Source organism: Streptomyces capitiformicae (assembly GCF_002214185.1).
Classification (GTDB): Bacteria; Actinomycetota; Actinomycetes; order Streptomycetales; family Streptomycetaceae; genus Streptomyces; species Streptomyces capitiformicae.
Genome location: NZ_CP022161.1, coordinates 1 through 57671, shown reverse-complemented (window position 1 = coordinate 57671; position 57671 = coordinate 1). Strand labels below are relative to the sequence as shown.

Annotated in this window: 34 protein-coding genes (1 of these 34 running past the window's edge); 15 read left to right on the top strand and 19 right to left on the bottom strand. The window is 70.9% G+C overall.

What is annotated here, in order from left to right; genetic code table 11:
- On the bottom strand, positions 1-43 hold the start of the coding sequence (locus CES90_RS00170; RefSeq protein ID WP_189782120.1) for an STM4015 family protein. The gene continues 926 nt to the left of window position 1, outside the view; only the first 43 of its 969 coding nucleotides appear in the window; its start codon is at positions 41-43; its stop codon lies off the left edge, out of view.
- 238 nt (positions 44-281) lie between these two features.
- Between CES90_RS00170 and CES90_RS00165 the strand changes: the two genes are divergently transcribed.
- On the top strand, positions 282-608 hold the full coding sequence (locus CES90_RS00165; RefSeq protein WP_189782121.1) for a hypothetical protein: 327 nt from the start codon (positions 282-284) through the stop codon (positions 606-608).
- A 57-nt stretch (positions 609-665) separates the two neighbouring features.
- Positions 666-1691 (top strand): DUF6745 domain-containing protein, encoded by a 1026-nt coding sequence (locus tag CES90_RS00160; protein WP_189782122.1) that lies wholly within the window; start codon positions 666-668, stop codon positions 1689-1691.
- Positions 1692-1709: 18 nt separating this feature from the next.
- On the opposite strand, the gene CES90_RS00155 is transcribed toward CES90_RS00160, so the two are convergent.
- Both CES90_RS00155 and CES90_RS00150 read right to left on the bottom strand, forming a co-directional pair.
- Positions 1710-2330: an L-threonylcarbamoyladenylate synthase gene (locus CES90_RS00155; RefSeq protein WP_189782123.1), complete on the bottom strand. Its 621-nt coding sequence runs from the start codon at positions 2328-2330 to the stop codon at positions 1710-1712.
- 187 nt (positions 2331-2517) lie between these two features.
- On the bottom strand, positions 2518-3882 hold the full coding sequence (locus tag CES90_RS00150) for an FAD-dependent oxidoreductase (RefSeq protein ID WP_189782124.1): 1365 nt from the start codon (positions 3880-3882) through the stop codon (positions 2518-2520).
- A gap of 226 nt (positions 3883-4108) precedes the next feature.
- Here CES90_RS00150 and CES90_RS00145 point away from each other — a divergent pair, with 226 nt between their 5' ends.
- Entirely contained in the window at positions 4109-4585 is a 477-nt protein-coding gene (locus CES90_RS00145) for a hypothetical protein (protein WP_189782125.1), read from the top strand.
- A gap of 103 nt (positions 4586-4688) precedes the next feature.
- Here CES90_RS00145 and CES90_RS00140 read toward each other — a convergent pair whose 3' ends face one another.
- Both CES90_RS00140 and CES90_RS00135 read right to left on the bottom strand, forming a co-directional pair.
- Positions 4689-5672, bottom strand: coding sequence for an aldo/keto reductase (locus CES90_RS00140; protein ID WP_189782126.1), 984 nt, complete (start codon positions 5670-5672; stop codon positions 4689-4691).
- A 98-nt stretch (positions 5673-5770) separates the two neighbouring features.
- Positions 5771-6736, bottom strand: coding sequence for a DUF1152 domain-containing protein (locus tag CES90_RS00135; RefSeq protein WP_189782127.1), 966 nt, complete (start codon positions 6734-6736; stop codon positions 5771-5773).
- Positions 6737-7153: 417 nt separating this feature from the next.
- Between CES90_RS00135 and CES90_RS00130 the strand changes: the two genes are divergently transcribed.
- The 5 genes from CES90_RS00130 to CES90_RS00110 all read left to right on the top strand — a co-directional run bounded on the left by CES90_RS00130 (position 7154) and on the right by CES90_RS00110 (position 27972).
- Complete coding sequence (locus CES90_RS00130; protein ID WP_229913708.1) at positions 7154-8890, top strand: fatty acyl-AMP ligase; 1737 nt, start codon at positions 7154-7156, stop codon at positions 8888-8890.
- Positions 8891-9173: 283 nt separating this feature from the next.
- Positions 9174-23537, top strand: a complete 14364-nt coding sequence (locus tag CES90_RS00125; protein WP_189782129.1) for a type I polyketide synthase — start codon at positions 9174-9176, stop codon at positions 23535-23537.
- A 73-nt stretch (positions 23538-23610) separates the two neighbouring features.
- On the top strand, positions 23611-25989 hold the full coding sequence (locus tag CES90_RS00120) for a thioester reductase domain-containing protein (protein WP_189782130.1): 2379 nt from the start codon (positions 23611-23613) through the stop codon (positions 25987-25989).
- The gene (locus CES90_RS00115) at positions 25986-27128 is read left to right on the top strand and encodes an alpha/beta fold hydrolase (protein ID WP_189782131.1); all 1143 of its coding nucleotides are present in this window, start codon (positions 25986-25988) and stop codon (positions 27126-27128) included. Before CES90_RS00120 ends, CES90_RS00115 begins: the two co-directional genes overlap by 4 nt.
- A gap of 64 nt (positions 27129-27192) precedes the next feature.
- Positions 27193-27972 (top strand): alpha/beta fold hydrolase, encoded by a 780-nt coding sequence (locus CES90_RS00110; protein ID WP_189782132.1) that lies wholly within the window; start codon positions 27193-27195, stop codon positions 27970-27972.
- A 42-nt stretch (positions 27973-28014) separates the two neighbouring features.
- Here the strand turns inward: CES90_RS00110 and CES90_RS00105 are convergent, their stop codons facing one another.
- The 3 genes from CES90_RS00105 to CES90_RS00095 all read right to left on the bottom strand — a co-directional run bounded on the left by CES90_RS00105 (position 28015) and on the right by CES90_RS00095 (position 32622).
- Positions 28015-28806 (bottom strand): hypothetical protein, encoded by a 792-nt coding sequence (locus CES90_RS00105; protein WP_189782133.1) that lies wholly within the window; start codon positions 28804-28806, stop codon positions 28015-28017.
- Positions 28807-28911: 105 nt separating this feature from the next.
- Entirely contained in the window at positions 28912-29799 is an 888-nt protein-coding gene (locus CES90_RS00100; protein ID WP_189782134.1) for a Gfo/Idh/MocA family protein, read from the bottom strand.
- Between the two features lie 54 nt (positions 29800-29853).
- A complete protein-coding gene (locus CES90_RS00095) occupies positions 29854-32622 on the bottom strand; it encodes a SpoIIE family protein phosphatase/ATP-binding protein (protein WP_229913709.1) in 2769 nt (922 codons plus the stop codon).
- Between the two features lie 371 nt (positions 32623-32993).
- Here CES90_RS00095 and CES90_RS00090 point away from each other — a divergent pair, with 371 nt between their 5' ends.
- A complete protein-coding gene (locus CES90_RS00090) occupies positions 32994-34508 on the top strand; it encodes a hypothetical protein (RefSeq protein WP_189782171.1) in 1515 nt (504 codons plus the stop codon).
- Between the two features lie 43 nt (positions 34509-34551).
- Here the strand turns inward: CES90_RS00090 and CES90_RS00085 are convergent, their stop codons facing one another.
- Positions 34552-35016, bottom strand: a complete 465-nt coding sequence (locus CES90_RS00085; protein ID WP_189782135.1) for an SRPBCC family protein — start codon at positions 35014-35016, stop codon at positions 34552-34554.
- Between the two features lie 147 nt (positions 35017-35163).
- On the opposite strand from CES90_RS00085, the gene CES90_RS00080 reads away from it, so the two are divergent.
- Positions 35164-36180 (top strand): hypothetical protein, encoded by a 1017-nt coding sequence (locus tag CES90_RS00080; RefSeq protein WP_189782136.1) that lies wholly within the window; start codon positions 35164-35166, stop codon positions 36178-36180.
- Positions 36181-36272: 92 nt separating this feature from the next.
- On the opposite strand, the gene CES90_RS00075 is transcribed toward CES90_RS00080, so the two are convergent.
- The gene (locus CES90_RS00075) at positions 36273-36638 is read right to left on the bottom strand and encodes a cupin domain-containing protein (RefSeq protein WP_189782137.1); all 366 of its coding nucleotides are present in this window, start codon (positions 36636-36638) and stop codon (positions 36273-36275) included.
- 182 nt (positions 36639-36820) lie between these two features.
- Between CES90_RS00075 and CES90_RS00070 the strand changes: the two genes are divergently transcribed.
- Complete coding sequence (locus CES90_RS00070) at positions 36821-39088, top strand: MMPL family transporter (protein ID WP_189782138.1); 2268 nt, start codon at positions 36821-36823, stop codon at positions 39086-39088.
- A 75-nt stretch (positions 39089-39163) separates the two neighbouring features.
- Here CES90_RS00070 and CES90_RS00065 read toward each other — a convergent pair whose 3' ends face one another.
- The 6 genes from CES90_RS00065 to CES90_RS00040 all read right to left on the bottom strand — a co-directional run bounded on the left by CES90_RS00065 (position 39164) and on the right by CES90_RS00040 (position 48313).
- The gene (locus CES90_RS00065; protein ID WP_189782139.1) at positions 39164-41443 is read right to left on the bottom strand and encodes a M4 family metallopeptidase; all 2280 of its coding nucleotides are present in this window, start codon (positions 41441-41443) and stop codon (positions 39164-39166) included.
- 244 nt (positions 41444-41687) lie between these two features.
- The gene (locus tag CES90_RS00060) at positions 41688-42935 is read right to left on the bottom strand and encodes a hypothetical protein (RefSeq protein WP_208921392.1); all 1248 of its coding nucleotides are present in this window, start codon (positions 42933-42935) and stop codon (positions 41688-41690) included.
- A 5-nt stretch (positions 42936-42940) separates the two neighbouring features.
- Entirely contained in the window at positions 42941-44281 is a 1341-nt protein-coding gene (locus CES90_RS00055) for a DEAD/DEAH box helicase (RefSeq protein ID WP_189782141.1), read from the bottom strand.
- Positions 44282-44389: 108 nt separating this feature from the next.
- Positions 44390-45304 (bottom strand): phosphatase domain-containing protein, encoded by a 915-nt coding sequence (locus tag CES90_RS00050; RefSeq protein WP_189782142.1) that lies wholly within the window; start codon positions 45302-45304, stop codon positions 44390-44392.
- Between the two features lie 2 nt (positions 45305-45306).
- A complete protein-coding gene (locus tag CES90_RS00045; protein ID WP_189782143.1) occupies positions 45307-46515 on the bottom strand; it encodes an RNA ligase in 1209 nt (402 codons plus the stop codon).
- A gap of 76 nt (positions 46516-46591) precedes the next feature.
- Positions 46592-48313: a VanW family protein gene (locus CES90_RS00040; protein WP_189782144.1), complete on the bottom strand. Its 1722-nt coding sequence runs from the start codon at positions 48311-48313 to the stop codon at positions 46592-46594.
- A gap of 236 nt (positions 48314-48549) precedes the next feature.
- Between CES90_RS00040 and CES90_RS00035 the strand changes: the two genes are divergently transcribed.
- Together CES90_RS00035 and CES90_RS00030 are read left to right on the top strand one after the other, a co-directional pair.
- Positions 48550-49074, top strand: coding sequence for a GNAT family N-acetyltransferase (locus CES90_RS00035; protein WP_189782145.1), 525 nt, complete (start codon positions 48550-48552; stop codon positions 49072-49074).
- A gap of 104 nt (positions 49075-49178) precedes the next feature.
- Positions 49179-49889 (top strand): hypothetical protein, encoded by a 711-nt coding sequence (locus CES90_RS00030; RefSeq protein ID WP_189782146.1) that lies wholly within the window; start codon positions 49179-49181, stop codon positions 49887-49889.
- Positions 49890-50039: 150 nt separating this feature from the next.
- Here CES90_RS00030 and CES90_RS00025 read toward each other — a convergent pair whose 3' ends face one another.
- Positions 50040-51569 carry a serine hydrolase domain-containing protein gene (locus CES90_RS00025; RefSeq protein ID WP_308437846.1) on the bottom strand — a complete coding sequence of 510 codons (1530 nt, stop codon included), beginning with the start codon at positions 51567-51569 and terminating at the stop codon, positions 50040-50042.
- A gap of 281 nt (positions 51570-51850) precedes the next feature.
- Between CES90_RS00025 and CES90_RS00020 the strand changes: the two genes are divergently transcribed.
- Entirely contained in the window at positions 51851-52600 is a 750-nt protein-coding gene (locus tag CES90_RS00020) for a GbsR/MarR family transcriptional regulator (RefSeq protein WP_189782147.1), read from the top strand.
- A gap of 118 nt (positions 52601-52718) precedes the next feature.
- Here CES90_RS00020 and CES90_RS00015 read toward each other — a convergent pair whose 3' ends face one another.
- Positions 52719-53450 carry a hypothetical protein gene (locus tag CES90_RS00015; protein ID WP_189782148.1) on the bottom strand — a complete coding sequence of 244 codons (732 nt, stop codon included), beginning with the start codon at positions 53448-53450 and terminating at the stop codon, positions 52719-52721.
- Between the two features lie 97 nt (positions 53451-53547).
- Entirely contained in the window at positions 53548-54195 is a 648-nt protein-coding gene (locus tag CES90_RS00010; RefSeq protein ID WP_189782149.1) for a DUF6629 family protein, read from the bottom strand.
- Between the two features lie 814 nt (positions 54196-55009).
- Between CES90_RS00010 and CES90_RS00005 the strand changes: the two genes are divergently transcribed.
- Positions 55010-57671: carbohydrate-binding protein (locus tag CES90_RS00005; RefSeq protein ID WP_208921391.1), on the top strand; the 2662-nt coding region annotated here is incomplete at its 3' end.

Here is a 57671-nt window from a genome sequence, read left to right as displayed (position 1 = left end):
CCGGCAGGTCGTGGAACTCCTCCAGATGGCTCCCGATGGTCATGTGCGCCCCGCCCCTTCGTTCCCTGTCCCTGTGCCGGCCCCGAGCCCGTGCCCGTACCCGCCCGTCGAACCCGGAGCGCACACAGCGCCGCCGGGTAGGGGAGTTCTACCAAGCCTCACTGACAACGCGATCGGCGGACCCCTCTTCCTGTGGACGGCCACCGCGTGCGGGGCGATTGTCAGTGCCTGCCTCTACGGTCCTTTCGTGGCACAGCGAGTGCCCGACGGGAGGGAGACCCATGTACCGGCAAGGAGACGTCCTCATCGCGCCGCTGGCCGAGAGCGCCGTGCCCGACACCGCATTTGACGCCACGTCGGAACCGCGCGACCGCCGTGGCCGACTCGTCCTCGCTCTCGGCGAGGTCACGGGGCACGCACACGCCGTGGTCGGCCCGGGCCGGCTGATCCGCGAGACGGACGCCTTCGGGCCGATGCTGCTGCACGTGCCGGAGGGCGCCCGCGTCGTCCACGAGGAGCACGCGGCCATCTCCCTGCCGAAGGGCTGGTACCGGGTCATACGCCAGCGCGAGTACGTACCGGGCTCGGTCCGGATCGTCGCGGACTGAGCCCGCGGGCCGACACGAGGTACAGGCACGAGGCACAGGACGACGAGGAGAAACGGCGTGACGGAACAGACGAGTTGGCGCGCGGTGGCGGCCGCCACAGGACCGGGCGACCGGGCACGCGCTGAAGCGGGCGTGCGTCTCGCGTACCAGCGGGCGGGGCTGCGGGAGCCCGGGAGGATCGTGTGGGCCCGCTCACCGCTGGAGGCGGTACGCCTGCTGTCGGGCGGGCCGGCGGAAGACGCCGAGGCCCTGCCGCCGACGGGGCCGAGCGTCCGTGACGCGGTCCGCACCAGACCCGTCGCCGCCGAACGCGCCCGACTGCACACCCGCTTGGGCCCCACGGGCTGGAGCGATCACTGGCGGACGGCCGGCGCCGACCTGTGGGAGACGACCCGCCCGCTCGTCGACCGTGTCCGCACCGGCATCGTCGAGGCCCTGGCCCCCGACGACCGGAAGGCGGAAACCCGGATCCGGCTCCTCCTTCTGGACGCCGTCCTCGGCCAGCACGACGCGGCCTGGCTCTCCGCCCTCGACACCGCCTCCGGTCTCGACGGCCTGACCGAGGTGGCCCGCACAGCGGGCTGGTGGTGGCCGTACGAGAACGTCGCGATCATCACCGAACGACCCACTCAGCTCCATCGCGACGAGGCCGGCCGCCTCGACCGCGGCGACGGCCCGGCGCTCGCCTACTCCGACGGCTTCGCCCTGCACGCCTGGCGTGGACTGCCCGTACCCGGTGAGTTCCTCGACAGCCTCGACACGTTGACACCCGAGCGGATCCGTAACGAGGAGAACGCCGAACTGCGCCGCGTGATGTTGGAGTACTACGGCTACGACCGCTATCTGGAGAAATCCGGGGCGAGGCCCGTACACCGCGACGAGACGGGCGTCCTCTGGCGCATAGAACTGCCCGGCGACGAGGACGCGGTGATGGTCGAGGTGGTCAACTCCACCCCGGAGCCGGACGGCACGAGCCGCACGTACTGGCTCCGGGTGCCACCGACGACACGCACGGCCCGGGAGGGAGTGGCCTGGACCTTCGGCCTGAGCGCGGAGGAGTACGACCCGCTGCGGCAGACCTGAGCCCGCCACGGTGACGGGTCACTCGAACCGTGAGGTGTCGCCCGCGCCCTTGCGGATGATCTCGGCCTCGCCACTGGAGAAGTCGATGACGGTCGTCGGCTCGGTGCCGCAGTCCCCGGAGTCCACCACGGCGTCGACCTGGTGATCGAGCCGCTCCTTGATCTCCCAGCCCTGCGTCAGTGGCTCCTCCTCGTCGGGCAGCAGCAGCGTGCTGGAGACAAGCGGCTCACCCAGTTCGGCGAGCAGGGCCTGGGCCACCCGGTGGTCGGGGATACGCACCCCGACCGTCCGCTTCTTCGGGTGGAGCAGTTTGCGGGGCACCTCCCTGGTCGCGGGGAGGATGAAGGTGTAACTGCCGGGCGTCGACGCCTTGACGGCGCGGAACACGTCGTTGTCGACATGCACGAACTGGCCCAGCTGCGCGAAGTTCTCGCACACGAGGGTGAAGTGGTGACGGTCGTCGAGCTGCCGGATCACCCGGATCCGCTCGATGCCGTCCCGGCTGCCCAGCTGGCATCCCAGCGCGAAGCAGGAGTCCGTCGGATACGCGATGAGCCCACCCTGACGGATGCTGTCGGCCACCTGACCGATGGCACGCGGCTGCGGATTGTCGGGGTGCACGTCGTAGTACTTGGCCATCTGCCGAGCTTATTCCTTCAAGAGCGGCCGACGGCGCCTTGCTGCTGCCGCCCGGCCGCAGATCTTCAGGGGCGCGGGGCGTTGCCCATATGCGGCTCCGCCGCGTGAGCGCGACCAGCCACGACGAACCCGCAGCCGAACAACATCCCGCAGTCCCCCGAACAACACGGCGCCTCAAGCGGAGCGCTTACGCTCCGCTGGACCGCAGCATGTCCTCCCGCTCCACGATCTTCACGCGCTCACGCCCCTGCGGCTCACCCAGCGCCTTCTCGGCGGCGTCGAGCTTGTACCAGCCCTCCCACGTCGTGAAGCGGACGTCCCGCTCCGCGAAGAACGCGTCCACGGCCTCCGGCGCCGGGGCACTGGGCTCGTGCAGCCGGCCGTTCGCGAAGTCGTCCAGCAGGTTGGAGACCGTCTCGTTGGCGTCGCCCTTGGTGTGGCCGATGAGGCCCACGGGGCCGCGCCGGATCCACCCGGTGACGTACATCGACTGCAGGTGCGCGCCGGTCTCCTCGATGACCCGGCCGCCCTCGTCCGGCACGGTGCCCGACTCGACGTCCCAGGGCAGCTTGGGCAGCTTGTCCGAGAGGTAGCCGACCGCGCGGTAGATCCCGGTGACGTCCCAGTCCTTGAACTCGCCGGTGCCCTTGACGTTGCCGGTGCCGTCGAGGGCGGTGCGCTCGGTGCGCAGGCCGACGACCTTGCCGTCCTCGCCGAGGATCTCGGTGGGCGACTCGAAGAAGTGCAGGAACAGCTTGTGCGGGCGGTCGCCGACGTCGCGGATCGCCCAGTTCTCCAGGGTCTTGGCGACCATGTCGGCCTGCTTGTTGCCGCGCCGGGTCGCGATCGAGCCGTCGTCGTAGTCGATGTCCTCGGGGTCGACGATGACCTCGATGTTGGGGGAGTGGTCCAGCTCCCGCAGCTCCATAGGGCTGAACTTCGCCTGTGCCGGGCCACGGCGGCCGAAGACGTGGACCTCCAGGGCCTTGTTGGCCTTGAGCCCGTCGTAGACGTTCGGCGGGATCTCGGTCGGCAGCAGCTCGTCCGCCGTCTTGGCGAGGATGCGGGCCACGTCGAGGGCGACATTGCCGACACCGAGGACGGCGACCTTCTCCGCCTCCAGCGGCCAGGTGCGCGGGACGTCGGGGTGGCCGTCGTACCAGGAGACGAAGTCGGCCGCGCCGTACGAGCCGTCGAGGTCGATGCCGGGGATGTCGAGCGAGCGGTCGGCCGTGGCGCCCGTGGAGAAGATCACGGCGTCGTAGAACGCGCGCAGGTCGTCCAGGTTGATGTCCGTCGGGTAGTCGACGTTGCCGAAGAGACGGATCTGCGGCTTGTCGAGCACCTGGTGCAGGGCCGTGATGATGCCCTTGATGCGGGGGTGGTCGGGGGCCACGCCGTAACGGATCAGTCCGAACGGGGCGGGCATCCGCTCGAAGAGGTCGATGGACACTCCGGGCTCGGTGGCCACGTCGGACTTCAGCAGCGCGTCGGCGGCGTAGATCCCGGCGGGTCCGGCACCGACAATGGCTACCCGCAGAGGGCGGGGCATGTTGAGGTTCCCTTCGAGTAGAGGCAAGCGACTCGACGGCAACCCTAAACTAAGGTAAGCCTTACCAGGTACCGGGGTCGGGTCTATGACCTCATAAAGCGATCTTATGCCATGCGGGCGCTTGGGCGGACGGCGGGGGAGGGCGGGGCAGGGGCGCGGCCCGGCCGTTCGAACGGGGCGGCGACGCGAGGGGTTTGCCGAGGCGGCGAACGGCAACGCGGTTGCCATGAATCGAACGAACAAGGAACCCAACGAGAATTCCTCATCCGCCGGGACGGCCGCGGCCAAGGCCCGCAGGGCCACGGACAAGGCGACGGCCCGCAGGACCACGGACAAGGCGACGGCCCCCGCCACGGAGTCCGCGAAGACGGCCTCGATCAAGGTGGATGACGCGGCGTCGGCCGCCGAAGCCGGCGCCGAACGCGCGGCCGACACGACCAAGCACGCGGCCGACACCATGAGCAGCGCCGTGCACAGCGCGGTCAAGGGCGTCGAGGCAGGCCGCCACGCGCTCGTCCAGGCCTCCGGCCAGGTCGCGGCCACCGCCCGGACGGCCGTGACCGCCATCGCCCACCGCAAGCTCGTCGCAGCGGGCGTCGGCGCGGGCCTGACCGCACTCACCGCCGCCTCCTACGTGGCAGGCCGGCGTGCCGAGCGCCATGTGCACGGCCCGCTCACCCGGCTCACCGGCGGACGCATCTGACTCGCCCGCGACGCGAAGGCGACGCGGGGGAAGCCGCCCGACCGGCGGCTTCCCCCGCGTCCGTGAGAACAGGACCGTACCCGGGGCGACGGGACCTCAGGCCCTACCAGCGGCCCTCAACCTGCTCCTTGACACGGCGGTCGTACAGATCCCGGATCGCCGTCAGGGTCTCGTCGGACAGGGCCGGAAGCGCGGCGGCGGCCGCGTTGGCCCGCGCCTGCTCGGGCGTACGGGCACCGGGGATCACGGTCGTGACACCCGGCAGCTGAATGATCCAGCGCAGCGCCAGCTGAGCCGGGGTGAACCCCTCGGGGGCGAGCGCGGCGAACTCGACCGCGGCCTCGACACCCGTCTCGTAGTCGACGCCCGAGAAGGTCTCGCCCTGGTCGAAGGACTCACCGTGCCGGTTGTACGTGCGATGGTCGTTCTCGGCGAACACCGTGTCCTTGGTGTACTTGCCCGACAGCAGCCCGGAGGCCAGCGGCACCCGGGCGATGATCGCGACGCCCGCCTTCTCGGCCGCCGGGAGCACGTCCAGCAGCGGCTTCATACGGAACGGGTTCAGGATGATCTGCACGCTCGCCACGTTCGGCCGGGCGATCGCCGTCAGCGCCTCGGCGCAGGACTCCACGCTGACGCCGTACGCGGCGATGCGCTCCTCCGCCACGAGGGTGTCCAGGGCGTCGAACACCTCGTCCGACGAATAGACCGGCGTCGGCGGGCAGTGCAGCTGGACCAGGTCGAGACGGTCCACGCCGAGGTTGCGCCGGGACCGGTCGTTCCAGGCCCGGAAGTTGTCGAGGACATAGTTCTCGGGGATCTGGTCCATGCGACGGCCCATCTTCGTCGCGACGAAGACATCGAGCTCGGGCCTGGTGCGCAGGAACGTGGCGATGGTCTGCTCGCTGCGCCCGTCCCCGTACACATCGGCCGTGTCGAAGAAGGTCACCCCCGACTCGACCGCCGCCTCCAGCACCGCCAGGGCTTCCTTGTCGTCGACGTCTCCCCAGTCGGCGCCGAGCTGCCATGTGCCGAGACCGACGACGGATGCCTGGTGACCCGACCTACCGAATACGCGTTCTTCCATGCGGTCAGTCTGTCACCTGTTCCCACCTCGTGATCAGTCCCCCTGTTCCCACTTCGTGATCAGTCCCCCTGTTGCCACTTCGTGATCAGCCCTCGTGATCAGTGCGGGAAGGCGCGAGGTGGGCGCTGCCGGGGCAGTTCGTCGCGGAACTCGGCGATGATCGAGCTGATCTGCCGCGTGAGCGTGGTCCTCTCCAGCCGGTCGAGGTAGAGGTTGCGGCGGGCGAGGCCGACCGCGTCCACGCAGAAGTACAGCGCCATCAGCGGGTTGATGAACAGCTCGCTGTCCCGGGTCCGCTCGGTGAACCGGACGTCACCGAAGTCACCGCGTACGGCGGCCGCGACGGAACCGTTGACGATGCTCGGATGGTCCGGTGTGCACCGCTGGGCGTGCGCCACCGCGTCCAGGTACAGGGCGCCCTCGCGGCTGTCGCGCGGCAGCGAGAACGCGCCGAGGTAGGCGCCGTCGCGCTCCAGCGCGGCCAGGTTCTCCAGGACCAGTGAGTGGTTGACCCCGTGGTAGGCGTCCACGCCGAAGCCGAGGCACGCCACGAGCCGGTGCGGGACCTCGTCCAGTCCGGCGACTGCGCCCAGGCTGGCCATGTCCTCCTCCGGGGTGCCCAGTCCGTGCTCGTCGCCGCGCATCAGGATGTCCGTACCGCCGTCCACCAGCACGATGGCGTCGACCCCGCCGAGGTGCTTCAGGAGCGCGCGGTAGGCGTCCCTGAGCGGCGCGACTCCTGTACGGGAGAGGGCGTACACCGTGGCGGGCAGCCGGTGCAGGTGGAGCCACTGGGCGAGGGTGCGCTCGGGGAAGTAGTCGCCCCGGGCCGTGGTGTCCGGGCCGATGGCCGCGACGTCCTGGTCCAGCCACACATCCAGGTCCAGGCCGTACAGATCGGCGAAGGAGAGATTGGCGAGATGGACCTCTTTGCCCGCCGAGCGCAGGGCGAGAGCCAGCGGAAGGCCGGCGTAGACGTCGAAACCGCCACCGGCGCCGGCGACGAGTATCCGCGGTGCGTCGCCGAGTCGCGTGAAGAGGCCGGGCTGTTGGAGGGAGAACACCCGGAGAAGCTAGCAGGGGTGGCGGGACCCCTCAGCGGGATCGCGGCCGGGCATTGTCCCGCAACTCACTGGCCTATAGCGGGAGTTCGCCCGAAAACTACAAACGTTGACGGAGAGTGTCCGCAAATGATCACGACTTCCTTCGTTTGGTTAAACTCTGGCCGTGAAGGAGAAGACCGCTCCAGTTTCCCCTGTGTTAAGTCTCGTTCGCCCGGCGTTCGTTCGCCGGGAAGGGGGCCACTGGCTTGCTATGGTCCTCTTACTCGTCGGTAGCAAGTTTGTACTGGAGTCCTGAGGGGCGGGTGGGCATGCAGCCCCGCCGCCTCGGGCGAGTGGCCGAGGCCTCGAACTCCACTCCCAGGCCCGCCTATTCGGACAGGTGAGACACGTCACATGGCACGTTCTCTGATCGACTTAATGGCCGCGCACGCCTCGAACCATCCCCAGCGCACCGCCTACCGCTACCTCGTCAGCGGTGACAGCGACGGTGAGGTTCAGGACATCTCGTACGCGCGCCTGGCCGGCCGCTCTCGGGCCATCGCCGCCTGGCTGCAGGACCGGGGACTGTCCGGTGCCCGCGCCATCCTGCTCTACCCGCCCGGCCTCGAGTTCATCTGCGGCTACCTCGGCTGCCTCTCGGCCGGTGTCGTCGCCGTACCCGGCGTACCCCCGCAGGGACGGTCGCAGAACCACCGCGCCCTGACCCGGATGAAGCGCCTCATCGCCGACGCCGACGCCAAGGTGATCCTGGGCGGCCGGGACGTCGTGGCCGCGCTCGGCACCATGGCGGAGCACCTTCCCGAACTCGACGGGATCACCCGCGTCGTCACCGAGGACATACCCGACGACCTGGCAGGCTCCTGGCGGGAACCGGACCTCACCGCGGACTCGGTCGCCTTCCTCCAGTACACCTCCGGCTCCACCTCCGCCCCGCGCGGCGTCATGGTCACCCACGGGAACCTGCTCGACAACGAGCGGGTCATCGCCGAACGGATGGGCCACACCCCGGACGCGATCGCCGCGTACGACAACGAACTGTTCGTCAGCTGGCTGCCCGTCTACCACGACATGGGCCTCATCGGCCCGGTCCTGAACACGGTCTACATGGGCGCCACCAGCACCCTCTTCTCGCCGCTGCACTTCCTCCAGCGGCCCACGCGCTGGCTGACCGCCGTCAGCCGCTTCCAGCCGCACACCAGCGGTGCCCCCAACTTCGCCTTCGAGCTGAGCCTGAAGCACGCCACCCCCGACTTCGTCGACGGCCTGGACCTCAGCCGCTGGAGGGTCGCCTTCAACGGCGCCGAACCCGTACGCGCCGCAACCCTGCGCCGTTTCACCGAGACCTTCGCCCCGGCCGGCTTCCGTCACGAGGCCCACTACCCCTGCTACGGCCTGGCCGAGGCCACCCTCATGGTCAGCGGAAGCACCGTCGACGCCCCGCCCGTCCTGGTCGAGGCGAGCGGCACCGCACCGCACGGGGGCTCGGCGGACGCGGCGGCCGTCGGCTCCGGGCGGCTCGGCCCCGGCATGACCGTGGTCATCGCCGACCCCGAACTGCGGGAGGGACTGCCTGAAGGTGAGGTCGGCGAGATCTGGGTCGGCGGCGCCAGCGTGGCCAAGGGCTACTGGCGCAACGCCCTCGCCACCCGCGAGACCTTCCGTGCCACCCTCACCGACCCTCCTGTCGGCCAAGAGCGCCGTTTCCTGCGCACCGGCGACCTCGGGTTCCTGCGCGACGGCGAACTGTTCGTCACCGGCCGCCTCAAGGACCTCATGGTCATCGACGGACGCAACCACTACCCGCAGGACCTGGAACTCTCCGCCGAGATGTCCCACCCCGCCCTGCGACCCGGCTGCACCGCCGCGTTCTCCCTGGACACCGCGGCGGAGGGCGGGGCGGAAGGCGGCGTGGGAGGCGAGCAGCCCGTCCTCGTCGCCGAGGTCGCCCCGGAGGACGCGGGTGAGGCCGAGAAGATCATCGACACGGTCCGCGGCGCGATCGGCGAGGCCCACGGCCTGGCGGTACGCGATGTCGTGCTGATCCACCCCGGCACGATCCCGAAGACGTCCAGCGGGAAGATCCAGCGCAACGCCACCCGCGCCGCGTACCTCGACGGCAGCCTCTCGGTGGTCGGAACACCCGCCACGACCTGACATGGGGCCGCCGCCGACACGATCAACCGCCGTGTCGGCGGCGGCCCGAGGTAGGTAGCGCCCGCCGAAAGTCGTACGCCCGACAGCGGCTGTCGCCACCGGGGCGTCGCCGCAGTCCGCGGAACCCGCGCCGATCGAGCGCCGACCGAACCGGCGTCGCCGACCGAATTCGCGCCGTTCGATTCGAACCGCGGGTCGGCCGCCTCCGTATCCCCGCGTACCGGCCGTATCGCGCCGGTACGGAAACCGCCTGAGCCCCGAGTCCACGAGGACACCTGCCCAGATGCCTGCGAACGAGTCCCCGAAGCAGACCCCCGAGACGTCCGTCACGACCGCGCACGGCGTGCGCTGCTGGCTGGCGTCGGCCGTCGCCGAGGCGGCCGGGCTCGACCCGCTGACCGTCGACCCGCACCGGCCCATCGCCGAATTCGGCCTGGGATCACGCCAGTTGGTGACGCTGGTCGTAGATCTCTCCGAGCGGATCGGCCGCACCCTGGACCCGTCCCTCGTCTACGACCACCCCACGATCGCGGCGATCGCCGAGGCGGTACTCGACGACGGGCCCGCCCCCGCCATGACGGCGACGGACCCGTCCCCCACACACAGGCGGGCACGGCCCGACGACGACATCGCGATCATCTCCATGGCCTGCCGCTTCCCCGGCGGCGCCGACGATCCCGAGGCACTGTGGCGGCTGCTGACCGAGGGCCGGGACGCCATCTCCGAGGTACCAGCGGGCCGTTGGAACACCGCCGGCCTCCACGACCCCGACCCGGAGGCCACCGGGAAGGCGTACACGCTGCGCGGCGGCTTCCTCGCCGACATCGACCGCTTCGACGCGGCCTTCTTCGGGATATCGCCGCGCGAGGCCGCGGCCATGGATCCGCAGCAACGACTGCTCCTCCAGACCACCTGGGAGACCCTCGAACGCGCCGGGATCCTCCCCGAGACCCTGAACGGCAGCTCCACGGGCGTGTACATCGGCCTGTACGACAGCGGCTACCTGGCCTCCGCCGCACTGGGCCAACTCGACGGGCACGTCGGTACGGGCTCGGCGTCCAGCGTGGCCTCCGGGCGCATCGCCTACACCCTCGGCCTCCAGGGCCCGGCCGTCACCGTCGACACCGCCTGCTCCTCCTCCCTCGTCGCCCTGCACCTGGCGGCCCGGGCGCTCGCGGCGGGCGAGTGCGACCTCGCGCTGGCAGGTGGCGCGACGCTGCTGGTGACCCCGCGCGGGCACGTCGAGTTCAGCCGGCTGCGCGGACTGTCGCCGTCCGGGCGGTGCAGCCCGTTCGGGGCCGACGCGGACGGCGCGGTGTGGGCCGAGGGCTGCGGTCTGGTCCTGCTCAAGCGGCTCTCGGACGCGCGCCGGGACGGCGACCGGGTCCTCGCCGTCGTCAAGGGCTCCGCCATCAACCAGGACGGCCGCAGCCAGGGCCTGTCCGCCCCCAACGGCCCTGCGCAGGAACGCGTACTGCGCGCCGCCCTGGACGCCGCCGGCCTCCGCCCGGACGACCTCGACTACGTCGAGGCACACGGCACCGGCACCAAACTCGGCGACCCCATCGAGGGCCGCGCCCTGGCCGCCGTCTTCGGCCCCGGCCGCCCGGCCGGACACCCGCTCACCGTCGGCTCCCTGAAGTCCAACATCGGCCACACCCAGGCCGCGGCGGGCATCGGCGGCGTCATCAAGACCGTCCTCGCACTCGGCCACGAGCACCTACCCGCTTCCCTGCACGCCGAGACCCCGACCGAACACGTCGACTGGGCGGACGCTGGCTTACGCGTGCAGGACACCGCGAGCGCCTGGCCGCGTGGCGGGGAGCGGGTGCGCCGGGCGGGCGTGAGCGCGTTCGGCATCAGCGGGACGAACGCACATGTGGTGCTGGAGGAGGCCCCCGAAGACCTGGCCGCACCAGCGGCAAGGGGCGCTCGTGCGAGCACCGAAGAACCACCCGCCCCCCATACGACTCTGTTCCCGCTCTCCGCCCGCACCCTCCCCGCCCTCCAGGGCCAGGCCGCCCGGCTGCACGAAGCCCTCACGGCCGCCCCCGAGCTGCCGCTGCCCGCCGTGGCCGCCACGCTCACCCACCACCGCACCCACTTCGAGCACCGAGCGGTCGTCCGGGCCGCCGGCCGCGATGACCTGCTGACCGCCCTGCGCGGCCTCGCCGACGGACAGCCCGACGGACAGCCCGACACCGACCTCGTCGTCGGCCCCCGACAGACGCTCCCCGCAGGCAAGGTGGCGTTCGTCTTCCCCGGCCAGGGCGCCCAGTGGACCGGCATGGCCCGCGATCTGCTCGACCGCGACGCCGTGTTCGCGGACGAACTCGACCGCTGCGACTCGGCACTGCGCCCCTTCACCGGCTGGTCGGTGACGGCCGTCCTGCGCGGCGACACGAACGCCCCTTCCCTGGACCGCGTGGACGTCGTCCAACCGGTCCTCTTCGCCGTGATGGTGTCCCTGGCCGCCGTGTGGCGGGCCCGAGGCATACGCCCCGACGCCGTGATCGGGCACAGCCAGGGCGAGGTCGCGGCGGCCTGTGTCGCCGGGGCGCTCAGCCTCAACGACGCCGCCGCCGTCGTAGCCCTGCGCAGCCAGGCTCTGACCGAGCTGTCCGGCACCGGCACCATGGCCGTCGTCGCCCAGCCGCACACCGAGGTCGAGGCCCACCTCGCCGACCTGGACGGCCGGGTGTCCGTCGCCGCCGTCAACAGCAGCCGCTCGACGGTGATCGCCGGTGACGTCGAGCCCCTGGAGACCCTGCTCGCCGAACTCGACCGGCAGCAGGTCTTCGTCCGCCGCCTCGACGTCGACTACGCCTCCCACAGTGCCCGCGTCGAACCGGTCCGCACGACGATCCTCGACGAACTCGACGGCGTCACCACCTACCCGACGTCCGTCGCCTGGTACTCGACGGTCACCGGCGAGCCGGTCACCGAGGAGCTGGAAGCCCACTACTGGTACGCCAACCTCCGCGAACCCGTCCGCTTCGCACCCACCGTGGAGCGCATGCTGGCCGACGGTTACCGGTACTTCGTCGAACTCGGCCCCCACCCGTCCCTGCTCACCGCGGTGCGCACCATCGCCGAGGACATCGGCCACGACAGCCTGGTCGCCGTCGGCTCACTGCGCCGCGACGAGGACGGCCCCGGCTGCCTGGACCGGGCCGCCGCCGAACTCCATATCCACGGACGGCGGATCGACTGGTGCCGCCTGGTCCCGGGCAGCACACCGGCGGACCTGCCGACGTATGCCTGGGACGCACAGCGCCACTGGATCGAGCCCGAAACCGTCGCCGGCGCCGCCTCCGGTCTCTTCGACCGCGCCGCGCACCCTTTGCTCGGCGTCCAACTCCAGTCGGCGGACGAGACCCGCTGGACCTTCCGGGGCGAGTGGTCCCCGGCCACCGCCGACTGGCTGCCCGACCACGCCGTGTTCGGCCGGACCGTGGTCTCCGGCACCACCCTGATGGAGCTGTGCCGCGCCGCCCTCGACGTGGCCCGCCCGGACGCCCCGGGTGACGTCACCGACCTGCTCATTCTCGCCCCCTTCACCCTCCCCGCCTCCGGCACGGTCGAGGTCTCCGTCGAGGTGGTCACCGCCGGTGCCGTACCGGAGATCACCGTCCACAGCCGGCCGCGCGGCCAGGAGGCCATGGGCTGGACCCTGCACGCCACCGCGTCCGCCGACGCATCGGCCCCCGTCATGGCCGTCGGCCCGCCGGCCTGGCCGCAGACCGTCCAACCCTCCTGGACCCCGGAGACGTACGAGCGACTCGCCGGCCAGGGCCTCGGCTACGGCGCGGCCTTCCAGGGCGTACAGGAAGCGGTGCCGACTGCCGAGGGCGAACTCCTGGCACGCCTCTCACTGCCCGCCGCGGCCCGCGACACGGCCGACCCGTACCCCGTCCACCCGGCCCTGCTGGACGCGGCCCTGCACGTGGCCGCCTCCTTCGACACCTCCGACAGCCGCGTCCTGCTGCCGGTCGCGGTGGGCCGCTGCGTCCTGCCGCCCGGCGGCGCCACCGACCTCATCGCCCTCGTCCGGCGCACGGGCGGCTCCGGCACGGACCTCACGATGGACGTGACCCTGTGGGACACCGACGGCCTCCCCGCAGGACGACTGGAAGGCGTACGACTGCGCGCCGCCGACCCGGCGGACCTGAACAGCGGCGCGGAGAACGGCCGCCACCTGTACGAGGTGGTGTGGACGGCGCTCACCGATCTCACCGAGGAACCCGCCGAAGGCCCGGGCACCGAGTGGACCGTGGTGGGAGACCCGGCGGATCCGGAGGTCGCGGCGGCGCTGCGCGGACTCCGCGCCGAGGGGATCCGGGTCGGTGAGGGAGCGGTCGGGGCCGGTGACACGGCCGCCGACGTCCTCGTACGGTTCTGGCCGTGTCCGGCAGCCGACGCCGAACCCGCCGCCGTGGCACAGGAGTTGGCGGCCACGGCACTGGCCGAACTCCAGACGCTGATCGCCCTGCCACAGGAGCAGGCGCCCGCCCGGATCGTCTGGGTGACGCGGGGCGCGGTGGCGGCCGGCGAAGGCGACACGGTTCCTGGGTTCGCCCAGTCGGTGCTGTGGGGCCTGGCCCGCAGCGCACGCACCGAGCACCCGGACCTCGGGCTGACCCTTCTCGACCTCGACTCCCCGGACTCCCCGGATGTCCTGCCGACAGCCGTCCGTTACGTCGACGAACCCGAACTCGCCTGCCGAGCAGGTGCGTTACTGGCCCCGAGGCTGGTGCGGGCCCGCGCCGCGGACGCGTTGCGCATCCCCGCCGGAGACACCTACGAACTGACCGGATACGAACTGACCGGCCTCACGACGGACGTGACACTCCGCCCGGCCGAGTCCCGGATCCTGGACCCGGGCCAGGTGCGCATCCAGGTGCACGCGGTCGGTGTACGGCCGCTCGCCGGGTGCGCGGGGATCATCACCGAGGTCGGGGACGAGGTCGAGGGCCTCGCCCCCGGGCAGCGCGTCGTCGCCCTCGCCGGCACCGCGCCGGGTTCCGAGGCGGTCGCCGACGCGCGGCTGGTCGCGGTGCTGCCCGACGAGACACCGTTCACGACCGCGGCCGCCGCCCTCGCTCTCACGCCGGCCGTTGCCGATCGTGAGGACGCTCGTGAGGAGCCCGCTCGTGAAGAGTTCGTCCGTGAAGCCGTCGACGCGGCTCTGAGCGCCCCCGTCCGCCCCCAGGTCTTCCCCGTCACCGCCGCACGCGAGGCGATACGGCGACAGCACGCGACCGGCGCCCCTGTCGTCCTCGACCTCGTGGGCCGCCCGGCACTCGTACCCACCGACGGCACCGTCCTGATCACCGGCGGTCTGGGCGCGGTGGGCCGCCACATCGCCCGGCTTCTCGCCGAACACGGCGTCCCCCGCCTGCTGCTGACCTCCCGTCAAGGCGATGCCGATCCACGTACCGCCGAAGTCACCGCGGAACTGACCGCCCTCGGCACCGAGGTCGAGGTCGCCGCGTGTGACAGCGCGGACGAGGCGGCCCTGGCCGACGTAATCGGCCGTATCGGCGACGACCTGCCCCTGCGCGGTGTCGTGCACTGCGCCGGCATCCTGGCCGACGGCGTGGTCGCCGAGCTGAGGCCCGAACGCCTCGCACAGGTACTGCGCCCGAAGGTCGACGGCGCCGTCCACCTGCACCGACTCACCGCCCAGCTGCCGCTGGACCTGTTCCTGCTGGTCTCCTCCGCCGCCGGTGTGGTGGGCAACGCGGGCCAGGGCAACTACGCCGCGGCCAACGTCTTTCTCGACCAACTCGCCCAGCATCGACGGGCGTTGGGCCTGCCGGGCGTGTCCGTCTCCTTCGGTGCCTGGGCGGGCGAGGGCCTCGCCGCCGAACACGCCGACCTGGAACGGATGGCCCGCCTCGGCCACCGCGCCCTCACCACCGACCAGGGCCGCGAACTGGTCGGGCTCGCCCTGCGACAGGGGGCCCCGCACCTCGTCGCCTGGGCCCTGGAGCTACGCCGCCTGCGCGACAACACGGCCTCCACGAGCGGTGTTTCAGCGGCGCTCTGGCGCTCGCTGCTGCCCGCCGCCCGCGCCGACCAGAACAGCCGTGAGGGCCTGGCCGAACGCCTGGCCCGTCTCCCGGAAGCCGAACGCGCCGAACGCGTTCTCGCCATGATCCGCGAGGAGGCCTGCCGCGCCCTCGGCATGCGTTCAGCGGAGTCCGTCCGCCCCGACGAGCCGCTGCGCGACCTCGGCATGGACTCGGTGACGGCCGTCGAACTCCGCAACCGTCTCGGCAACCGCCTCGGCGCCAAGCTCCCCGCCACCCTCCTGTTCGACCACCCCACTCCGACCCGACTCGCCGAGCACCTCCTGAACACGGTGCTCGCACCGGGTGACCGCACGACCCGCCGCAAGGTCCCCGACGCGCCGGCCACCGCATCGGTCGACGAGCCGGTGGCGGTGGTGGCGATGGCGTGTCGTGCGCCGGGTGGTGTGACCGATCCGGAGGGGTTGTGGCGGCTGGTGGCGGAGGGCCGGGACGCGGTGGGTCCGTTCCCGGCCGGGCGCTGGGACGTGGAGTCGCTCTACGACCCCGATCCGGAGGCGCTGGGCAAGTCCTATGCCCGTGAGGGCGGCTTCCTGGACGACATCGGCTCCTTCGACGCGGGCTTCTTCGGGATCACCCCGAAGGAGGCGGCGGCCATGGACCCGCAGCAGCGGTTGCTGCTGGAGACGGCGTGGGAAGCGCTGGAGCGGGCCGGGATCGTGCCCGCCGAACTGGCCGGCAGCACCACCGGTGTCTACGTCGGCATGTTCGGCAGCGACTACCTGGCGGGCTCCCGCCTCGACCAACTCGACGGATACGTCGGCACCGGCTCGGCACCGAGCGTCGCCTCGGGCCGACTCGCCTACACCCTCGGACTCAACGGACCGGCGCTCACCGTCGACACGGCCTGCTCGTCGTCGCTGGTGGCGATCCACCTGGCCGCGCAGGCACTCCGCCATGGTGAGTGCGATCTCGCGCTGACCGGTGGAGTGACGCTCATGGTCACGCCCCAGACCTTCGTGGAGTTCAGCCGGTTGCGGGGGCTGTCGCCGACGGGGCGCTGCCGGTCGTTCTCCGACGCGGCGGACGGGGCCATCTGGTCCGAGGCCGTCGGGATGGTCGTACTGAAGCGGCTGAGTGATGCCCGGCGGGACGGGGACGAGGTACTGGCCGTACTGCGCGGTACGGCCGTCAATCAGGACGGGCGCAGCCAGGGATTGTCCGCGCCGAACGGCCCGGCACAGGAACAGGTGATCGAGCGGGCCCTGGAACAGTCCGGCTTGGAGCCCGCCGATATCGACTACGTCGAGGCCCACGGCACGGGCACCACGCTGGGCGACCCGATCGAGGCCAACGCCCTGGCCGAGGTCTTCGCCACCACCCGCCCCCAGGATCGTCCGCTGTTTCTGGGCTCGCTGAAGTCGAACATCGGCCACGCACAGGCGGCCTCCGGAGTTGTCGGACTGATCAAAGTGGTCCAGTCGCTTCGCCACCAGGCCCTCCCGCGCACCCTGCACGCCGACACGCCCAGCCGACATGTCGACTGGGACAGCAGCGGACTGCACCTTTTGCACGAGGAGGTGGCCTGGCCGGCTTCGGAGACGCGGGTACGCCGTGCCGGTGTCAGCTCCTTCGGTATCAGCGGCACCAACGCCCACGTGATTGTCGAAGAAGCGCCCCGGACCGAACCGGAGCCGTCAGTCGAACTCCCCCCGGGCAAGCGACTGTTCGCACTGTCCGGGCGGAGTGAGACGGCCGTGCGCGAGCAGGCCGCACGACTGGCCACCCACCTGCACGACGCCGACGACGCCGTACTGCCGGACATCGCCCACACCCTGGCCCGCCACCGCACCCACTTCGAACGGCGTGCCGCACTCGTGGCAGCCGACCGGGACGAACTCCTCGCCCAGCTCGACGCCTTGGCGACCGGCCGGGCCCCGCTGACGGCACCCCGCGCGGAACAGACCGGCAAGGTGGCGTTCGTCTTGGCCGGTCATGGCGGCCAGTGGCCCGGCATGGGCCTGCACCTGATGTCCCACTCGAAGGCGTTCCGTGAGGAACTGCTCCTCATCGACGCGGCGATCCGCGAGCGCGTCGGCTGGTCCGTGCTCGACGTCCTCAAGGACAGCAGCAACACCACCGACACAGCGACCGCCTTCGACCGCACCGAGATCCTTCAGCCGGTGCTGTTCGCGGTCAACGCCGCTCTGGGAGCCGCCTGGTGCGGCCTCGGTGTCACCCCGGACGCCGTGGTCGGCCACAGCCTCGGCGAGGTCGCCGCCGCATACCTCACGGGCGCTCTCACCCTGGACGACGCCGTCACCGTGGTGACCGGCCGAGCCCAGGCCGTCGCACCCCTGGCCGGAAAGGGCGGCATGCTCGCCGTCGAACTGCCGAGCCCGCAGGTCGAGGAACTGCTCGTACCGTACGCGGGCCGCCTGTTCGTCGCGGCCGTCAACAGTCCGCATTCCACCGCGGTCGCCGGCGACGCCGACGCACTCGCCGAGCTGCGGCAGCGGCTGGACGATCAGGAGATACCGGCCCGTCGGCTGTCGACGGTGTTCGCCTCGCACACCCCCGCGATGGCCCCGCTCCGCGAGGAACTCCTCAAGCGGTTCACTGAAGTCCGGGGCAGCCGGGCCCTGTTCCCGCTGTACTCCACGGTTCGCGCGGAACCGATCGCGAGCGATCAGCTGGACGCCGAGTACTGGTACGCGAACCTCAGCGAGCCCGTCCGTTTCGCCGACACCATCCGGCGCATGCTGGACGACGGCTACCGCTACTTCGTGGAAGTGAGCCCCCACCCGTCGCTCGGCTCCTCGATCGAGGCGGTGGCTGCCGAGGCCGGTGTCGACGCGGTGAGCGTCGGCTCGCTGAGCAGGCAGCAGGACGGGATGGACGTCCTGCTGGGCAGGCTGGGGGAGTTGTACACGGCCGGGTTCACGCCCGAGTGGGGGCAGGTGTTCCCGGTCGGTCACCGGGTCGACCTGCCCACGTACGCCTTCGCCCGCGAACGCCACTGGCTCGCCCCCGCTGCCCAGAACGGGGGTGGCGCCCCGTTGCTCGGCACGCACATCGAGGCCAGCGACGAACCCGACCGCCACCTCTTCCAGACCGACATCGACCTGCGCGACAGCCGCTTCGCCTACCTGACCGACCACAAGGTCACCGGCGAGGTCTGGCTGCCCGGCGCGGCCTTCCTCGACATGGCACTGGAGGGTGCCTCCGCCCTGCGTGAAGGCGGCGAAGTGCGGCTGGCCGACGTCCAGTTCGTCCAGCCCCTGCGCCTGGACGCCGACAAGCCCGTACGGCTGCAGCTGGTCCTGCGGCCCGCCGAGGACGGCTTCCGGGCCTTCACCATCGCCTCGGCGCCCACCGGTGAACGGCGTACGCCATGGGAACGCCACGTCACCGGACGCGTCGCCCTGGGCAGTCATACCGAAACCGACACCCACCCGGCGGCAACAGAGCGACTCGCCACCCTGCGCGAGTGGTGCACCGAGGAAGCCGATCTACCGACCGTGTACGCCGGCCTCACCGCCCTCGGCATCGACTACGGCCCGGCCTTCCGCGGCCTTGAGCAGGGCCACCGTACGGACGGCGCGGCTCTCGGCCGACTGGCCCCGAAGCCCGCCGCCGGTCATCTCCTGCACCCGGCGCTCCTCGACGCCGCCTTCCACACGGCCGCTCTGCCGGGTGACGCGCCCGAGGGGCGGGCGTTCGTGCCCGCCGGGGTCGGACGGCTGAGGTTCACCGGGCTGCGCACCGCACCCGTGTGGGTGACCTGCCACCTCCGTTCAGTGGACGGCGACACCGCCACCCTCGACCTGCGACTGTTCGACGAGAACGAGCAACTCGTTCTGGAGGCCGAGCAGTTCAGGGTCGCCGCGCTCTCGCCGCTCGACGGCGCCCTCTTCGAGACCCGCTGGCAGTCCCGGCCCGCCCCGCAGGCACAGCCCACCGACGACAGCTGGCTGCTCCTGGCCGACGACACGGGTGTGGCCGCCGCACTCGGCGAACGCCTGGACGCCGCCTCGATCCCGCACGTCATCGCCCGCCGAGGCGAGGCCTTCACTGTCGAGGGCCCCGGCCACTACACCCTCGACCCGGCCGACCCCGAGCAACTGGTCCGCCTGTTCGACGAGGCCTACCCCGACCAGCTGCCCGAACGCGTCATCCAGCTGACCGCCCTCGACGCCCCCACCATCACCGACCCTCATACAGCCGACGAAGCCGCCCGGCTCACCTGCCTGACCACCCTGCACGCCGTACGGGCGCTCACGGAGCGGCGGCGCGCCGGGAAAACGCCGAGGCTGTTCCTGATCACCCGCGGCAGCCAGGCCGCCGGTGACAGTACCCAGGTGACCTCCCCCCAGCAGGCCCTCGCCTGGGGCTTCGGCCTCGCCGTGGCCCAGGAACACCCGGAACTGTCCACCACCCTGATCGACCTCGCACCCACCGACACCGACGCCCTGTGGACCCAGCTGCGACACGCGGACGACGAACGCCTCGTCGCGCTCCGTGGAGCGGGCCGCCTGGTCCCGCGCCTGACCCGCACCCGCCCGGACGACGGCGGTCACGGCCGGATCACCCCTGACGGCGTGTACCTCATCACCGGCGGTCTCGGCGGCCTCGGCCGCGTCGTCGCCGACCGGCTGGTCCGCCGCGGCGCCCGTCACCTGGCCCTGATGAGCCGCTCCACCCCCACCCCGGACACCACCGCCTGGATCAGGGCCCTCGAAGAACGCGGCGTCACCGTCCGCCTGACCCGCGCCGACGTCACCGACCGCGACAGTCTCACCACCGCGCTGGACGCCGTACGACAGGAAGCCGGGCCGATCACCGGAATCGTCCACGCCGCCGGTGTCCTCGACGACGCGACGATCACCAACCTCACCGACGACCACGTCCGACGCGTCCTCGCCCCCAAGGTCCTCGGCACCGCCCTCCTCACCGAACTCGTCCCCGAAGCGGAGGACTTGATCCTGTTCGCCTCGGCTGCCGGTCTCCTCGGTTCGCCAGGACAGAGCCCGTACTCGGCGGCCAACGCCTTCCTCGACGCCTGGGCCCACCACCTCACCCACACCGACCGCCACGCACTCAGCCTCGACTGGGGCGCCTGGACGGGCGTCGGCATGGTCGCCGAATCGGGGACCCGCGCCGCAGAGATGAACCGTTCCGGCCTGGTGGCCTTCACCCCGCAGGAAGGCGGCGAGCTCTTCGACCGGGTGCTGTCCACCGAGCGACGCCAACTCGCACCCCTCGCCCTGGACTGGGAGATGCTCGCCCTCGACCCGGACGCGGCCCGCACGCGTCCCCTACTCGGCGACCTGGTGACCGTCCCCACGGGCGGCGGCACGGACGGCGCCGACGACCTGGTCAAGCAGGTGCTGACGGCGGCCACGGACGCGGACCGCGCCATGCGGCTCGAAGCCTACGTACGGGCCAGGGTCGGCGAGGTGTCCGGCGGTGCGGCGGAGGTGTCGGAGATACCGGCGAACACGCCGCTGAAGGAACTGGGCCTGGACTCCCTGATGTTCGTCCGCCTGCGCAACGCCTTCGCCCGTGAACTGGGCGTCGAACTCCCGGCCGCCGCCGTGTTCTCGGCCACCGACATCCGAGGCCTCGCTCAGGCCCTGGCCGCGGCCCTGCCCGAACGGGCCACCACCGAGGCCCTGGAGGAGCGGGCCGAGGCGGCCGCCGAGGTTCCCGACACCGAGCTCCGGCCCGCCACCCGCGACGTCGTACGTCTGCTGCGCAGCGCCCAGCCGGGCATGCCCGACGCGGCCCACGCCGTCGGCCTCGCCGTACGGCTCACCACACCGACCACCCACGAGACGCTCACCGGCATCCTCGACCGGCTCGCCGCCCGCCACGCGGCCCTGCGCACAGCGATCGAATCCGGCACCGGCAGGGGCCGACAGCTGCGGGTGGACCGTGAGCCGGCGGAGCCCTTGCTGCGCTGGACGACCGTGGCGGACGACACCCGAATCGACGCCGCCGACCGGCTGCGCACGCTGCTGGAACCGCCGTTCGACCTGACGACCGCACCCCTGTGGCGCTTCGAACTCCTCGACGGCGGCACCACCCACGGTCAGACCCTGGTCTTCGGCGCCCATCACGCCGTGAGCGATCTCCAGTCGCTGCTGCTGGTGGCGGGGGAGATCGACGCCGAACTGTCCGGCGCCCCGCTCGGCGCCACGGTCACCAACCGCGACATCGACCTCCTCATCCAGGCCCAGCAGACCGCCAAGGCCGACGGCGCGGCCGAAGGCGTGGCCGAGTGGCGCGAAGCCTTCCACGGCAGCGCCCGCCTCGACCTGACCCTCGCCCGGTCGCGCCCGGCGGAACGTTCCTACCGGGCCGGGAGCGTCACCGTGACGATCCCGGACGGCCTCATGGAACAGGTCTCGGCGGCCGCGAGCAGCCTCGCCGTCACGCCCGCCGCCTTCTGCCTCGGCGCCCTGACCGTGTTGCTGGCCCGTATGCGGGAGCGGGAGCGTTTCGTGCTGGCGGTGCCCGTGGACACCCGCATTCACGCCGACGCCTACGACGCGGTGGGCTTCTTCGGGGTGCCGGTGCCGTTCCCGGCCGAGGCCCGGGCGACGGAGCGCATCGAGGACGTACTGCGCCGCACCGACGGCCGCCTGGAGAAGGTCCTGGCGAAGGGCGCCATGTTCACGGACGTCCTGGCGACCCTGGCCAAGCAGGACCTGCATCGGGCCAACGCCCCTCTGATCGAGGTGTACTTCAACTTCGTCCGCTCCTCGGCGGGTCGTCTGAGCAACCTGGAGGTCCTCCCGGCAGGGACGGGCTACTCCGACCTCGACCTGATGATCACCATGACCCCGGACGCGGGCCGGATCCGCCTCGACCACAACCTCGACATCCTGGACGCGGCCACCGCAGGTGCGCTGGGGGAGGAGTTCCTGAGGCTGATCGCGGAGGCGGTCGAGGAGCCGTCGGCCGCGGTGCGTACGACGACGACCGACCGGCCGTCTGCCCCCACCCCCCGACACTCCCTCGCCCTGGCCGCCACCTTCGCCCTCGGCAACCTGCCGCTGATGATCGAGACGGCGGCCGGTGAGGGTGCGAAGGTCGCGGAAGCCCCGTACCACCAGGTACTCGCAGCCCTGCGCGACCCCTCCGGCGTCTTCGCCGACCCCGCCACGACGGTGGGTGTCGTACTGCTGCGGGCGACGGACCTGGAACGGTTCGGCCCAGTGGACGACGCACTCCTCGCCGAGCTGCGCACCACGTACCCGGCCGCGCTGCGCACCCTGTCCGAGCGCACCCGAAAGCCCTTGATCGTCGGCTTCCTCCCGTCCTCCCGCGACGACGACCGTCTCGCCGGCCAGGACCGCGACGACGACCGCCTCGCGCGCTGGGAACGCGAGATCGCCGCCGAACTCGCCGAACTGCCCGCTGTCGCGGTCCTCGGCCCCGACGACTGGACCCGCCACCACCCCGTGGCCGAACGCTTCGACGCAACGACCGAGCGACTGGCCCACCTGCCGTTCACCCCGCAGTTCCAGGCGGCGGTGGCCCTGCGCCTCGCCGACGTCGTACGGGCGGTGACCCGCCCCGCGCCGAAGGTGATCGCGGTGGACGGCGACGAGACCCTGTGGGGCGGGGTGGCCGGAGAGATCGGCCCCGACGCCGTCGATCTGACCGGGCCGCGTGCCCTGCTCGCGCGCCGGCTGTTGCGGTGGCGGGACGCCGGCGCACTGCTCGCGCTGGTCAGCAACAACGACGAGGACACCGTCCGCGCCGTACTGGACCGGCCCGACAGCCTCCTCAAGGCCGAACACTTCAGCGTGCTCTCCGCCGCCTGGGGCCCCAAACCCCTCCGCCTGGCCGACGCGGCGAACACACTCAACCTCGGCCTCGACAGCTTCCTCTTCCTGGACGACAACCCCGCCGAGATAGCCAAGATGCGCTCGGCACTGCCCCAGGTGCTGTCGGTGACCTGCCCGCCGGCCACCGAACTGGAGGAGTTCCTGGGCCGGTTGTGGCCGCTGGTTCCGATGGCGGCAACCGCCGAGGACGCCTTGCGGGCACGCTTCTACGAGCAGGAGCGCGAGCGGGACGCCGTACGCGAGCAGGCGGGTTTCGAGGACTTCCTCGCCGAACTCGACCTCCAGGTCGACATCAGGGCCCTGTCCGACAGCGACGTCCAGCGGGCCGAGCAACTCGTCCGCCGCACCAATCAGTTCACCCTGCACGCCCGGTCCGCCGACGGCGGCGACGTCGACCGCTGGCGCCAACACGGCGAGGTGTGGACGGCCGCCGCCCGGGACCGGTTCGGCGACTACGGCCAGATCGGGCTGCTCGCCCTCCGCGCGGACGGCGGCCAACTCGACGTACTGGCCTGGCTGATGAGCTGCCGGGCCCTCGGCCGGGGCGTCGAGGAACGCCTGTTGCAATGGCTCGCCGACCGGGCCGACGAACTGGGCTGCGCCAAGGTCCGCCTGACGGCGGAACGCACCCCGCGCAACGTACCGGCCCGCCGACTCCTCGCCGCGCTCGGCGGCGGAGAACAGGACGACGAGCGTCTGGAGCTCATGGTCACTCCGGAACACCTGCGGGCGTTCCGTTCCTGGCAGCAGTGACAGGGGCGTGACGGCGGTGATGGAGCACCGATGAAACCGATGGAAAGGACAGCGCACGAGGTGAAGGGCTCTCATGGGTGACCTGAACGACGACGCGTCGGCGTATGCCGGAGCGCGAGCGACCGCCGAGTCGATCGAGCGGGGCGGCGGCGGGCTGGGTGTGAACGACCTGCTGGCCAAGGTGATGGCCGCGGGCATGCCCGCGCAGACCGCTGCGGGCCCGGAGGCCGTCGCCGACACCGCCCCGGCGGTGGATGTGGCCACCCTGGCCGCCACCATCGCCACCACCGCCGGCCGTTACCTGCCCGGGAAACACCTGTCGCCCGACGCGGACTTCTTCGACGCGGGCGGCACCTCCGTCCACGCTGTGGAACTCGTCGCGGAGCTGGAGCGCGAGCTGGGCATCGAGTTCGACCTGGACGAGGTGTTCGCCGACGCCAGACCGATCAGCCTCGCCCGCCGCTGGGCGGAGGCCACCGGCGCCTCGGTCACCCCCGCGACCACAGCGGCTCCGGCAACCCTCCCGCCGCCGAACACGCTCCCCGCCCCGACCCCCCACACCGCACCCCCATCAACCACCACCACCCATCTCCCCGCCGCCCCCAGCACCCCCTACTCCACCGCCCGCCGCGAGGACCTCGACCAGATCCTCGCCGACCTCGCCCTCGCCGACCGGCTGCCCTTCACCGGCTCGCCCGAGCCACTGCCGCCCCGCCGGATCCTGCTGACCGGAGCCACCGGCTTCCTCGGCAGCCATATGCTCCTGGACCTGCTGCGGCACAGCGACGCCCATGTGTACTGCCTGGTCCGCGCGGCCGACGAGACCGCGGCCGCCACCCGCCTCGGCGAGGCGCTCAAGAGCTACAAGCTGCCCTGGTCCTCGGAGATCCGCCGCCGTATCACGGTCCTGCCCGGCGACATCCGCCGGCCGCACCTCGGCCTGTCCGACGACCTCTGGAACTCCCTCGCCCACGAACTGGACAGCATCGTCGGCGTCGCGGCGGCCGTGGACTTCCTGCGCGGCTACCACTCCCTGCGACAGAGCAACGTCCTCGGCGCCCTGACCCTGGCCGAACTCGCGGCGACCGGCCGGCCCAAACCGCTGCACCACATTTCCTCCGTCGCCGTCTTCAACGAGGTCGGCATCACCGCCATGGGCGAGGACGACCCGCTCGCCCACATCGACCGCCTCATCGCCGGCTACGACCAGTCGAAGTGGGCCGCCGAGGTCGCGCTGCGCCGCGCCCGCGACCACGGCCTCATCGTCACGGCGATGCGCCCCGGCGGCATCGGCGGCCACACCAAGACGGGCGCCTACAACCCGCAGGACCTCAGCAGCGGCTTCCTCTCCGCCTTCGGCCGCTTCCGCACCGTCCCCGCCTTCCACTACCTCAACGCCGCCCCGGTCGACTGGGTGAGCCGAACCGCCGTCGCCGTCGTCTGCGAACCCGACGCCTGGGGCTACGACTACCACCTCACCGGCGTACCCAACACCCTCGACGACGTCGTACGGGACATGGCGTTCGGCGGCATGCACGTGCGCGTCCAGGAGTGGGACGAGTGGCGCACCGACGTCGTGGCCCGCCTCCGGTCCGAAGAGATCCCCGAACTGGCCTTCCTCTCCCGTGTGTTGCAGAGCCCCACCGCCCTCAAGCTCTGCGAGGCCACGATCAAGGGCCCGGCGGCCCTGGACCACCGCACCGCCGCGCTCGTCGAGGCGCTCGGCCTGCCACCGGCCGCCCGCTACGACGCGCGGGCCCAGCTGAAGACGTTCGAGAAGCTCGCGAACGACGGCCTCGGCCGGCTGCCGCAGAAGGACGACCGGCCTTATCTGTGGTTCACCGAGACCACCGAAGGCACCGTCGGCGAGTTCGGCCGCCCCACCGACACCCCCTGCTCGATGGCGCTCACCCTCTCCATCGCGAGCATGCACCAGCTCGTCTCGGAGCGCCGCGTGGACGTGCGCGGCACCCTCACCTGCCCGGCCGTCCACCCCGAGCCGGTCACCGTGGAACGCGGCGACATCGTCGTCCGCCCCGACGAGGGCATCCCCGATCAGCACGGCCTGCGCCACCAACTCCTCAGCTACCGCCTGGAGTTGGTCGACGCCGACGGGGGCCGCTGGTGGCTGGACGGCCGCAAGTACGCCCGCGCGCGCCGCGACGTGTGGCGGCAGACCCGTGCCCTGACCGTCGAGATCGGCCGCGAGGGCGAGTCGGCGATCCTCACGGGCGAGGTCGTCGTCCCGGCGGACTCGTATGTACGCGACCAGATCGACGGCATCAAGGTCGACCCGCGCCTGACCAGCCAGGAGAAGCGGGCCGCCAAGCTGACCTGGCTCGCCTGGTTCGGCATGGAGATGGGCCGCGGTCTGCTCGGCCCCTTCGCCCGCGTCGCCGCGGACCTGCTCGACCTGCGCCGCACCACCACCCCCACGGAGCGCAACCGATGATCTTCCGGACGACCAATCCCAGAACCACCACCCGGCCGGCGCTCCGCAGGGTCAGGACCGGCGCGGCCCTGCGCCCCCTCCAGCACCGCCTCGACCCGGCACGCGTGGAGGAGATCCCCTTCCGCGCCGCCGACGGCGTACGCCTCGGTCTGACCCGGATCGACAGCGGCGACCGGGACCGCCCGGCCGTACTGATCCTGCACGGTCACACCGTGTCCGCCGACATGTTCCTGCTGCCCGAGACCCGCAACCTCGTCGACGTCCTCCTCGACGACGGCTACGAGCCCTGGCTGCTGGACTGGCGCGGCAGCTGCCGGCTGCCCTACAACGAGACCGGCCGGAAGTACACGTACGACGACGTCGCCCTGTACGACATACCCGAGGCCGTCAACCACATCCGCCGCCGCATCGGCGACCGCCCGCTCTTCGTGGTCGCCCACTGCATCGGCGCCCTCTGCCTGTCGCTGAGCATGACGGCGGGTCTTGTGCCGGGGCTCGCGGGCGTGGTCTCGCAGGGGGTGTTCCTGACGCCGAGGCTCGCCGGGAGCACCTCTCTGCGCATGTCGGTGGCGGCGGAACTGCTGAAGTCCCGTATCGACCACATCCCGGTCGACTTCCGCAAGGTCGGCCTGTGGTCCAAGTACACGCCGCTGTTCGCCCTCGCCTCCCGCAAGGCGAGCTGTCCGGACCCGACCTGCCAGATCCTGCACAACTCGGCCTGGGGCTCGGGCGCCTCCCTCTTCGTTCACGAGCATCTGTCCGAGGCCACCCACAAGCGCCTCGCGGACCTCTTCGGGCCCGCCCCGCTGTGGATCCTGCCGCACCTGCGCCGTATCGAGCTGGCCCGAAGCGTGGTCCGCTGGCACGACACCGACCACCGCTACCGGGCCCTGCCGCCCAACGCGCTGGACGCGGCCGCCCGTATCGACACCCCCGTCCTGCTGCTCGCCGGCAGCGAGAACGGACTGTGGCTGGACTCCCAGGAGCTCTGCCGCGACATCCTCGCCCGGCGCCAGCCGCAGCTGGACGTGGAGTACATCGAGATCCCCGGCTACGGACACCTCGACACGTTCCTCGGCCGGGGCGCCGCCGTCGACGTGTTCGGCCACATCCTTGATTTCCTCGGTGAACGACGGTGACGCGGGGCTGACCCGCCGGTTACCGTACCGATCAGTAACCGGAGCGCACAGCCAGGAGGCCCCCATGCCGCAGCTCGAAGTCGACGGCGCGAGCCTGACGTACGACGACGAGGGCCCCCGCGACGGCGGCGGTGTGCCCCTGGTCTTCGTCCACGGCTGGACGGCGAACCGGCACCGCTGGGACCACCAGATGGCGCACTTCTCCGAGAAGCGCCGGGTGGTACGGCTCGACCTGCGCGGGCACGGCGAGAGCGGCGTCGCCGGGGTGCGGACGATCGAGGAGCTGGCGAGGGACGTCCTCGCCCTCCTCGATCATCTGAAGATCGAACGGTTCGTCCTCGTCGGCCACTCCATGGGCGGCATGATCTCCCAGCTCATCGCCCTGTCCCACCCCGACCGGGTGGAACGCATGGTCCTGGTCGACTCGATCAGCCGCATGACCTACAACCGCGGCCGGGGCCTGCTCATGGCGGCCTCCACCCTCGTCCCCTTCAATCTCTTCATCGCCGCCAACATCCAGCGCGCCTTCGCCCCCGGCTACCCCCGCGAGGAGGTCCGCAGGTACATCCGGGCCTCCGCCGCCACCCCGCGCGAGGTCGTCATGACCCTCTACAACGCCATGCGCGCCTTCGACGTCCTCGACCGCGTCGGCGAGATCCGCACCCCCACGCTGATCGTGCACGGCTACCACGACATCCAGCTGCCCGTCTCCCAGATGCTCCGGATGGCCAAGGCCTTCCCGGACGCCGAGGTCCGCATCCTGGACGCCGGCCACGAGCTCCCGGTGGAGAAGCCGGCCGAACTCACCAGCACACTCGACCGGTTCCTCACCGAACGGTCATGAGATCGGTCATGAGGTCGGTCATGAGGTCGGTCATGAGGTCGGTCATGAGGTCGCCTCGCTCGTCGGCGGCTTCCCCCGGCCCAGCGGAGCACCGGGAGACCGGAGCCACTTGAGCACGGCCCCCACGACCGCCCGCGTCCGCGACAGCCGGCCGATGTCCTCTGCGAGCGACAGGGCCGCGCCCGTCCACGCGAAACCGAAGGACCACACCGACAGCCACTCGCACAGATACAGCGGCGTGATCAGCCAGTCGTCGCCGATGTCGGTGGCCGCCGCCGCGATGGCCAGCGCGACGAACACGAGGATCAGCACACCGGCGACGAGATAGGGACGCCGTACGTACGACCGTTCCTTGATGCCTGGGGCCCGGTACATGAGGAGGCAGAAGACGGCCATCGAGATCAACAGAAGCGCGGCGAACACGAAGTGGAGCACGGCGACCGGCGATTCGGTCGCGTCGGCGCCGGGAGGCGCGGTCGGGAAGAGGGCGACGCCGACGGCGCAGCAGCCGGCGACCGTGCCCATGACGTCGTTGAGTTTGTTGAAGCGGTAGATGATCAGGAAGATGCCGAGCGCGCACAGGGCGCCGACGAAGATGTCACGTGTGCTCGTGTAGTACGCGCCGCTCATGGAACCGGGCCAGGCATCGGCTCCCGTACGGCCGTCCAGCCGTGCCGCCATCCAGTTGCCGAGCGGCAGCGCCAGGGGAAGGAGGACGCCGATGACGCCGACCCCCAGGCGCAGCCGCATGACCGTGCGCGCGTCCTGATCCCGCTGTGCCGCCACCACCCTGTCCCGCAGGGGCACGGTGACGGCCCCGTCCTTTCCGCTCACGAGCACCTCCTCACCGAAACGCGCGAGGCGAAGGTGTGCCCGCCACCGGTCGATGTCCGGTAACGGCCGGACGCAAACCCGAACGCGGCAGATGAGTTGGGCGTGTCAGCCGGTCAACTGGCCTTCCGCGGCGGCGAGTACCTCCGTCACCCGCAGAGCGAACGCCGCGTCGCACGGATGCGGGAGACCGGTGCGTACGGCGGCCAACAGCGCGTCGCCCGCCCGGACGAGGGCGGATACGGCACCGTCGGAGGACGCGGGCAGCAGAGTCGTCCCGGTCCGGCCGTACAGCTCCGCGGTGGCCCCGGAGGCCGCGGGCGGGGCGGTCAGACTGAGTGTCACGGTGCTGGACGCCCCGCCGACGTGCCGAAGGACCAGGTGGACCGTGTCCTCGGGCCCGCGCACGGCGGCGGCGACCTTCTCGACGTCCCCGAGCACCGGCAGCAGCACCGACAGGGCATGCGGGCCGACGTCCCAGAGGGCCCCCTTCTCCCGCCGCCACGGCGACGCCGCGAAGGGGCTGTCGCTGTCACCGTCGAACAGCGAGCCGAGCCACTGCGCGCGGGCGGTGAACCAGCCCGCGCCGTCGGCGTGTTCGGTGATCCACGCGTCAACGGCGGGCTGGAAACGGGCGGTGAAGAACACCACGGACGCGACACCGGCCGCCGTGACCGCCTCGACCACGGCCCGCCCCTGCTCGACATCCGTGGCGAGCGGCTTGTCGAGCAGCAGATGACAGCCCGCCCGCGCGGCCCGCACCGCGAGGGGCGCCTGAACGGCGGGCGGCAGGGCCACGGCGACCGCGTCCACATCGGCGAACAGCGCGTCGGCGTCCTCGTACACAGGCAGTCCGCCGTGCTTGTCGGCGAGCGCCTTGGCCGCCTCCGGACGCCTGCCCCACACCCCCGCGAAGTCCAGCTCCGTGTGCGCGCTCAGCGCTGGGGCATAGGCCATCTCGGCCCACGGTCCTGTTCCGAGCAGTCCGATACGCATGCCGCGGTCCTCTCCTTACGCGTCGTGGGCCGGGTCCCTCAGTCCCTCAGTCCCTCAGGACACAGCCTGTTCGGTCCAGATCGTCTTGCCGGTGGGAGAGTAACGAGTGCCCCAGCGCTGGGTGAGCTGGGCGATGAGATACAGGCCGCGCCCGCCCTCGTCGGTCGTCGCCGCGTACCGCAGATGGGGCGAGGTGTGGCTGCTGTCGGTGACCTCGCAGATCAGGTTGCGGTCATGGATGAGACGGACACAGATGGGCCCGCCGCCGTACCGGATCGCGTTGGTGACCAGTTCGCTGAGGATCAGTTCGGTGGTGAACTCCAGCTCCTGAAGGCCCCATTCGGCCAGCTGCCGGGTGGCGTCGGCGCGGGCCTGGGCGACGGCCGCCGGGTCGCCGGGCACCTCCCACTCGACGACACGATCGGAGTCGAGGGCGCGGGTGCGGGCGACGATCAGGGCGATGTCGTCGCTCGTCCGGCGCGGCGGCAGCGCGTCCAGCACCGCCTGACAGGTCCCCTGCGGTGAGGTGTCGGCCCCGGCGAGCGCGGTGCGCAGCAGTTCGAGCCCGTCGTCGATGTCCCGCTCCCGGTCCTCGACGAGCCCGTCGGTGTACAGGACCAGACGGCTGCCCTCGGCCAGGTCGAGCTCAGCCGTCTCGAACGGCAGACCGCCGAGCCCGAGCGGCGGACCGGCCGGTATGTCGGGGAACTCGACACCGCCGTCGGGGCGGGCCACCGCGAGCGGCGGATGGCCGGCCCGGGCCACGGTGCAGCACCGCGACACCGGGTCATAGATCGCGTACAGGCAGGTGGCACCGGTGATCGGGGCGGTGCCGTCCTCCGCCTCGTCCTGGTCGATACGGCTGACCATCTCGTCGAGGAGCCCGAGGATCTCGTCCGGCGGCAGATCCAGGGCGGTGAAGTTGTGGACCGCGGTGCGCAGCCGCCCCATCGTGGCCGCCGCGTGCAGACCGTGGCCGACGACATCGCCCACGACGACCGCGACCCGGCTGCCCGACAGCGGCAGTACGTCGAACCAGTCGCCGCCCACCCCGGCCTGCGCGGGCAGATACCGGTAGGCGACGTCCAGGGCGCTCTGCTCGGGGAGGCTGCGGGGCAGCAGACTGCGCTGAAGCGTCACGGCCATGGTGTGCTCGCGCGTGTAGCGCCGCGCGTTGTCGATGGAGACCGCGGCCCGGGCGACGAGTTCCTCGGCGAGCGCCAGCTCCTCCCGGTCGAACGGCTCGGGCTTGTCCGACCGCCAGAAGTTGGCGACACCCATCACCAGCGGCCCCACCCGCAACGGCACGGTGATGAGGGAGTGGATGCCGTACTCGACGACCTGCGCCGACCGTTCGAGATCCTGCGCACGCCACCCGGGCGATCTGGCGAGGTCGACCTCCAGGATCGACTGTCCGCTCTCGATGCTGCGGGCCTGCGGAGAGGAGGCGACGAGGTCGATCCTCTCGCCCACCTTGTACAGCGGCGCGTCCTTGCGGATCCCGCTGAACGCCGTACGGCGCAGCGTCATCACCGTCTCCGGTTCGTCACCACTGAGCGCCGCCGGGGCCAGGTCCACCGTGACGAAGTCCGCGAACCGGGGGACGGCCACCTCCGCCAGCTCCTCGGCGGTACGGGTCACGTCCAGGCTGGTGCCGACCCCCACCCCGGCGTCGTAGAGCAGCTTCAGGCGCTCCCGTGCCGCCTCCGCCCGGCCGGACAGGGCGCGCAGCTCGGTGGAGTCGCGGACCGTGGCGACGCTGCCGGAGGGCTCGCCCTGCAGATCGGTGGGCCGCTGGTTGACTGCGAGCAGCCGGTCGCCGACCAGGTGCACCTCGTCGTTGGCGACGCGCCCCGAGGCCAGCAGCTCGGCCATGTGCGGCTCCAGCCCGAGCCCGGCGACGTCCTGCCCCTGGGCGTCCGCGGGCAGGTCCAGCAGACGGTGCGCCTCGTCGTTGGCGAGCAGCAGCCGTCCCCCGCCGCCGACGATGATCACGCCCTCCCGTACGGCGTGCAGGACGGCGTCGTGGTGCTCGTACATGCGGGTCATCTCGGACGGGCCGAGGCCATGGGTCTGCCGCATGAGCCGCTTGCTGACCAGCGCCGTCCCCGCCGTGGAGAGGGCGAGAGCGGCGGCCCCGGCGCCGAGCAGAAGGGGCAGCTGCCGGTCCGCCGCCCCGCCCACGTTCTCGGTCGTGATCCCGGCCGAGACCAGGCCCACGACCGAACCGTCGGGCGCCTTGATCGGCACCACCGCCTGGACCAGCGGCCCGAGCGTCCCGACGATCTCCTCGGTGAAGGACTTCCCGGCCAGCGCCGGCTCGAGGGTGCCGACGAACTTCTTGCCTATGCGGTCCGGCTTGGGGTGGGTGTAGCGGATCCCGTCGGTGTTCAGCACGACGACGAAGTCCACCTTGGACCGGATCCTCGCGGCCTCGGCCCTCGGCTGGAGCACCGCCGACGGATCGGGGGCGCTCAGCGCCTCCCGGGTGCCGGGCGCGTTGGCGAACGTCTCGGCCACCGCGAGGGAACGGTTGTGCGCTTCCTTGGTGCTGTCGTTCCGAACCTGCAGGACCAGCGCCACCACGGCCGACGCGATCAGCACCAGCACGATCACGACCTGTAGCAGGAACACCTGCCCGGCGACACTGCGCCCGCTCAGCGCCGACCGCAGCCCCGCGAGCGGGCGCCACCCGGGCTCCCGCCCCCCGCCGTCCACGGATGCGTGCGCCAGGCGCCGGACGCGGCTGTCCCGGCTGTGCGCGCGCTGAGCAGGGGGACGACGGGCCGATGGAATGCGAGATCGACCCAGGAGACGGACCATGTGCCCATGTCTACACTGCCCCGCGCCAGGAGGCGAGAGGGGGTCACGCACTGTGACAGCCGGTGCGGTCGGCCGTACGGCGGCGCAGCCCCCGCGAGCGCCCCGCGGGCGCTGTGAGCCTCGGCCGTCATCACGTGGTCACAAATGGTCATCGATCCCTTCTCGAACACGGGAACGAGCTGTCTCCGTATCGGGTTTGGGCCGTACACTGACAATTCGTAGGCATGCGGGTGTAGTTGACGGGGGGATCCGACATGTCCGGAGACCAATTCGGCCAGTACGGCAGAGATCAGTTCGGTAGAGATCAGTTCGGTAGGGACCAGTTCGGCAGGGACCAGGACGGCTGGAGCCAGAGCTTCGTCGCGCCGCCGATGCCGACGGCACCGCCCCCCGCTCCGGCCGACGTGTGGCGCGCGGTCGGCGTGGGCTTGCTCAACCTCAGCGGTCTCGGCCTAGGTTACGCCCTCATCCGCCGCCCCTTCCTGACGCTGGCGTGCTGGGTGGCCACCGGAATCCTGCTGTTCGTGGCGCTGCCGGCCGACCCGGACGGAGTGTCGGGCACGACCCTCACCGTCTACGGCCTGTTCCTCGTCCTCGCCGCCCTCCACGGCGCCCTGCTGGGCCTGCGCTCCCGCCTGGTGTGGCCTGCCCGGTCCCCGCTCGCGATCGTGCTCGGCGTCCTGCTCCTCGGCGTACCGGTCGTGGGCGGTCTGCTGTACGAGAGCGCGCGGAACGAAGCCGTCGAGGAGATGCTCCTGGACCGCCTGGAGACGGCGGACAACCTCGTGAAGAAGGCCTCCGGCCAGTCGTTCGACTCAACCCGGTCCGAGTACGGCCGCGCCCTGAGCGCCTACGACGCCCTCACCACCGACCACCCCGGCTCCCGGGCGGCCGAGCAGGTCCCGGACCGGCTGAAGAACTTCTACACGACGGTCGGCGCCCCCTACGAGGAGCAGGAGTACTGCGCGGCGATCGCGCCCCTCGAATACCTGCGTGACGTCCCGCAGACCGTCAGCGAGAAGGACCTCGGCTCCCTGGCCACCTGGCCCGACGAGCGGCTCGCCACCTCCCTGTACGAGTGCGGCTCCGAGGGCCTCGCGGGCCGTCAGGCCGGCTGGACGGCCAACTTCACCAAACTCCTCGACGAGTTCCCGGACTCGGAGCAGGTGGCGCAGGTCGAACCCGACGTCAAGGCCGCCGTCGACGAGGCGATCAAGGCCGTGGGCGGTGACGACCCGTGCGGCGCGGTGGAGCAGCTGGAGTCCCTCAGCAGCCAGGTCAAGGAACTGCCCGGGGAGAAGGCGGGCATAGACAAGGCCCTCACCGAGAACACCGGACGTGCCGACACCTCCGCCTCCACCGGCGTCTACGCCTGTGGCGTGGACCAGTACAAGGACGGTGACTTCGCCGCGGCGGTGACCTCGATGAACAAGTTCGTCGGCGCCAACAAGAACCACAAGAACGCGGCCCTCGCCAAGAAGATCGCGATCGCCGCCGAGGTCGCCCAGGAGGTCCCGGAGGCGGGTAAGAAGCTGCCCACGACGCGTTCCGGCGGCAGCATCACCGTCACCGTCAAGAACGACAGCCCCGACGACATCCAGGTCATGTACACCGGTCCCGTGACCGGCAGCTTCTCCCTGAAGGGCTGCGGCAGCTGCACCAGCTACGACTGGAGCCGCACGCTGGACCCCAACTTCCAGCCGTGCAGCGGCAGTAAGAACTACCCCCAGAAGACGATCAGCCTGCCCGTCGGCACCACGTACTTCCTCCACAAGCCGAAGGGCGACAGCCGCTCCAGCCCGGCCTCGGACACCGCCAAGCTCCAGTCCGGTTACATCTACACAGAGTGCGCCTACACGACCACGGGCTTCGGCGTGGACTCCTGATCCCCGTGGTAGGGCGGCCGGGTGGCGGGTCGGCCGGGGCGGCTCAGACCCTGCGGCCCTCCACCCACGCCGCGACGTCGTCGAGGTCCTTCGCGATCGCCTTGCTCACGGAGCGGACGCCGACACCGCCCAGGACCTTGGCGAACAGACCCGCGACCGCACCGGACGGCACGGCCGTGAACGTCATCCGCACCGTCGTCGAGGTGGGCCCGTCCGCCCGCAACTCCCACTCCGAGACGTAGTGGCTGCCGTGGGACTCGGCCTCCACCACATACCGTTCGGGCGGCTCGCTGACGGTCACCCACATCTCCTCGGTGGCGTCCTTGCCGAACATACGCCGGGTCTCCCGCCACCGGGCGCCCTCCCCGAAGCCCCCCTCCGTGAGGACCTCCACCTTTGTCACACCGCTCAGCATCCGCGCCATACCGCCGAGGTCCGTGAGGGCCTCCCACACGGGCCCCTGCGCAGCGGCGACCCGCCGCTCGACGACGACACTTCTGCTGGTCATGCCACCCATGAAACCACCGGGCTCCGACAACCGCCCCACGACGGCGGCCGGCCCGGCCCCGAAGCCGCATGGAAGGGATCCGGCGGCGGGTACGTACCCTCCACCCCCGACCCCGACGCGCCACGCACCACGACAGAGGAGAAGCCGATGACCGAACGCCCCGACGGCGCCCCGGCCCAGCCCGAGCCGCAGGATCAGCCGTCCGCGCCCCCGGCCTGGCCTCCAAGACAGCCCGGTGTCGAGACCCAGCAGCCGGCTCAGCCCCCGCACCAGACGCCGACGCAGCCCCAACTCCCCGCATCGGTACAGCCGCAGCCGCAGCCGCAGCCGCAGCCGCAGCCGCAGCCGCAGGCACAGCCCCAGACACCACAGGCCCAGCCGACACCGAGCGCCTATCCCTACCCCAGCCCCCAGTCACCGGCCGGCTACGGCCCTCCGGTCGCCCCGATACCCCACCAGCAGAACCCCTACGGCCAGCCGCCCGGCGGCTACCCGCTCGCGCCCACCCCGCCCGCGGCGGCCGGCGGCGCCGGCCGCGCCGTACTGTGGGCGGTGCTGGGCGCGGTGGTCGCCTCCGCGGCGTGGGCCGGCGGAGTCTTCCTCCTGGGCGGCGACGACACCGAGGCGGACCTGCGCGGATACCAGGCCAAGGCCAACCTCTGCTCCTCGGTGGACTACTCGTCGTTCAAGGACGAGTACCCGGAGGAGGACACGGCTCCCGTGGACAACGCCCTGGAGCACGAGGCCCTCGACCAGAACTACTGCAGCATCTCCCTCAAGACGTCCTCCGCCTCCACCATCTCCGACGCCTACTTCTCGGTCCAGATGGAGCTCCACAAGAAGACCGACCCAGGGCCCGAGTTCACCGCCCTGTGGTCCGAGTACGACCAGCGCTACGACGACTACGACGTGGAGAAGGTCACCGGCTTCGGCGACGAGGCGTATCTCGTCACCGAGGACAGCACGTCCGGCGACGACACCAGCGGCAGCCGGTCGGCCACCCTCGCGGTGCGCGACGGCTGGATGACGTACGAGATGCGCTGGAGCGCCTACGGCTCCACCTACGACGACGTGTCGATGCCGGAGGTGGACGAGGTCGTGGGCTGGCTGAAGGAGGACACCACCTCGACGCTGGAGAACCTCAAGTCCATCGACGGGGTGTGACGGCAGCGGGAACCAACACAGGAAAGACAGGGCCGGGGGCGGGGCGAGAACGCCGCCGCCTCCCTGCCCTGTCACCCTCACCTCGGCCTCGGTCAGTCGCTCTGCGCCTTGGCGTACCCCTGTGCCATGGGTCCCGCGAAGTCGTACACCACGCACTGCTCGTCACCCACGACCCACGCGTCGTGCCCGGGCGGGCACACGAAGACGTCGCCGGGCCCGACCTCGCTCTCACCGCCTTCGTCCATGACGATGTGCAGGCGTCCTTGGACGACGTACCCGTCGTGGTGGACCTGGCAGCTCTTCGTGCCGGCGATGGGGGCCACGGATTCCGACCAGCGCCAGCCGGGTTCGAAGGTGGCCACCGCGAAGTCGAGCCCGGTGAGGTGGACGGCCTCAAGGTGGCCGCGCGGGAAGTCCCGCCGCTCGTCCGGCTTCTCGACCGTCTTGATCTCCAGCATGATGGCTCCTTCCGTTCCGACCCACTCCTCCATCGTCCGCCTGTCAAGCCGGGGCCGCCAACCGGGGGGACCGGTGTCGCCGGAGGTGCCGGGGTGGTGGCCGGAGCGTGTAATGAGGGTGCGGGAGATCGCTCCCGCTGGAGAGGCGATGAGCTGGGAGAGGCGATGAGCTGGGAGAGGCGATGCGCTCGAGTCGATCCGGTGCGGAGAGCGGGACCCGTGCCGCGGCGGGACGGCTGCGGCGCCTCGGCGAGTGGTGCGCCCGGCACTTCGTCATCGTCATCGTCGCCTGGCTGGTAATCCTCGCCGCCCTGCAGACGCTGAACCGGTCCTTCGGCGGCGACTACTCGGACAACTTCTCCCTCTCGGGCGTGCAGTCCCAGCAAGGCCTGGAGGTGCTGGAGAAGCACGATCCGGCGGCCGGCGGCTACAGCAGCCAGATCGTCCTGCACGACGCGGACAAGCCCCTGACCTCCCTCGGCTCCCAGATGTCCGAGACGGTCGACGACCTGCAGAAACTGCCGCACGTACTGTCGGCCCAGAACCCGCTCACCGCGGCCTCCTCGCAGTCGTCCGACCAGTCCGACCAGTCGAAGCAGCCGAACGTCGGCCCCCTGTCCTCCGACCAGAAGACGGCGTACATCACCATCCGCTTCGACGTACAGCCCTCGACCCTTGATGACAGTTATCTCGACGGCGTGGACGACTCCGTGCAGCCCCTGCGGTCGGCCGGCGCCGACGTCGAGTACGGCGGCCCGCTCGGCGAACTGGCCCGCCCCGCGGCCGACGACCGGGTGAGCGAACTGATCGGGTTCGCGGTGGCGATCGTCGTCCTCCTGGTCGGCTTCGGCAGCGTGATCGCGGCCGGACTGCCGCTGGTGACCGCGCTGCTCAGCGCGGTCGGCGGCCTTGCCTGCCTCGGCCTGCTCGCCTCGGCGTTCACCTTCGCGACCGTCTCACCGACCCTGGCCACGATGATCGGTCTCGGCGTGGGCATCGACTACGCCCTGTTCCTGATCACCCGTCACCGCCAGAACCTCATGGACGGCGCCGACCCCGTGCGCGCGGCCGGCCGTGCCACGGCGACCGGCGGCCGCGCCGTCCTCATCTCCGGCTGCACGGTGATCATCGCCCTGGCCGGGCTGTACGCGTCCGGCGTGAGCTTCATCGGCAAACTCGGCCTCGCGGCCGCGATGACCGTCGTCTCGGCCGTCCTCGGCGCCCTCACCCTGGTCCCGGCCCTGCTCGGCCTGATCGGCAGACGCATCGACCGCTACCACGTCCGCCACCCGGTCGCCGAGACCGGCACCGAGGAAGGGGAGCAGGGGGAGGAGATCCAGGGAACCTGGCACCGCTACGCCCAGCGCGTGGAACACCGGCCCTGGCGATTCCTGGCGGCGGGCGTCACGGCGATCGTCGTCCTGGCGATCCCCGCTTTCTCCATCCAACTCGGTCACATCGGCGACGGCGCCGACCCCACCTCGTTCACCGACCGACGCGCCTACGACCTGATGACCGACGCCTTCGGCCCCGGCTCCAACGGCCCCCTCACGATCGCCATCGACCAGACCTCCGTGCCGTCCTCGGACCGCCAGTCCTTGCAGAGCACGGCGCAGAAGAACCTGAACGCGGTGGAGGGAGCGCACGCGGTCACCCCGCTGACCGCCACCAAGGACGGGGATGTCCTGATCGGCACGGTCTACTCGAAGGAGTCCCCGCAGAACGCCGACACCACGGACCTGGTCAACCGCCTCGTCGACGACACCCTCCCCGCCTCGGTCTCCGGCACGAAGGCCGAGGGCTATGTCACCGGCACCACGGCCGCCCAGGTCGACTTCCGTGACATCGTGGCGAGTCGACTGCCCCTCATCATCGCCGTGGTCGTCGCCCTGGCCTTCCTGATCATCCTCGCCGTGTTCCGCGGCCTGCTGGTCGCGTGGAAAGCGGCGGTCCTCAACGTCCTGTCCATCACCGCCTCGTACGGCGTGGTCGTCGCCGTCTTCCAGTGGGGCTGGGGCGGCCCCGCCCTGGGGGTCGACGGCAAGGTGCCCATCGAGAGTTATGTCCCGATGATGATGTTCGCCATCATCTTCGGCCTCAGCATGGACTACGAGATCTTCCTCCTCTCCCGTGTCCACGAGGCCTGGCTGCACACCGGCGACGCCCGCGCCGCCGTCGCCCACGCCCTGGAGATCACCGCCCGCGTCATCACCTGCGCCGCCCTGATCATGGTGAGCGTCTTCGCCGCGTTCATCGTCAGCGACAACATCGTGGTGAAGATGCTGGGTCTGGGCCTCGCCGTGAGCGTCCTGATCGACGCGACGGTCGTACGTCTCCTCCTCGTCCCGGCCGTGATGACCCTCCTCGGCCGCCACGCCTGGTGGACACCCCACTGGCTCGACCGCGTGCTCCCGCACATCGACGCCGAGGGGGAGAAAGAACGCGGCTGAGCGGCCGGACCCACCCCGGGGCAGGTCCGACCGCTCAGCCAACTCACCTGTCGATCAAGGTGATTGACGGTCCTTTCAGAAAGTGAGCTTCCAACTGTCGATGTAACCGGTGTCCAGGCTGGCCGTGTCCTGCACCCGCAACTTCCAGACACCCGCGGCCGTTTCGGCGGAGGCGTCAACGGTGTAGGTCTCGATCACGTTGTCGGCGGAGTCGCCGGCGGAGGCGTCCTTGAGCCGGTACACCGTGCCGTCCGGCGCAACGAGGTCGATGGCCAGGTCACCGCGCCAGGTGTGGATGATGTTCACGTCCACGCGGAGGGGGCTGGACGCCGCTCCGGCGCGGTTGACGTTGATCGGGGACTCGACGGTGTCACTGTCGGGGATCTGGTAGTCGGCGGTGTTCTCGAAGACCGACGCGTTGCCCTCCTCGTCCACCCGCCAGGCGAAGCTCGCCGTACCGGTCTCGCCGGCCGCGTCCGTCACGGTGACGGTGGGCGTGTAGCTCGCGGCCGTGGTCGGCGTACCCGAGACGCGGCCCGTGGCCGAGTCGATGGACAGCCCGTCCGGCAGACCGGTGGCCGCGTACGACAGGGCGCCGGCGTTGGTGGAGGACGCCTGGACGTCCAGCGTGACGGCCTGGCCGACCAGGGAGTACTGGCTGGCCGGCGGAACGACCGTCACCCCGTCGAGGATGCGGGAGCCGACGTTGATGGCGGCCCAGGCGTTGGCGGTGTTGTTGTAGGTCACCGAGCCGAGCCCGTACAGGTCGGCGGCGGCCTGAAGGGTGGCGTTGCGGGCGCCTGCGTAGTTGGTCGTGGACGTCATGTACGTGGTCAGCGCCCGGAACCAGATCTTCTCGGCGGCCTCCCGGCCTATCGGGGTGACCGGCAGCCCGTCGTACGTCGGCGAGTCGTAGGAGACGCCGTTGACGACCTTCGCGCCGCTGCCCTCGGAGGCCAGGTAGTACCAGTGGTTGGCCGGGCCCGAGGAGTAGTGGACGTCTATGGAGCCGAGCGTGGAGGACCAGTAGTCGCGCGAGGAGCCGTCCCGGCTGGGCTTGTCCATGTAACGCAGCGGCGTGCCGTCGCCGTTGATGTCGATCTTCTCGCCGACCAGGTAGTCCCCGACATCGCCTGCGTTGCCGACGGCGAACTCGACCGCGGCGGCGAAGATGTCGGAGGTCGCCTCGTTCAACCCACCCGACTCACCGCTGTAGTTGAGGTTCGCGGTGACCGAGGTCAGCCCGTGCGTCATCTCGTGCGCGGCCACGTCGATCGACGTCAGCGGGTTGGCGTTGCCGGAGCCGTCGCCGTACGTCATGCAGAAGCAGGAGTCCTGCCAGAACGCGTTGATGTAGTTGTTGCCGTAGTGCACCCGGCTGTACGGCGAGACCCCGTCGCCCCGCAGCCCGTTCCGCCCGTGCACGTTCTTGTAGTAGTCCCAGGTCAGCGCGGCCCCGTAGTGCGCGTCCGCGCCCGCGGTCTCCAGATCGGAGGTGGTCCCGTCGCCCCAGACGTCATCGGTCCCGCTGAACAGCGTGCCCGTCCCCGACGTGCCCCGATTGAGGTTGTACGTACGGTGGTTGCCCCGGTCCGCGTCCGTGAGGGTGTACGACGACCCGGACTGACTGGTCCCGAGCGTGACCGTGCCGCTGTAGCGGGTGTTGCCGGTGCCGGTGTGCACCGCCTCGTACTCGAACAGCTTCTCGCCGGTCTGCGCGTCGGTGATGACGTGCAGCTCACTGGGGGTGTCGTCGTGCTGGAACCCGCTCACCACGGTCTCGTAGGCGAGCGTCGGCGTGCCCTTGGCGGCCCAGACGACCTTGCGGCTGCTGTCCGCCGCGGTCTTGTCGGACCCTTCCTCCTTCGCCGCCGCGAGCGCCTGCTTCTGGGCGGCGGCCTTGCTGACCTCGGGGCTGAGGTCGGACACCTTCAACCGGGCCTTGTAGGCCCGTGTGACACTCTCGACCGCGCCGGACTTCGACGCGTGGACGACCAGATCGCCGCCGAGCACGGGCAGACCGGCGTACGTGCGCTCGTACCGCGTGTGCACGGTGCCGTCGACGTCCTTGATGACGTCACGCACCCGCAACTCCTCCTCGCCGCCCAGGCCGAGGCGGTCAGCGGTGTCGTCCGTGGCCTTCTCGGCCTTCCGGATGAGACTCTCGCGCTGAACGGGAGTGAGCTGTGCGGGCAGCGACCCGCGGTCCGGCTTCGCGGCCGCGGGACGGGCGGTGCCTTCGCCTCCGTCATCGCGGGCGCTGGCGGGACCGCCGGGAACGGCGACGGCGAGCACGGCCGCCGCGACGACGAGCGAGGCCATGGCCGTCGAGCGTCTGTGGGGGGTGGATCTCACGCGAACTCCTTTGCTGCGGCCGACGTCGGACGAGCGGCCGTACGAAGGACCCGGTGACGGGTCGATGGCACCGGGTAGTGCAGAGAGCAGTGAGCAGAGAGAACTGCGTGTGCGGGTGCGCGTGCGCCGCCGTGAGGCGGAATGCGCACAGAGTGACAGACGTGAGCCGCCTATGTCAGGGGCATATCAAGTCGTTGTCCGGAAACGCCTCCGTAAAGGCTTCCGTAAAGGCTTCCGTAAAGGCTCAGGAAGGGGAGGCCAGGCGCTCCCCGGCCGCGACCCGGACCTCGGTCTCCTCCATGGGATCGTCCCGCAGCCGCGCGAGCAGTTCCCGGACATGCGGCAGATCGGGCGCCGAGGCGATGCCCAGCAGCCGGGCCTCCGATTCGCAGTCCCACAGCGACTCTGCGTACACCAGGTCCAGCCCGGCCGGTGCGATGGCCGCCAGCGCCTTCACATAGGCGGGTCGTTCGTACGAATGAGGAGTGCGCAGCCACAGCCGCCGCAGCGTCGGAGCCGCATCGGCGGCCGCCGCTCCGAAACGGGCGAGCCCGTCGGCCAGTACCGAGGGCCCACACCACTGGCGTGCCTCTTCATGGGCCGCGAGCTCATCCACCAGTACGGGCAGGTCCTGGACTTCCCCGTGTTCCGCGAGCACCCGGATGCCGGTCCACGACAGCCACGGCCGCTCGTCGACCGCCCACGCCCGCGCCTCGGGGACGGCAAGGACACCGAGCCTGTCAACGGCCCGCGTGAGCCCGGGAAGGGGCAGTTCACCGTTCACGTCCGCAAGGCCGGGCACGAACGGGATCAGCCCCGGCTCCGGCGGACGCCCTGCCAGCACCTGCAGAGCACGCACCTTGTCACTGCGGGACGATCCACCATCGGCCAGGACGGAAAGAAGCCGACCGCTGCTCGTACCGACGTCGGTCACACCAGGCCGCGCCGGACGACCGGGGGAGGAGGTCTCACCCGCCATCCCCCAACGCACCCAGGGCCCGCAGCGCCACAACAGCCGCTCCTCCCCGGTCAGCCGGGCCCGCGCCACATCGGCCAGATCGTCCCACCACTCGACCGGCCAGGCGTCCGCCACCGACTCGAGCACATCGACCCAGTGCTCGCCCTCGTGGACGTACGCCCGAAGCGCCTCACGTGCCTGTTCCGACCCCGACAGGGCGAGCAACTCCAGCATGCGGGTGGCCCGCTCGCAGTCGTCCGCGTCCCCCGCCAACAGGGCGAACACCGGATCCAGCCCGAGCTTCAACTCCCGGACCAGGCGCGCCAGATAGAGGTGGCGGTCATCGACCGAGTCCCACCGCCAGTCCCGCCGGACGACGTCGTACACCGACTCGGCGGCACCCGCCGATTCCTCCCCTTCGCCCGATGCCAACAACGCGCCCAGCCCTCGCCCCCGTTGCAACAGCCCCTTGAGCGAGTGCGGTGAGGCATACACATCCTGGGGAGGCTCCGAGGTACTGACGGTCCGCGTCACCGGGGTCAGCGGCCCTTGCGTACCCGTGCCGCCGCGCGGGCCTCCGCGGCCTTGCGGGCCTCGGCGGCTTTGCGGGACTCCTTCGCGCGGCCGCCCGGGCGGGTGCCGAGTCCCCGGAAGGGGGCGTTGCCGCTGTTGCCCTTCGCCCCGGCCGGCGGCCGTTGCGCTCCCGTGATGGCGGTCAACTTCGCCTCGCCGGAACGCACTTGTGTGACCGTCGGCCGGATCCCGGCTTCGGACAGCATCCGGTTCACATCGCGCCGTTGGTCCGGGGTGACCAGCGTGACCACGCTCCCGGACTCCCCGGCCCGCGCCGTACGCCCACCACGGTGCAGATAGTCCTTGGCGTCGGCCGGCGGGTCGACGTTGACGACGAGATCGAGCGCGTCGATGTGAATGCCCCGCGCCGCGACATCGGTGGCCACCAGCACCGTGATATCGCCCTCCTTGAACCGGGCCAGCGTGTGCGTGCGCTGCGGCTGCGACTTCCCGCCGTGCAGCGCGCCGGCCCGTACGCCACTGTCCCGCAGATGGCGCGTGAACCGGTCCACGCCCGCCTTGGTGTCCAGGAACATCAGGACCCGCCCGTCCCGCGCGGCGATCTCGGTCGCGGTCGCGTACTTGTCGGCGGGGTGGATGTTCAGCACATGGTGTTCCATCGTGATCACCGAGCCTGCCACCTGGTCCACCGAGGCGAGAACCGGGTCGTGCAGGTGGCTCCGCACCAGTTGGTCGACGTCGCCGTCGAGCGTGGCCGAGAACAGCAGCCGCTGCCCGTCGGAGCGGACCTGCTCCAGGAGGTCCGAGACCTGCGGCAGGAACCCCAGGTCGCACATCTGGTCCGCCTCGTCCAGCACCGTGATCCGCACCTGATCCAGATGGCAGTACCGGCGCGACACCAGGTCGGTCAGCCGCCCCGGCGTCGCGACGACCACGTCGGCTCCGTCCCGCAGCAGTGCCGCCTGCCGGTTGATCGCCAGCCCGCCCACCACCGTCGCCAGGCGTACGTTCAGCGTCCGCGCGTAGGGCTCCAGCGCGTCGCTCACCTGCTGCGCGAGTTCCCGGGTCGGCACCAGAACCAGCGCGAGCGGCCGCTTGGACTCCGCGCGCAGGCCTGCCGTCCGGGTGAGCAGCGCGAGCCCGAAAGCCAGCGTCTTGCCGGAACCGGTCCGCGCGCGGCCAAGGACATCGCGGCCGGCCAGCGCGTCCGGCAGGGTCGCCGCCTGGATCGGGAAGGGCTCCGTCACCCCGAGGCCGGTCATCGTCTCCAGCAGCCGCGGCGGCAGCCCGAGCGCGTCGAAGGACGCGGCACGGGACGTTCCAGAAGCCGACGGCTTCGCGTTCATGGGGGAACCTTCCTGGTCTGGCGCCGGTAAACGCACCGGGGCCCGTACCCCTTGGTACGGGCCCCGGCGGCGTCGAAGCGTCCCGTCACTCTACCAGCGGGCCTCGGATCAGAAGCTGCCGTAATTGACCTGCCAGGTCGGCAGCCCCATACGACGCCACACGGCGACGACGCGGTCACGGTCGTCGAGGGAGACCCGCACCGCGAAACGGTGGCGCACATGCCGGTCGAACAGTTCGGCCTTCACCACGTCGTCGCGGCGCCCGTCACCGGCGGCCCGCATCCACAGTTCGTCGTACGGGACCTCGTGCGCACGCAGCCACGCCTCCGTGCGCTCGCGGTGCTCCTCACCCCGGCCGGAGAGCAGGACGATGACATCACCGTCGGCGCTCCGGAACGAACGCAGAGCCCCGCGCACCGACACGTTGAGCAGATCCTCCTCGCAGCGCGTGAAGTCGTACGGCCCCCGATCGCCCCGCAGGGCCAGCGTGCCGTCGATGTCGCACATGACCGCCGAGGGAAGCGCCGGATCGGCGGTGTACGGCTCGACCACGGGCTCGTCGTTCAACCACTCCGCGGTGAGCCGCCAGCCGCCCCTGCGGGTCTTCGCGTGCTTGTCGGCGAGAATCCGGATGATCTCCTCGCCGACCGCCCGGTCCCGCCCGGCATCGCGCCGAACGCACTCCTCCACGGGGACGTCGGTGAAGTCGTGCACGACGAACGTGGCCTGTCCCGCCACCGCCGCCTTCAGCCGCTTCGGTATGTGCGGAGTCAGGTGCGTGTTGTCCACCACGACGTCGAAGCCGCCGTCGACGGCCGCGCGCACCGCCGCGTCCTGGATCGCCAGCACCGTCTGCTCGTGCGCGTGCGACCGGCCGCGCTCGGGCGCCGGGACGTCGAGCATCGTCCGCAGGTCGTCGAGGTTGACGCGGCGCATCCGGCCCTCGGACTCCGCCTGCAGCCCCCGCGCGGCGGTCGTCTTCCCCGAGGCCGGAAGCCCCGTCATGACGTGTACTACGGGCACGGTCAGTTCTCCTCGTCGGTCTTGAACGGGTCGGACGCCTCCGGCCGGGCGGAACGGTAGGTCACGAGCTCGGTCGGGCGCCCGTCCAGGCGCAGGAACATGGCGGGGCGCAGGGCGGCGTCGGGCAGCGCCTTCGCGGCGCGGGCGAAGGCTCCCCGGTCGCCGACAAGATGCGCGAGGGTCCGGAACGCCTCGTCGATCGCGCGCTCGCGGTCCTCCACCTGCTTCTCGATGCCCGTGATCACGCCCCGCACCCAGGCGTCGAACTCGTCGGGCACCTGCTCCAGCAGCGCGTCCAGGGGCCTGCCACCGGACGCCTCGATGTCCTCGGCCGAGCAGCCGAGCGCCTGGGCCACCTGCTTGGCGGGCAGCCCCGCGAACCGCTGGATGCCGTGACCGCGCCAGATGTCCCGCTCGGTCACACCGGTGAGCACCTTGTGGAGCCGGACGTACTCGGCGAGCTTGGCCTTGGCCCGCACCCCCGAGGCGAAGCGCAGCACGAAGCCCTCCGCGTCGGTGCCCGTGGCGGGACGGCCACCGGGCAGGCGGTTGGCCTCGGCCATGGCCAGCAGCTCCGCGAGCGGCATCGCGGGCCACACGGTCACGACCGACCCGATGTCCTGCCAGCCGGTCGCCGCCTCGGACAGCGCGACCTCCGTGCCGTCCTTGGCGAACGCGGCCAGCAGCACCAGATCACGACGGTCGCCGTAGTCGACGACGATCCGGTTCTGCGGGTAGAGGATCTCGGCGAGGTAGGTCACTCCCGGAACGAGACCGGAGGTGTCCTTCCCGTCGAGCAGCCGCTGCGCCCAGGTGGCCTGCGTGCTGATGAACGACCCCTTGGAGGCCACCTGCCACCGGCCGGCGTAGTGGAACACCACGGCCAGGCTGCCGTCGACCTTGTCGTACACGTCGAACGGCTCGTCAGGGAGGGCCGGCGCGTACGGCTGACCGGCCTCGTGCTCACCGACGTTGAAGAACTTCGGCAGCGGAAGCGCGACGATCTCACCGGTGCTGTCGTCGGCGACGAGGCCGCGGCAGCGGATGGTCACGCGGTTCCACACCCGCTCGTACTGGCATGTCCTCGTGTACGTGTAGATGGACAGCGGCAGTTCCGGGTGCTGCTTGCGCGTGACGTGCCCCGCGTCGAGTGCCGCCGCCAACTCCTCGGGCGGCAGCAGCTCGTGAAGAGTCAGGTGGGCCTGGCTCATGTGTTCCTCCCCATGCTGGTGACTGATTGTCACGTGGGAGGAAGGCGGTTGAACACTGATTTTGTGGTGCGGGACGTCACTCGCAGACGATCTCGTTGCGCGGGGTGTAGTGGGTACGGAACGGCTCCCGCTTCACCTCTTCGCCGCCTGCGTGGAAGACCCGCTCCACGGTGACGTCGAAGCCCTCCAGCGGAGTCTGCGGCACGCACTTCTTGTCGGTGCTCACCTTCTTCTCGGGCTCCTTCACGTTTGTGCGCGGACCCGTGACCGACTCGATCTCGTCGTACTTCTTGGTGCCGAGGAAGGTGATGGTGACCGAGGTGTCGGTGGACTCGGCCTGGATGTAGATGGCGTTGCCGGAGTCGTTGTCGAACTTCAGGTCCAGGCTGCCCCAGGCGACCGTCGCCTCGCGGCCCTCCGGGTAGCGCTCGATGTAGAAGGAGTGGGCGCCGTACTCAACGGGCCTGACCCCGGCGAAGAACATCGCGTTGAACATGGTCGTGGCGACGGCGGAGACACCGCCGCCGGGCGCCTTGGTGAACTGGTCGTCGAGGATCATGATGCCCTCGACGAAGCCGTTGGCCTCGGTGCGCTCGCCGACGGTCCGGTTGAAGCTCCAGGTCTCGCCCGGCATGACGACGGAGCCGTTGATCAGCTCGGCGGCCCGGCCGATGTTCTTCGTGCGGTACGGCGCCGGTTCGAAGTTGACCGTGAAGGAGGACATCTTCTCGGTCAGGCCCAGCCGCGCGGCGTTCTCGCCGGTCACCTCCGGCTGTGTCACCCGTGTGGCGACCTCGCCGGTGCGGGCGGCGGCGCCCGACTTGGTGAGCAGCGGCAGCACGGCCTCGCTCAGGGCCTTGTCGGTGACCTGGACGGCGGGCGTCGCGTCGTCGGCCGCCACGACCCTGTCGCCGTCGAGGCGCAGCGTGGCGTTCTCGGGCTCGGCGGGCAGGCCGGACAGGGGCTCGGCCACCGCGGGGGCGGCGCGCAGGCCCTTGCCGTCGAGTTTCGGCACCAGCCTGCCCGTGTCGTCGGGCCGCATCGTCAGGTGCTCGCCCAGAACGGCCTGATCGATCGTGAACCGCGTGTCATCCGCCGTGAGCGTGACCGGCGCCGAGACGGCCGGCCGCGCGAACTCCCGCACCGCCCTCCGCACCTCTTCCGCCGAGACCTTCGGCTCGGTCTCGTCGGTGGGCAGGGCCGTGACCGAGCCTGTCGCGCCGTGCAGGAAGGACGTGCGCAGGGTGTCGACCGCCGCGTCCACGTCCATCGCGTATCCGCGGCGCGGGGCGACTTCCTCGACCCGGCCGTCCGCGAAGGTGACGGCGCCGTCCCGGACCTTCTGGTCGAGGGTCTTCGCCAGCTTTCCGAGGGTGTCGCGTGCCTTGTCCTCGTCGACGCGTACGACCGGTTCGACGGCACCGCCCGAGCGGAAGAACCCGCCGATCACGCTGACCGGATCGGAGCCGGTGCGCACCGCCCGGTCGACGGTCCGCCCGGCGTCGAAGCCGAGTCCGGCCTGCCCCGCGACGACCGTGTCCGTACGGTCACCGACCTTCACGGTCAGTTTCCGCGAGCCGGTCTGCGCCCAGTGTCTCTCCAGCTTCGAGGTGGCCTCCGCGCGGCTCAGACCGCCGATGTCGACACCGCGCACGGTCGTACCCGTTTCGATCTCCCCGCCCGTCAGCAGCAGCCCGGCGAGATACAGCCCGCCGAGGCCGACGCTCAGGGCACCGCCCGCCAGGGCGAGGGGTGGAACAGAGGCTTCGCGCGCGGTGAGGGGTATTCGGAGGCGCATGGGTCTCCTGGTGATCGACAGAGCGTGGATGATCGACGGAACGCCGGCCCGGTGGCGTAACGCTGTGAACAGGACGAGCAAACACAACAAACTATCCACAACCGGGCGGGGAACGGGTATGTCCCAGATCACGTCCGGCGTCCCGGATGGCCAGGGCCAGGAGTGACCGCCCGAATGCGGACGGTACATGTTCTAGTCTGATCACGCGATACGGCGTCGAGGAAGTACGGGGGCAAGTGCGGATCCGACCCGCACGAGCCGAAGAAGCGACGGCGCTGACCGAACTCGTCCTGCGCTCGAAGGCGCACTGGGGATACGACGCGGAGTTCCTGGAAGCGTGCCGTGCGGAACTCACCATCCGGCCGGACGAGATCGACGACCGCCGGATCGTCGTCGCCGAGGACGCACAGCCCGGAGTGCTCGGTGTCGCCTCCTTGGAGGGCACGGCTCCGCAGGGCCGCGTGGGCCTGTGCTTCGTCGAGCCCAGCGCCATCGGCCGAGGAGTGGGCCGGGCCCTGTACTCCCATGTGATGCGAGCCGCACGCGAGTTCGGATTCACCTGGATCACGATCGACTCGGACCCCAACGCGGAACCCTTCTACCGCCGGATGGGCGCCCGACCCGTCGGACGAACCCCCTCCGGCTCGATCGCGGGGCGTGAACTGCCCGTCCTCGAAGTGGTCTTCGTGCCCCGCCGCGACAGCTGGGCCCATGCGTGGACGGAGGGCCGTCGCCCGGTCCACCTCGGCAACGTGGCCTAATTCCAGGGCCAGTTCGGCCCCGCCTCCGCCGAAGCCGCGCACTACTCCTGGGCCTGGCCGCCTTCATCTCCCCGCACCCGGCCGTACTGATCCTGCCCCGGGCGGTGCCCCGCGACCGGATCGGTATGGTCGGCGACGCCCTGGGCTGGGAAGCCGTGGAGGTGTACGACGGTCTGACGGAGCCCGGTGCGGCATGGGGAAGCCTCAGCCGCGCCGTCCTGTCCCGCCCCGCCCTCGCCGAACGGCTGAAGTCCTTCGCCCTGCCCCTCGTACCGTGGGGCCGCGCCCCCGGCTTCGCCGAACTCGCCGGCGAGGCGCTGCCCCCGGACGCCCTGCGGTACGAGTCCAAGCGGGCCGCGCACGAACTGTTCACCCTGCTCGCACCCGCCCACCCCGGCATCAGGGTGCCGGAACACAGGCAGGCGGCCACCCGGCGTGCGGCGGCTCGGCCGCTCAGGACGCGCGGCCGGGCGGGGCAGACCACCGGCGTGAAGACCGAGCACGGTGCTGGAGGATCCGGCACCTGGGTGATACGGAAATACCGATTCCCCTCCCAACTGCCCCACGGTCCCCTGCTGCTGGAGGAGTTCGTCGCCGGGGAGGCCGGGGAGGCCGGGGAGACCGACGTCCCAGACACTGTGAGCCGCTGCTTGCCCAGGTCCGCCCCGGGATCGAGCGACGCGGAGGCGGCGACGCCGACCCCGCCCGGCCCACCGCCGCCTCCGCAGGCGGACAGAACCAGGGCGAGAACGACCGCCGTCGCGCCCAGCGGAACGTGCCTGAACATCGGTGCACGTAACACGCCACTCCCTTGAGGTCGAGACCAGCCGGACGAGTGCGGGCGGCGCCCGGTCCGCCGACAGGCTGACGGGCAGGCATCGATTCCGGAGTCTGGCACCGCTGACATGCACAGGGTAAGAGTGTGGTGGTCAGCCCGTGGGCCGAGCCGGCGTGGCCTCGTCGGCCTACCCGACCTGCCCGCCGCAGAACACGTCCTTGATGAGCCTGTCCAGCGCCTTCGGGAACTCCTGTGCCGGGTCGACGTCGGCGTCCCCGGTGGTCAGCCCGGCCGTCAGGGTCATACTGCCGTCGGGAGTGCTGATCATCAGCGCCCCGTAGCCACCGGGGGCGCCGCCGTTGTGGTGGACGATGGTGCGGCCGCCGCAGTCCGGGCCCAAGTCCTGCACGAACAGCCCCAGGCCATAACCGAGCATCCCGTGCGGCTTGCGCATCGCGGCCAGCAGCGGTTCCGGCAGGAGCCTGCCGCCCAGCAGCGCGGAGAAGAACATGTGGAGATCCCGGGTCGACGAGATCATGTCACCGGCGCCGACCAGCAGGGAGAGGTTCTGGCGGCTGACATCGACCACCTTCCATTCGCCGGCGTCCTCGTAGCGGTAGTAGCCGTGGGCGTGCGGCCCGGGGATCTCCGGCGAGTCGCCCGGCACCAAGGTGTCCCGCAGCCCGAGCGGCCGCAGGATCCGCCGCTGCATCTCCTCGTCGTACGAGCGGCCGGTGACCTTCTCGATCAGCAACACGGCCAGCGTGTAGTTGCTGTTGGAGTAGCTCTGGTCCGCCCCCGGCTCGAACCGCGCCGGCTTGGACAACGCGAACCGCACGAGCTCCTCCGGCCGGTAGGAGTGGAACCGGTTGTCCACCCACTCCTTGCCCACCGCGGGGATCCCCGGCACGAACGTCCCCTCGGGGTCGAGTTCGCCGGTGTAGTTGTACAACCCGCTGGTGTGCTGCAGCAGCATCCGCACGGTGATCCGCTTGTCCAGCCCGAGCTCGGGCAGGTGGTCGGCCACCGGGGTGTCCAGCTTGATCGTGCCGTCGGCCACCAGCTGTAACACCAGCGTGGCGACGAAGGTCTTGGTCGTGCTGCCCACCCAGAACAGCCCGTTCGGCGAAGGCTTCGCGGCCTCGCCCAGCTTGCGCACCCCGGCGCTGCCGACCCACTCGCCCCGCTCGTCGTGCACGCGCATCTGTATCCCGGCGAAACCGGCAGCGACGAACGTCTCGATGGCCTCCCGCAGATCCGGGCGATCCTGCCCGGCACCGGCCTGCGGCACGGCCGCGCCGTCCGCGCCGTCCGCGCCGTCCAGGGCTTTGATGATCTTGCGGGTCATCTCGGCCATGGGAGGGCTGGGCTCGCCCTGGTGGGTCCGGGCGGCCGCTTCGAGGGCGACGACGACGGTTCCGCGGAAGTTGTCGGCCTCCGCCGGATCCTGCTTCCTCAGCAGACTCATGGCTGCCGTCAGGGCCGGCAGCACCTGGTCGGCGATCGCGGCTACGGACTTGCCGTCCAGGTTCACACCCTTGGGTTTCTCGGCGAGCACATGCCCGACCGGGCCGGTCGCGGAGGCCAGGGCGAGGGAACCGTCGGTGGCGACCTTGTGGGGCGAGCCGGCGGCTCCGGCGGCGGCCAACAGCGAGACGGCACCGTACGCGGCGGTCCGCAGGGTGAGCTTGTCCTGATCGGTAAGGGCGACGGACATGGCTGTGCGCTCCTTTGAATCTCTCGACAGTGTTCAGGTTTCGCTGAACGTCTGTGACGCTACATTGCGTTCAGATAATGCGCAACGAACAAAGGAATCCAATATCCCCATTAAGGCGGGATGGTTGAGCTCTCTTTGCAATGACAGTGACGCTTAATGCAAAGGACGGGCCGAGCTTCTCATTGCAATGGGGTTCGCGTGAATGCATACTGTGTGGCGGGGCGCGCCGACGCCGGGCTCCGCGCCTGTCGACGGAGTCGACGGAGGGGAGACGAGTGCCGATGCCCGGAGACAGACTCACCAGTGAGGACCGTCAGCACATCGCCACGGGGCTGGCCGAGGGACTCGGATACGCGGAGATCGGCCGGCGTCTGGGCCGCCCCGCCTCGACCGTCATGCGGGAGGTCACCCGCAACGGCGGACCCGACGGTTACCGGGCGAATCGAGCGCACGAGGCCACACGGCATCGTGCGCGCAGGGGTAAGCGGGCGCAGTCTCCGGCACCGCCGGTCCCCGACAGCCGCCACGGGCGTGACCCCCGAGCGGTCCAGGACTTCGCGGAGTCCTTCACCACGGTCCTGATGCAGCAGGGGATGCCCCGAGTGGCGGCAGGGGTGCTGGCCTGCCTGTACATCACCGACTCCGGCGCTCTCACCGCCGCCGACCTGGTCCAGCGGCTTCGCGTCAGCCCGGCGTCGATCTCGCACGCCGTCGCCTTCCTCGAACAGCAGGGACTGCTCAGGCGGGAGAGAACTCCCGGCGTGCGCCGCGAACGCTATGTCATCGACGAGGAGATCTGGGTCCGGGGTCTGCTGGAAACCCTGCGGATGAGCGACGCCCTGGCGGCCGAATCGCGGCGTGGCGCCGAGATTCTCGGAGCCGCCACCCCGGCGGGCGCCCGCTTCGAGTCCTCAGCGGAACTCCTTTACCTCATGAGCGAGTCCCTCGGAAAGGCCATCGTGCAGTGGCAGCGGCACCTGGCCGCCCGGAGCGCCGAGCCCCACGCACAGCCCCGCTCGCGAAGCCGCTGAGGGCCCCGACCGACCGCGAGGAAGCCTTGGCATTGCCGACGGGCGACGACACCCGCCACGTGACTGGAGAGCCAGCGGCGTCGGACAACGGCCACCACGCCACCGTGAAGCGGTGAGTTCAGCGTTGCACGAGAGCGGTGAGGTTGTCGTGGCCGATGCCCGGCCGCCTGAGCGCGAGCCAGCCATGGCCGCGCATACGAGTGGTGGCACCGATGCTGTCGGGATCGACGGACAGCCGTGCACAGGCGTGGGCGACCCCCGCCGTGCCCTCATTGGGGTCGGCCTCGCCGGACTCCGGGTCGAAGTCGGGTTCGTTGACCCGGAGTTCTTCCCAGGGCAGCGGGTCGCCGGTCCACTCCGGGATGCTGTCCGCCGCGTAACGCCGACGGATGCGGCCCTTCTCGGCGACCACCCAGATCTCGGCACCCGCCACCGAGTCCTCGAAGAACATCTGCGCGGTACCGCAGTGGACGCTCAGTCGTTCCACCGCGTCCATCCACTCGTCCCAGTCGATACCGACAAGATCGGCCAGGTTGCCGAAGATCAGCCGCCAGCCGTCCAGTTCAGGCGTGACGAAGGTGGGCAGGGCGTCCTCACGGAACGGCAGATCCTCCACGTCGGCGCCCTCGTCCAGCGTGACCGGGAACCGGTCGTGCAGACCGAGCGCCTCGAAGAGCCCTTCGTACGTCGCGCCGGGTACCGCGTACCACCAGCCGCGAGGATCCAGGGCGAACGGCTCGTCACCAGCGGACTTGATAAGCGCACGCCGCTCCAGGAGCTTCCTGTCACGCCGGTCGAGACGGTCGGTCAAACCAGTGGCGACAAGGTCGCCCAGCCTGCTTCGGGTCACGGCCGATGATCTTATGCAGCCACGGGGGACGAGTACGAACCGGGCAGCCTTTCCCAGGAACAGCCACAACCCGTCGGCCGGGTCTCACCACGTGCTGTCATGGTTCCGCGGCCGGGTCATGTGGTGCTGCCGGTGAGGTTGGCCGGGCGCGGACCCAGCCGAGGAGCACCATCGAGCACACGGCTGCGAACGCGCACCAGGTCGAGACGAACTCCAGCCGCCACAGCGCCCAGCAGGCCGGCGCGCCGATGGCGACCAGAGTGCCCAGGGCGCGCAGCCACCGGTCGCCGGACAGCAGCAGGGAGCCCACGGTGGCCAGGAGATAGCCGGTGACGAGGACAGGTGTGTGGGACAGGCCGACTGTGTAGCCGATCGTGTGCCCACGGGGCTCGGCCGTCACCGGGCCGGTCGCAAGACCGTGGGCGAGCAGTGCGGCTGTGACGGTTCCTGCTGCGAGCGGGAGAAGCAGGCGCCGCCGGACGCCCGGCGGAGCGGCACACCACACCGCCACCGGCACCCATACCGCCAGTACGGGCAGCGCGATGACCGCCCAGACGACGGTGGCGGGTCCGCTCCCGCCCCCCGATTCCCAGACCACCGACTCGACGAGCTGATGGGCGCCGAGCAGGAGCGGGAGCGCGGCAAGTGGCACATCCCGGCTACGGCGTACCCGCGTCACACAGGCCACCCCGACGACCGCGATACCGCTGCCCGCCACGAGATCCGCCGTCGCACTCCAGCACATCAGGCCCCCATGGGGTCCCTCGTCGTGTGTCCGCCGTTCCGCGGCCACGGTATGTCCCGCCGACGCGACTGCGCGTCCTCGACACACGCCCGGATCGCCGCAACACCATCACGCGCGGCACGACGAGGGTTTGAGCCCGCCCGGCGTCGAAGGCTGCCCTGAAACGCGATGTGAACTGGGCGGTTCCGGCTCCCGGGCATGATGCAGCCCGCCTTCCTGCCAGCCCCCGCGATAGGGGCTTCCTTGACGCTTCCTCGGTACTGGTTGGCCGCGTCGCTGACTTCGGCCGGGCCGGCGTAGTAAAGAAACTGGTCGCCTTCGCCGGGGCGGCTGATGGCCACGATCTGCGGCACGTGGTGAGTCCCGTGGCCTCGGCTGCGGTGGGCAGGATGTGTTCGTGGTCGGCGAAGGTGTGGCCGGGCTCGGCCGGGTTGTCGGGGCGGGCGGCGGCGATCACGCACCCGTCTGCGTCCCGCCAATCCGGGTGGGAGATGGCACCGAGTCCTGACAGGGCTCGGGCCCTTCGCAACTTGCTCCACAACAGACCAAAAGCCTGGCTGGTCCGGAGGGAAGTGTGGACACATTGGGCTGAAGTCTTCTAGCCTTGTCGGCAGACCATCACGGTCGTCGATGTGACCCGACAGCGCGGTAGCCATCGACTTCTACTGTTTCCGAGCGGTTGCCCCCGCTCGGCGTAGTGGCCTGCTGAAGCACACCCAGCGGGCCGAAGCGGCGACATCCCGCTACGGCATCGGCGCGGCAGCGCGCGCCCCAAGCCTGGCAGCCACCTGTTCAGGAAGGGGATTGCATTGTCATGTTCATGAAGATCAAGAGGTCTCCCGCGCGTTGGCCGGCCATCGGTTCGGCTCTGCTCCTGGTCGTGGCCTCTCTCATCGTGGCCTTGTCCAGTGCGACCCCGGCCTCGGCGCACCCGATCAACGCCGCCGACTTCCAGCAGGTCCAACTGGCCCGCGGGGTCGCGGAGGTCGGTGAGCCGATGTCGCTGGCCGTACTCGCCGACCGGTCCGTGCTGCATACCGCTCGCAACGGGACCGTGCGCCGCACGGATGCGGGCGGCACCACCACGGTGATCGGCAGCATCCCCGTATACGTGCACGACGAGGACGGCCTGCAGGGCATCGGCATCGACCCGGGTTTCGCCGCCAACCGGCACATCTACCTCTACTACTCCCCGCCGCTGTCCACACCAGGAGGCGACGCCCCGACCACCGGCGGCAACTGGTCGGCGTGGCAGGGTGTCAACCGGCTTTCCCGGTTCACGCTCAACGCCGACTTCACACTCAACCAGTCCAGCAGAGTGGACATCCTCGACGTGCCGGCTGACCGAGGTATCTGCTGCCACGCCGGCGGAGACATCGACTTCGACGCGGCAGGCAATCTGTACCTGTCCACAGGCGACGACACCAACCCGTTCGAGTCCGCCGGATATTCCCCACTCGACGAGCGGACCAACCGCAACCCGGCGTTCGACGCGCAGCGCACCGCCGCCAACACCAACGACCTGCGCGGCAAGATCTTACGAATCAAGGTGAACGAGAACGGGTCGTACTCGATCCCGGCAGGCAACATGTTCCCGCCCGGCACGGCCAGGACCCGGCCGGAGATCTACGCGATGGGCCTCCGCAACCCGTTCCGGATGAGCGTGGACAAGGCCACCGGCATCGTCTACGTCGGCGACTACGGCCCCGATGCCGGCGCCACCTCGGCCCGCGGGCCGCAGGGCCAGGTCGAGTTCAACCGCGTCACGGGCCCGGGCTTCTACGGCTGGCCATACTGCACCGGCACGAACACGAGCTCCGAGACGTACGCCGAGTGGGACTTCGCCACCAACACGGCAGGCGCGAAGTACAACTGCTCGGGCGGGCCGACGAACAACTCGTTCCGCAATACCGGCCTGAGCGCGCTGCCCCCCGCCAAGGCTGCCTGGATCCGTTACGGCGGCGACGCCGGCAGCCCGCCGGCGTTCGGCGGCGGTTCGGAGTCGCCGATGGCGGGCCCGGTGTACCGGTATGACCCCAACGTCAGCTCGCCCACGAAGTTCCCGCAGTCGTTCGACGGGCAGTTCTTCGCCACGGAGTTCGGTCGCGGCTGGATCAAGCCGATCCACCTCAACGCCGACGGCTCCCCGGGGACCATCGACAGCTTCCCCTGGAATGGCAAGCAGGTGATCGACTCGGCGTTCGGCCCGGACGGCTCCTACTACGTGCTGGACTACGGCGCCGGGCTGTACCAGGGCGACCAATACTCTGCCCTTTACCGCTTCGACTACGTCGGCGGCGGCAACCGGGCGCCCACGGCGATGGCCGGCGCCAACCGAACCTCCGGCGCGGCGCCGTTGACCGTGACATTCTCCTCGGCCGGCTCATCCGACCCTGACGGTGGGGCACTGACCTATGCGTGGAACTTCGGTGACGGCACCAGCTCCACCGTCGCCAACCCGACGAAGACGTACAACACAAACGGCGACTACACGGCCACGCTGACCGTGCGCGACCCGCAGGGTGCCACCGGCACCGCCGACGTGCGGATCACCGTCGGCAACACCGCGCCGACCGTGACCATCAACAGCCCCGCCGCGGGGGAGATCTTCGCCTTCGGCGACACCGTGCCGTTCAGTATCACCGTGACGGATCCGGAGGACGGCACGGTCGACTGCACCAAGGTCAAGCTGACGTACATCGTCGGTCACGACAGCCACGGCCACCCGATCACCTCGAAGACCGGTTGCTCCGGCACGATCACCATCCCGGTCGACGGTGAGCACGACGACGCGGCGAACATCTTCGGGGTCTTCGATGCCGAGTACACCGACAACGCCGGGCTCACCACGCACACGCAGCACATCCTGCAGCCGAAGCACCGGCAGGCCGAGCACTACAAGACATCGTCCGGCATCGCCACCTTGGACAAGTCGACCGCCGAGGGCGGCAAGTCCGTCGGTGACATCGAGAACGGCGACTGGATCGCATTCGAGCCGTACAAGCTGAGCAACGCCACGTCGTTCAGCGCCCGGGTGTCGTCAGGTGGCGCGGGCGGCACGTTGCAGGTTCGGGCCGGCTCGCCGACCGGCACCATCCTCGGCTCCGCCACCGTCCCGGTCACCGGCTCGTGGACGAACTTCACCACCGTGGGCGGCTCGATCTCCGGTGCACCGGCCGGCACCACCACGCTCTACCTGACCTTCGCCGGCGGCTCCGGATTCCTCTTCGACGTCGACGCGTTCACCTTCAATCCCGGCGGCGGCCCGACACCCACCCCCGGCGCGGGTCCGGTCGTGGGGCTCGCGGGTAAGTGTCTGGATGTCCGTAGCGGCAGCTCGGCGGATGGGACGGCGGTGCAGATCTCGTCGTGTACGGGCTCGGCGGGGCAGCGGTGGACGGTGACGCCGGGGTCGACGGTCAAGGCGTTGGGCAAGTGCCTGGATGTCAGCGGTAACGGCACGGCGGACGGGGCGA

Bases quoted from the DNA above. Each gene is read 5' to 3' on its own strand.
- CES90_RS00165 (WP_189782121.1), top strand. From the start codon at position 282: ATGTACCGGCAAGGAGACGTCCTCATCGCGCCGCTGGCCGAGAGCGCC.
- CES90_RS00155 (WP_189782123.1), bottom strand. From the start codon at position 2,330: ATGGCCAAGTACTACGACGTGCACCCCGACAATCCGCAGCCGCGTGCC.
- CES90_RS00150 (WP_189782124.1), bottom strand. From the start codon at position 3,882: ATGCCCCGCCCTCTGCGGGTAGCCATTGTCGGTGCCGGACCCGCCGGG.
- CES90_RS00145 (WP_189782125.1), top strand. From the start codon at position 4,109: ATGAATCGAACGAACAAGGAACCCAACGAGAATTCCTCATCCGCCGGG.
- CES90_RS00140 (WP_189782126.1), bottom strand. From the start codon at position 5,672: ATGGAAGAACGCGTATTCGGTAGGTCGGGTCACCAGGCATCCGTCGTC.
- CES90_RS00130 (WP_229913708.1), top strand. From the start codon at position 7,154: ATGGCCGCGCACGCCTCGAACCATCCCCAGCGCACCGCCTACCGCTAC.
- CES90_RS00125 (WP_189782129.1), top strand. From the start codon at position 9,174: ATGCCTGCGAACGAGTCCCCGAAGCAGACCCCCGAGACGTCCGTCACG.
- CES90_RS00120 (WP_189782130.1), top strand. From the start codon at position 23,611: ATGGGTGACCTGAACGACGACGCGTCGGCGTATGCCGGAGCGCGAGCG.
- CES90_RS00115 (WP_189782131.1), top strand. From the start codon at position 25,986: ATGATCTTCCGGACGACCAATCCCAGAACCACCACCCGGCCGGCGCTC.
- CES90_RS00110 (WP_189782132.1), top strand. From the start codon at position 27,193: ATGCCGCAGCTCGAAGTCGACGGCGCGAGCCTGACGTACGACGACGAG.
- CES90_RS00100 (WP_189782134.1), bottom strand. From the start codon at position 29,799: ATGCGTATCGGACTGCTCGGAACAGGACCGTGGGCCGAGATGGCCTAT.
- CES90_RS00095 (WP_229913709.1), bottom strand. From the start codon at position 32,622: ATGGTCCGTCTCCTGGGTCGATCTCGCATTCCATCGGCCCGTCGTCCC.
- CES90_RS00090 (WP_189782171.1), top strand. From the start codon at position 32,994: ATGCCGACGGCACCGCCCCCCGCTCCGGCCGACGTGTGGCGCGCGGTC.
- CES90_RS00085 (WP_189782135.1), bottom strand. From the start codon at position 35,016: ATGACCAGCAGAAGTGTCGTCGTCGAGCGGCGGGTCGCCGCTGCGCAG.
- CES90_RS00080 (WP_189782136.1), top strand. From the start codon at position 35,164: ATGACCGAACGCCCCGACGGCGCCCCGGCCCAGCCCGAGCCGCAGGAT.
- CES90_RS00075 (WP_189782137.1), bottom strand. From the start codon at position 36,638: ATGCTGGAGATCAAGACGGTCGAGAAGCCGGACGAGCGGCGGGACTTC.
- CES90_RS00070 (WP_189782138.1), top strand. From the start codon at position 36,821: ATGCGCTCGAGTCGATCCGGTGCGGAGAGCGGGACCCGTGCCGCGGCG.
- CES90_RS00055 (WP_189782141.1), bottom strand. From the start codon at position 44,281: ATGAACGCGAAGCCGTCGGCTTCTGGAACGTCCCGTGCCGCGTCCTTC.
- CES90_RS00045 (WP_189782143.1), bottom strand. From the start codon at position 46,515: ATGAGCCAGGCCCACCTGACTCTTCACGAGCTGCTGCCGCCCGAGGAG.
- CES90_RS00040 (WP_189782144.1), bottom strand. From the start codon at position 48,313: ATGCGCCTCCGAATACCCCTCACCGCGCGCGAAGCCTCTGTTCCACCC.
- CES90_RS00025 (WP_308437846.1), bottom strand. From the start codon at position 51,569: ATGTCCGTCGCCCTTACCGATCAGGACAAGCTCACCCTGCGGACCGCC.
- CES90_RS00020 (WP_189782147.1), top strand. From the start codon at position 51,851: ATGCCCGGAGACAGACTCACCAGTGAGGACCGTCAGCACATCGCCACG.
- CES90_RS00010 (WP_189782149.1), bottom strand. From the start codon at position 54,195: ATGTGCTGGAGTGCGACGGCGGATCTCGTGGCGGGCAGCGGTATCGCG.